Genomic DNA, 55,865 nt, shown 5'->3' with positions numbered 1-55,865 from the left:
ACCAGCTCGGTCACCGCCTCCAGCGGGGCATCGGTGGTCACCACATGGTCGAGTTCGGTGTCGTCGTCCTCGCCGGCGAAGCGCTCGATCTCGACCTCCGCGGCGTACCCCGCGGTGCGCAGCAGTTCCCCGTACTCGTCGGCGGTCAGCTCGTCGTCGCAATGGATCCGGATGGCCATCCACCAAGCCTAGCGCCACCCGTGCGTCCACGATCCAAGACAGATCGTCTTGCTCAGTGGACAGCAGTCGGTACGGGAGTGAGGCTGGAGCCGTGCACACCTACACCCATGGTCATCACGAATCGGTCCTGCGCTCCCATCGGTGGCGGACCGTGGCCAACTCGGCCGGTTACCTGGTCGACCAGTTGACCGGGAGCGAACATCTGCTCGACGTCGGCAGCGGCCCGGGCACGCTGACCGTCGACCTGGCCCGACACGTCGCTGCGGTCACCGCCCTGGAGACCGGTGCCGAGGAGCTGGAACTGTGCCGCCGGGAGGCTCGCGAGCAGGCCCAGGACAACGTGGACTTCCTGATCGGCGACATCACCGCCCTCAGCGAGATCGCCGACGACACCTTCGATGTGGTGCACGCCCACCAGGTGCTGCAGCATCTCGCCGATCCGGTGACGGCCCTGCGTGAGATGGCGCGGGTCACCCGGCCCGGTGGCCTGATCGCGGTGCGCGACGTCGACTACGCGACCTTCACCTGGTTCCCGCTGGCTCCCCGACTGGATCGCTGGCTGGAGATCTATGAGCAGCTGGCCCGCAGCAACGGTGCCGAACCGGACGCCGGCCGGCGACTGCTGGCCTGGGCGCACGAGGCCGGGCTGGACGACCTCACCCCGACCGCGAGCAGCTGGTGTTTCGCCACCCCGGCGGACCGCTCCTGGTGGGGCGGCATGTGGGCCGACCGGGTGCTGCAGTCCCGGTTCGCGGAGCAGGCGTACGCCGAGGGTGCCAGCACCCCCGAGGAGCTCGAGGCGATCTCCCGGGCCTGGCTGGCCTGGGCCGAGCACCCCGACGGCTGGATGACCCAGACCCACGGTGAGCTGCTCGCCCGGGTGAGCTGAGGCTCAGGCCGCGCGGCGGGCGTGGAGCACCTCGAGCAGCGCCCGGGCGTAGGCGTCCTCGGCGTCCCGGCCGTCGTGGAAACGGCCGTCGGCGAGCAGCACCCGGAAGCCGTCACCGCGGCTCTCCAACCGATCGAAGTCATCCCCCAGCGCGGTCCGCAGCTGGTCCTCCCGCGGCAACCAGCGCACCTCGGCCGCCGGGATCGAATCCAGCGCCCACTCGGTGGTGCCGTTGAAGCGGATCAGTTCCCCGGTGGAGAACTCCTCCACCTCGATGGTCATCTCGCTGACCACGAAGACCTCGGCATCCAGATCCCGGTCGGGGATCATGAAGCGGTCCCCGCTCTGCGGCCGCCAGGCCAGGCCGGCGTCGGCGAGTTGGGTCGCCAGCTCGCAGCTCAGCATCAGCTGGCCTTCGACTTCCGGGTGGACTTCGCCGCCGTCTTCTTGGCCGGCTTCTCCTCCTTGCCGGAATCGCTGCCCCCTTCGGCACGACGCTTCTTGGCCGCCTCCACCGAGGCCCGCAGCGCCGCCACCAGATCCACCACGTCGGCATCGGAGGTGCTGGTCTCCTCCTCGGCGGGCACCTCGGTCCCGGCGAGCTTGGCGTTCACGACCTCCTCCAGGGCCTCCCGGTAGGAGTCGTGGTATTCCTCCGGGTTGAAGTCACCGGCGAGCGCGTCGATGAAGGTCTGCGCCATCTTCACCTCGGCGTCGGAGACCGTGATGTCCTCGCTCGGTGCGGCGAACTCGCCGTTGCGGATCTCGTCTGGCCAGATCATCGTGTGCATCAGCAGCTGGTCGTCCTTGACCCGGATCAGCGCCAGCGATTCCCTGTTCCGCAGCGCCACCTTGACCAGCGCCGACCGCCCGGATGCCTTCAACGCATCGCGCAGCAGCACATAGGGCTTGGCGCCGGGCCCGTCGGCCTCCATGAAGTAGGTCTTCTCGAAATAGGTCGGGTCGACCTCGGAATCCTCGACGAACTGCACCACCTCGACCGACTTGGTGGTGGCCAGCGGCAGATTGTCGAAGTCGGACTTCTCCAGGATCGCCAGCCGGCCGTCGGGGGTCTCGTAACCCTTCGCGATGTCGGAGTAGGGGACCTCCTCCCCATCCTTCTCGCAGACCCGCTTGTATTTGATCCGGCCGCCGTCGGCAGCATGCACCTGGTGGAAGGAGATGTCCTTCTGCTCGGTGGCGCTGTACAGCTTGACCGGGATCGTCACCAGCCCGAAGGAGATGGCGCCCTTCCAGATGGATCGTGGCATCTCACGCGTCCTTTCTCGGATCGGCAGCGACTGGATCGGGATCGCGCAGGCCGTCCAACACCTGCGCCAACTCCGAGCCGTCGTACCAGAGCAGATCGTGCTCGGTCAGTACCCCGCGAACCTGGTCATCCTCCCAGAGCGCTTCGATCTCCTTGCCCTGCAGGGATTCGGCGTACGCCCGGAGCTCGGCCAGGTCCTCGGGCGCGTCGCGGAAGATCGCCCGCACCCGCCGCCAGGGCAGCTGCACCTGGCCCACCCGGCCGAGTTCGGGCCCGGTCGCCGCGGCCACTGGTGCCCGGTCGAGCTCGACGGCGACCACCAGTCGGTCACCCCCGTCGACCAGGCACTGCAGGGAGGCGAACAACTGCGCCGCGAAGTCGGCGTCCTCGTCATCGCTGGGCTGGTAGCCGAAGGCCGCCCGCAACTCGTCGGTGGCGGCGAACACCTTGTCCGCAACGGATTGCGAACCCGTCTCGGCGAACCTGCGGACCGCCGCCGGGGTGGTCGCCCAGAAGACCATGGTGCCCATCAGCGACGTCCTCCCGTGCTCTTCTTCGCGGTGGTCTTCTTCGTCGCCGGGGTCTTCGTAGCTGGGGTCTTCTTCGCGGCGGTCTTCCTGGTCGTGGCCGTCTTCGTCGCAGTCTTCTTCGCTGCGGGCGCCTGCTGTGCCGCGGTCGTCTTCTTCGCCGGGGCCTTCTTCACCGCGGGCCGCCCGCTGGCCGCCTTCTTGGTGGCCGCCTTCTTCGTCACCGTTTTCTTCGGGGCCGTCTTCTTCGTCGCCGTCTTCTTGGGGGCCGGCTTCTTCGCGGCGCGGGTCGGTTGCCGGGCCTGTTCGGCCTGGGTGATGGTCTCGGCGAGTTCGTCGCGGGCGTCGTAGAGGCACTGCGCGAGCACGTCCAGATCGCTCATCGCGTCCCGGTCACCGGTGAGCCCGAAGAACACCTGCCCGTCATAGGAGGTCACCCCGATCGACAGCAGGTGCCCCGGCGCCAGAGGCAGCACCGGGAAGCTGGCCACCATCGGCGCACCCCCGGCGTAGAGGGGATGCTGCGGACCCGGCACGTTGGTGATCAGCAGATCGTGCGGGCGGCGGGAGAGCGACTCCCCCACCCGGACACCGAGCGCGTGCAGGGTGGTCGGCGCGAAACCGGCGATGTCGGAGATGGTCCGGGCGCCGACGGCGCGGCCGGTGTCGGTGTGGGCGCGGGTGCCGAAGGAGACCTGGTCCAGCCGCATCAACGCGTTGGACTCCCCGATCGGCAGCTGGATCAGGTGGGGCGCGACGTAGGACCCCAATGAGGTGGGCTCGCCGTCCTCCTCGATCACGCTCATCGGGACCATGGCCAGCAGCTCACCCCGGCGGACCGTCTCCCCACGGGTGGCCAGCCAGTCCCGCAGCCCGCCGGTGATGATCGCCAGCACCACGTCGTTGACCGTGTAGCGGCCGTTCATCCGCAGCTTCTTCAACTCGGCCAGCGACATCGTTGCCTGGGCGATCCGGCGCTGTTCGGAGGGGAAACCGGCCAGCGGCGAGGCGGCCCGGGCGCCCCCGCCGCGCAGGGCCGAGCCGGCCAGGTCGCTCACCGCGCCGCCGACCCCGCCGACCGCCTCCCCGACCGCCAGCGCGGTACCGAGGAGGTGGGTGATGCCGCGTCGGGTGGAGTCGATCAGCGAACCGGTGTCACCGAGCCCCTCGCGGACCGCGTCCACCACCAGATCGACCGGCCGCGGCTCGGGCGCGGGCTCCCAGGTGGAGGCACCGATCACCGCCTCGGAGCCCTCGTCCGGGGTGTCGTCGAGCAGCACCTGACCGATGTCGACCGCGTCCACCCCGTCGACCAGGCACTGGTGGGTCTTGGTGACCAGCGCGAAGCGGTTGTCCGCCAGCCCCTCGACCAGATAGACCTCCCACAGCGGCCGGGTGCGATCCAGGCGCCGCCCCATCACCCGCCCGACGAACTCCTGCAACTGGCGCATGGTGCCGGGCCGCGGGAGCGCGGAGCGGCGGACGTGGAAGGTGAGGTCGAAATCCTGGTCGTCGACCCAGACCGGTGCCGCCAGCGCACCGGGCACCGGCAGCACCCGCATCCGGTAGCGGGGCACGAAGTCCAGCCGTTGGGAGATCAGGGCGACCAATGCCTCGTAGTCGAAGTCGTCCGAGGCGGTGAACAGGTCCACCGTGCCCACGTGCGCTGGGGTGTGCTGGGTGTCGACGGCCAACATCGACACCTCGCGGGCCGTCAGGCGTTGCGGCATGCGTCCTCCACTCTGGGTCTCGCTGGCACCAACCTAGCCCAGCGCGGGGAACGATCCTCGGCCCGGTGAACCCGACTTGTCCACAGATTCTCCCCGGTGGCGCCCGATCCGCCCCCATCCGGGTCGGGATTGGGGCAGGTTGGGGTGATGACCGTGATCGAAGCCGCCGCACCGCTGGTACGCCCGTTGCCGGATCACCGGCCGGTCGCCCGGGACCGCAGCCGGCGACCCGAACCGGCCACCCCGGTACCGCTGCCGCTGGCCGCCGACCCGGTGCCGACGGTGCACACCCCTGCCCGGGATCCGGGGCTCGACCCGCGGTTGCGTGGTCAACTGCAGGGCCTGGCGACGGCGATCGTGGACGCGGTGGCCGGCCGTCGTCCCCTGCAGCAGTTGATCCGCTGGGTGGATGAGCGGGTGCTGGCCGAGCTGGCGCTGCGCTCCCGACTGTTCCGGCTGCGCGGCCGCAGCGTCGGCGTACGCTCGGTGCGGTTGCAGCGCACCGAGGATCGGGTGGAGGCCACGCTGCGGATCGGCGACGACGAGCACGGTGAGGCGCTCGCGCTGCGTTTCGACCTGCTCGGCAGCCGCTGGGTGTGCACCGTGGCCGACTTCGGCCCGACCCCGGGGCCGGGCGGGATCACGGGCGGTTGACGTAGACCTTGCCCGGGGTGGTCTCACCCAGCAGCTGGGACACCGTGACCAGGGTGTATCCCTGCGCCTTGAGGTCGCGGACGACATCGGGCACCGCGTTCACGGTGCTGGAGTGGATGTCGTGCATCAGCACGATCGAGCCGGGCTTGGCCTGCTTGCGGATCGCGTCCCGGGTGGCCGCCGCGCTCTTGGTCTTCCAGTCGAAGGTGTCCACATCCCACATCACCACCGCCTCGCCGCTGGCGGCGGCGACGGAGTCCACGGCCGCGTTGCGGGCCCCGTAGGGCGGTCGGAAGAGGTTCACCTTCCGACCGATCGTCTGCTCCAGCAGCTCGTCGTTGCGGGTGATCTCCCGGTTCAGCTTGTCCTTGCTGGCGCCCGGCAGGTTGGCGTGCGAGGTGGTGTGGCTGCCGATCTCCATCCCCGGGGTGCCCGCGACCTGCTTGACGATGCCTGGGTTCGCCTTGATGTTCACCCCCTGCATGAAGAAGGTGGCCACCACCTGCTCATCGGTGAGGGTGCGCAGCAGTTTCGGGGTGTCCTTGCCGGGGCCGTCGTCGAAGGTCAGCGCGATGCACTTCAGCTGGCTGCAGTCGACCTTCGCACCCGGTGCCGGCTGGGCCACCGGCACCGCCGGCGCGGTCGCCGACGGTTTCGCCGAGGCGGACGGTTTCGCACTCTGCCCGGGTTTCGCGCTCTGGCCGGGTTTCGCGGTCGCCGTCACCCGGGGCGACGGGGTCGCCGCAGCCGGGGTGGTCGCTGCCGACGAGGGGGACGCGCTGGTGGCCGGCGCGGGCGTGCTGGCCGGCGGTTGGGTCGCCGGTGCCGCCGGCGGGGCGGGTACGGCAGTCTCCTGCGTACCCGAGGCACAGCTCGTCAGTGCGGCGAGCGCCAGGCTGGCGGCACCGAAACGCAGGGCATGGGAGGCGGGCAGGCGCATGGGCGCCATCCTAAGAGCCCGACCGGCCCCTTCGTGGCCGAAACGCGGCGGAAATCACCGCAGTCGGCGGATCGCTCAGCTGCCCTTCCGGCCGTGGCACTGCTTGTACTTCTTGCCGGAGCCACACGGGCAGGGCTGGTTGCGGCCGGTGCCGGCGTACTCGTCCTCGGTTGCCTCGGACTCGACGACCCGCTCCGGGTTGCCGTCCTCACCGGGGCCGGACAGGCTGAGCTGCTGCGGCGTACGCGACTCGCCACCGCGGATGTGCAGCTTCTCCCCCTGCGTGGCCGCCGCCTGGGTGGCCGGCTCCTTCTCCCGCTCATCCGCCTCCGCGGCCTTCAGTTCGGCGGTGCTCGGCTCGGGGGTGTCATCGGCGGCGTTCTCCCCGGAACCGGCGGCCAGCATCGCCTCCAGGGTCGCCACCGACACCTCGTTGCCGTCGGCGTCGGTCACCTGGGAGACCTGCGGCGTCTCGACCTCGACCTGGAAGACGAAGCCGACGACCTCCTCCATGAAGGCCTCCATCATGGCGTTGAACATGTCGCCGCCCTCGCGCTGGTACTCGACCAGCGGATCGCGCTGCGCCATCGCGCGCAGGCCGATGCCCTCGCGGAGGTAGTCCATCTCGTAGAGGTGCTCGCGCCACTTGCGGTCCAGCACGGTGAGCAGCACCTGCCGCTCCAGCTCGCGCATGTTCTCCTCGCCGAGCTCGGCCTCACGCTTGTCGTAGGCGTCCTGGGCGTCGTCCTTGAAGTCCTCGACGAGCTGGTCCTGGTCGATCTCGACCTCTTCGTAGTCCTCGATCTTCAGCCCGACCGGGTAGAGGGTGCGCATATCGGTCCAGAGCTGCTCGAGGTCCCAGTCCTCGGTGAAGCCCTGGGTGCCGCCGCGGACGTACTGCTCGACGACGCGGTCCACGGTGCTGCGCAGCTGCTCCTGGACGTCGGCGCCCTCCAGCACCTGGCGGCGGTCGCCGTAGATGGCGTGCCGCTGCCGGTTCATCACGTCGTCGTATTTGAGCACGTTCTTGCGCATCTCGAAGTTCTGCGACTCGACCTGCTTCTGCGCGCTGGCGATCGAGTCGGAGACCCGCTTGTTCTCGATCGGCTGGTCGTCGGGGATCTTCAGCGCCTGCAGCACCCACTCGACGATGTCGGACTTGAACAGCCGCATCAGGTCATCGCCCAGCGACAGGTAGAACCGGGACTCCCCCGGGTCGCCCTGACGACCGGACCGACCGCGCAGCTGGTTGTCGATGCGGCGCGACTCGTGCCGCTCGGAGCCGACCACGTAGAGCCCGCCGAGCTCGACGACCTCCTCGTGCTCGTCGCCGACCTGCTGTTCGAAGGCCTGCAGGGTGTCGGCCCAGCGGACCTCGTACTCCTCCGGGGTCTCCACCGGGTCGTAGCCCTCGGCGCGCAGCTTCTCATCGGCCAGGAACTCGGCATTGCCACCGAGGATGATGTCGGTACCACGGCCGGCCATGTTGGTGGCCACGGTGACCGCGCCCCGGTGGCCGGCGCGGGCCACGATCGCGGCCTCCCGTGCGTGGTTCTTGGCGTTCAGCACCTCGTGCTTCACCCCGGCGGCGGTGAGCATCTTGCTGAGCACCTCGGACTTCGCGACCGAGGCGGTACCGATCAGGATCGGCTGGCCCTTCTCATGCCGCTCGGCGACGTCTTCGATGATCGCTTCGAACTTGGCGATCTCGGTGCGGTAGATGAGGTCCTTGTTGTCCTTGCGGATCATCGGCTTGTTGGTGTCGATCGGGATCACCGACAGGCCGTAGATCTTCTGGAACTCCGATTCCTCGGTCTTGGCCGTACCGGTCATGCCGGCGAGCTTGTCGTACATCCGGAAGAAGTTCTGGAGGGTGACGGTGGCCAGCGTCTGGTACTCGTCCTTGATCTCGACCTGTTCCTTGGCCTCGATCGCCTGGTGCAGACCCTCGTTGTAGCGGCGGCCGTGCAGCGTACGCCCGGTGTGCTCGTCGACGATCAGCACCTCGCCGTTGATCACCACGTAGTCGCGGTCGAGCTTGAACAGCTCCTTGGCCTTGATGGCGTTGTTCAGATACGAGATCAGCGGGGTGTTCGCCGACTCGTAGAGGTTCTCGATGCCGAGCCGGTCCTCGACGACCTCGATGCCGGGCTCCAGGATCGAGATCGTCTTCTTCTTCTCGTCGACCTCGTAGTCGTGGTCCCGCTTCATCCGCTTCACGATCCGGGCGAACTCCGGGTACCACTCGTGGGTGTCCTCGGCCGGGCCGGAGATGATCAGCGGGGTCCGGGCCTCGTCGACCAGGATCGAGTCGACCTCGTCGACGATCGCGTAGTGGTGGCCGCGCTGCACGCACTCCTCGATGGAGCGGGCCATGTTGTCGCGCAGGTAGTCGAAGCCGAACTCGTTGTTGGTGCCATAGGTGATGTCGGCGGCGTACGCCTTGCGCCGCTGCGACGGATCCATGTGGGAGAGGATCACACCGACCTCGAGACCGAGGAAGCGGTGCACGCGGCCCATCTGCTCGGACTGGGTCTCGGCCAGGTAGTCGTTGACGGTGACGACGTGCACGCCCTCACCGGAGAGCGCGTTCAGATAGGCCGGCAGGGTCGCGACCAGGGTCTTGCCCTCACCGGTCTTCATCTCGGCGATGTTGCCCAGGTGCAGAGCCGCACCGCCCATGATCTGCACGTCGAAGTGCCGCTTGCCGAGCACCCGGCGGGAGGCCTCGCGGACGGTGGCGAAGGCCTCGGCCATCAGTTCGTCGAGGGTCTCCCCGTCGGCGAGGCGCTGCTTGAACTCATCGGTCTGCGCGCGCAACTCCTCATCGGACATCGCCTCGAAGTCCTCCTCGATGAGGTTGACCTTGTCGGCCACCGCCTTCAGACGACGGAGGACCTTGCCCTCACCGAGATGCAGCAACTTGTCGAAAACGGCCACGAGATTCCTGGCTCCCTTGATGTCCAACGCTGGTGTTCGTACGCCGCACAGTGGCGGCAGCCTTCCCCATCGTAGGGGGTCGAGGCCAACCGTGCAGATCGGTATCCTTACCGGGCTCGCCCCACCTTGCCTGCCGAACGGAGACGACCGTGGCGCACCCGCCCCTGACCGAGGCCGAGGCCGACGCGCTGGCCGAGGTGCTGCAAGGAATCGCCTCCCCGGTCCGGCTCCGGGTGCTGGCGCTGCTGCGGCACGGCCCACACACGGTCGGTGAGCTGACCGCCGAGCTCGGCGTCGGGCAGAGCACGGTCTCCAACCACCTGCGGGTGCTGCGGCACGTGAAGCTGGTCGCCGGCGACCGGGACGGCCGGACCGTCAGCTACCGGCTGCTGGACGCCCACGTGGCCCAGTTCCTCGATCAGGCGATCGAGCACATGGGCCACGTGGAGGTCGACGGATCCTAGGATCGGGGTTCCGCCTCGTGCTCGATGCCCTCGTGCTCCCGGCCGACCTGGAAGCGCAGCAGGGTGAGCGCGATCAGCACGACCACGATCGTCGAGCCCTCGTGGACCAGCACCGCCGGCCCGATGCCCAGGCCGAGCAGGGACAGGGTGACCAGGCCGATCACCACCACCAGGCTGAAGATCAGGTTGATCCGGATGATCCGGCTGGTCTGCCGGGACAACCGGACGATGAACGGCAACCGGCCGATGTCGTCCGACATCAGCGCCACCTCGGCGGTCTCCAGCGCCACCGGGGATCCGGCGGCACCCATCGCGATCCCGACGGTGGAGTTGGCCATCGCGGGGGCGTCGTTCACCCCGTCGCCGATCATCGCCGACCGGGTACCGGCGCGGGTCGTGGTGGCCACCGCACCGACCTTGTCCTCGGGCATCAGACCGCCGCGGACCTCGTCGGCGCCGACATCCCGGCCGACCGCCGAGGCCACCTGCTGGTGGTCACCGGAGAGCATCACGATCTGCTCGACCCCGGCGTCGCGCAGCGAGTTGACCATCGGCGCCGATTCGGCCCGCGGCGGGTCCATCAGGCCGACCACGCCGAGGATCTTCTCGGGGGTGCCGACGATCATGATGGTGCGCCCGTCGGCCTGCAGCTGGTCGACCATCGCGCCGACCGCGGGCGGCAGTTCCGCCCACATCCGGGGGCTGCCGACCTGCACCTCCTGACCTTCGAAACGGGCCCGGACGCCCAGCCCGGTCACCGACTCGACATCGGTGGCCTCGGGCAGCGAGTCGGCGTCCTCGGGTCGCAGGTCGCGGACCACCGCGGCGGCCAGCGGGTGACCGCTGAGCCGTTCGACGGCGTACGCCGTGCGCCGCAGTTCGGCCTCGCTGACGCCCGGTGCGGTGCGGATGTCGGTGACCCGGGGACGGCCCCAGGTCAGGGTGCCGGTCTTGTCGAAGTAGGCGACCTGGATCCGGCCGAGGTTCTCCAGCGGGCCGCCGCCCTTGACCAGGACGCCGGCGCGGGCGGCGCGGGCGACGCCGGCCAGGATCGCACTGGGGGTCGCGATGGCGAGCGCGCAGGGGCTGCCGGCGACCAGCACCACCATGGCCAGATAGAAGCTGGGTGAGAACCCGCGGTCGAGCACGAAGGCGCCGACCAGGAAGACGGTGATCACCAGCAGCAGCACCGCGGGGATGTACCAGCGCTGGAATCGGTCCAGGAAGCGCTGGGTGGGCGATTTCGAGGATTCGGCCTCGCGGACGAGCTGGACCAGCCGGGCCAGGGTGGAGTCCTCGGCGCGGCGGGTGACGAGCACGTCGATCCCACCGGAGCCGTTGACCGTGCCGGAGAAGACGGTGCTCTCCGGGCCGACGGTGTCGGGCGCCTGCTGGGCGCGGGCCCGGTCGGTGACGGCGACCTTGTCCACCGGGATGCTCTCCCCGGTGACCGAGGACTGGTCCACCGCGGTGGAACCCGCGATCACGATGCCGTCGGCGGGGATCCGGTCGTCACCGCGGACCACGCAGACATCACCCGGTACCAGGTCGTCGACGGCGACCTCGACGACCGCCTGGTCCCGGCGTACCCGCGCGACCCGCGGCATCATCGCGGCCAGCGCCTCGATCGAGGCTCGTGCCTTGGCCATCGCGACCTCCTCGAGGGCGTGGCCGAGGCTGAACAGGAACAGCAGCACCGCCCCCTCGGCCCAGCGGCCGATGCTGGCGGCACCGATGGCGGCGACGATCATCAGGAAGTCGACCTCGAAGCGTCGCTTGCGGATCGAGGCGATCACCTCCTGGATGGTGTAGAAGCCGCCGAAGAAGTAGGTCGCCAGGAAGGCGAGCCAGGCCGCGGTGTCGGCCTTGACGAGGTATTCGAGGATCAATCCGGTGAAGTACGCGACCCCGGCGAGGATCGCGAAGACGAGCTCACGGTGCTCGTGCGGCGCTTGTGCTGCGGCCGGGGCCTGCCCGGCGTCGGTCTCGGTGTTCATGATTTGAACGATATATCATGATGTTGTGATGTTTCAATAGAGCGCTGCCGGATCCGATCCGATCCGGCAGAACTCTTCCGGCCGACCGCACAGTCCGCGGCACCAGGACTGTGGATAGTCCCTGACAAGTTCAGGGGCCGCGCGCCGACCGGGATCAGCGACCGGCCAGGGGGTCCTCGCCGTCGACGCTGCCGTCCAGACCGGCCGCGTCGCCGTAGACGTCGCGGCCCTCGGCGAGCCGCCGCTCATCGGCCGGTACGTCGCTGTCCCCCACCGCGTCGACGTTCCAGTCATCGCCGCTGAGCTGTTCGACCTCGCGCAGGCTGTCGCCTTCGGAGATCATCTGGTCCTGGTCGCGGTTGCCCTGCTCGGCGGCCGCGGAGTCGTCCTCGCCGAACTCGTCGCCGAAGTCGGCCCATTCGTTGATCTCATCGCCGGAGGCGCGGACCCGCTCGTCCTCCATGATCTGGTCGGCACCCTCGACACCGGTGCCGTATGCGCCCTCGGAGCCCGGCGCGATGCCGTCGTATTCGTCGCCCTGATCCGGGTCGTCCAGGTCCTCGGTGTCCTCGATCTCGAAGGAGACGTCGTCGGCGGTCGGGTCGAACTCGTCGTCGGTGCTGCGGGCCATGGGGTACCTCCTGATCGGTCGATCCTGGGACGGTGCAGAGTCTATTGGTCGGCGACGAAGAGCTCGCACTCCGCGTCGTAGTAGTCGCGGGTCCGGCCGCGGTGGGTCATTCCGATCCGTTCGCAGATCCGCATCGAGGAGGTGTTCTCCGGATCGGTGACCGCCACCACCCGCAGCAGTCCCGAGGCCAGTGCGTGCGCCAGCACCGCCGCCGCGGCCTCCGAGGCGTACCCGCGGCCACCGTGGTCGGGATGCTGCCGCCAACCGATCTCGACATCATCGAGTGGTACGCCGGCCGAGGCCGGGATCGGCTTGCACATGATCATCGCGACCGGCGTACCGTCCGCGCGCAGGGTGGCGCAGTAGAAGCCGTGCACCGGATGCTCGGCCAGGGTCTGGAACCGCCGGGTCTGCGCCAGCGCGGCGGCCCGATCGGTGGCGACCTGCTTCGGGATGAACCGCGCGACCCCGGGATGGGTGTGCAGTTCGTGCACGAAATCGAGGTCGTCGTCGGTGAAGGCACGCAACCGCAATCGCTCGGTGGTCAGCTCACGCATCGATGCATTTCCTTTCACCGCAGGGCTTTCTGCAGCTCGGGGGCCAGATCGCCGCGCGGCACCGCCCGGATCGCAGGCAACCCCAACCAGCCGGCCAGCTCCGCCAACTCCGCCGCCAGCTCCCGTGCCACCACCGGTGCGTTCTGGCCGGGCTCGGACCACGCGGACTAGACGACCAGTTCACCGGCCGAGCGATCCGCCTTCAGATCGACCCGGGCGACGAACTCCTCACCGAGCAGGAACGGGTACACGTAGTAGCCGTATCGCCGCTTCTCGGCCGGCACATAGATCTCGATCCGGTAGTCGAAGCCGAACAGCCCGGCCAGCCGGCGTCGCTCGAAGACCATCGAGTCGAAGGGGCTGAGCAGTGCCCGTGCCTCGACCCGGCGCGGTCGGCGGGCCTGGTGCCACAGGTATGCCGGACCCCAGCCGGGCACCTGCACCGGTTCCAGTTCACCGGCCGCCACCAGCTCGGCCACCGCCGCCTTCGTCTCGGCCACCGACAGCCGGAAATAGTCGGCCAGGCAGGAAATGGTGCCGATGCCGAGTGCGGTCGCGGCCCGGCGCACCAGGGTCAGATGGGATTCGGTGACGCTGGGGGTCGGCTCCTCGACCACCGCGGCCGGCAGCACCCGCTCGGGCAGCGCGAAGGCCCGCTCGAACTGGCTGTTGCGGTGCGCGGAGGTGATCCGACCGCACCAGAACAGCCACTCCAGCGCGGTCTTCACCTCCGACCAGTTCCAGCCCCAGTGGTCGCGGCGGCGCTCCTCCACGTGTTCGATCTCGCGGGCGGTGATCGGTCGGCGCGCGTCGGCGACCTCGGCGTACACCCGTTCGACCAGCCCGGGCTGTTCGGCCTGCATCCGCCGGATCCGGCCCCAGGCCTCCTCGGCGGCCCGCTCCATCCGGAACCGCAGCGCCGGTTGCAGGGTGACGTCGACCAGGCTCGCGGCGTGCCCCCAGTATTCGAAGAGCCGGCGCGGCGGGCGATGGGTGGCGCGGGCCAGCAGGTCGGTGTCGTAGGCCCCCAGCCGGGAGTAGAGCGGGAACTGATGCGCCCGGGCGACGACGTTGATCGAGTCGATCTGGAACTGGCCGAGCCGGCTGATCACCTGCTGCACCTGCCGCATCGTCACCTGCTGCGGGCGGGGGGTCGCCAGCCCCTGGGCCGCGATGGCGATCCGGCGGGCGGCGGCTGGGCTGATCGTGGTCACCCGCCCGAGCCTAAATGGCGCTGCCGACAGCGGGTCGCCACCCCTAGACTCCCGGGCATGACCGATTCGGCATCCGCGCAGCAGTCCTTGGTTCTCTACGCACACCAGACGATGGCCGACTGGGAATACGGCTATGTCGTCGGCTGCCTGGGGATGTTCGCCGCCGACGGGTTCACCGTGCCGCCGGTCGTGGTCGCGGGTGCCGACACCGCACCGGTCCGCAGCCTGGGTGGGCTGACCGTCACCCCGCAGATCAGCCTGGCCGAACTGGATCCCGATGAGGTGGCGATGCTGGTGCTGCCCGGTGGGATGGACTGGGACCAGCCGCACGCCGAGGTGTTCGCGCTGGCCGATCAGGTGCTGCAGCGCGGCAACGCGGTTGCCGGGATCTGCGGCGCGGTGCCGGCGATGGCCCGGGAGGGTCTGCTCGACGAGGTCCCGCACACCGGCAACGACCCCGCCGAGTTCGAGGGAATCGACTATCGCGGTGACAACCGCTACCTGGCCGATGTGGGCGCGGTCGGCAGCGGCGACATCATCACCGCCTCCGGCGCGCACGCGCTCGAGTTCACCCGGGAGGTCTTCCGCCGCCTCGGCCTGCCCGCGGACGCGATCGACGAGTGGTACGCCGCATTCAGCTGACGCGCTGTTAGCATCCGCCCATCGGCCCACTGCGAAATCGGGGGAAAGACCGTGGGTGCACCATCGAAGACGTTCGCATTCCTGCTCGCCGGCACGGCCGCGGCGGCACTCGCCGGTTGCACCGGTGGATCCTCCGGCTCGGGCGGTGATCCGACCCCGGCACCCGCGACCGACGCGCGCGTGGCCACGGTCTCGACGGCCTGTGAGCTGCTGACCGACGACCAGGTCGCGGCGGCACTGGAGAGCGCCGGTGGCGGGCGGCCGACGGTGACGCATCGGCCGATCGGCGACAACGGCTGCCAGTGGGAGGGCCGGGGTACGGTCTCGGTCTCGATCGCCAGGGACGATCCGGACAACCAGAACCGCTTCATGGCCAGCTATCGCGAGTCCTCGGGCGCGGAGATCGTCCCCTCGGGCGTGCCGGCGCAGATCTACTACGAACCCGGCAGTGCCACCGGCTGGGTGTGGACCGGTGGCCAGTACCGGGCGCAGCTGAGCAGCTACCCCGGCACCAGCGATGAGGCCAACCGCCAGCTGATGAACCAGATCGCCGGGCTGCTCGCCCGATGAGTCGGTCCCGCGGCCCCCTGCCCGGGCGCCGCCGCTGAACCGCGGCTCAACCCGCCTTGATCCCGAGCCGGTCCAACGCGGTGGCGAGCCGGTCGACGGTGCCGTCCACATCGGCCCACTTGTCCAGGCCGAACAACCCCAGCCGGAAGGCCTGGTAATCGGCCGGTTCGTCGATCATCAGCGGTACGCCGGCCGCGGCCTGCACCCCGGCCTGTTTGAACTTCGCCGCCGACGCCAGCTCGGGATCATCGGTGTGCACCACGACCACGGTCGGTGACTGCCATCCCTGGGCGGCGACCGAGCGGAAGCCGCGCGCGGTCAGCAGCCCGCGTACGTTCTCCCCCAGCTCGCGTTGCCGGGCGGTGAGCTCGTCGAGCCCGACCCGCAGCGACTCCTTCATCACCTCGACGTTGTGCAGCAGGGAATCGGTCGGCATCGTCGCGTGGTAGCCGGCCCGGCCCTGCTCATACCCCTCGGCGATCGCCAGCCATTTCTTCAGGTCGCCGGCGAAGCTGCTGCTGGTGGTGTCCTCGATCGCCGCCCGGGCGCGCTCGGAGAACATCACATAGCCCGCGCACGGCGTACCCGACCAGCCCTTCTGCGGCGCGGACAGCAGGATGTCGACCCCGATGGCGGTCATGTCCACCCACAGCGGCCCGGAGGCCACGCAGTCCAGCACGAACAGGCCGCCGACCGCGTGGGTGGCCTCGGCGACCCGGCGCAGATAGTCGTCATCGAGCAGGATCCCCGATGCGGTCTCCACATGCGGGGCGAAGACCACCTCGGGACGCTGCGCAGCGATCGCCTGCTCGACCTCCTCGATCGGTGCCGGTGCGAAACCCGCCTGCGGTTCATCGGAGACCGGCCGCGCCGCGAGCACCCGGTGGTCCTCGGTGAGCCGGCCGGCATCGATGATCTGCGACCAGCGATAGGAGAAGAATCCGTTGCGCAGCACCAGAACCCGGCGCCCGCCGGCGAACTGGCGCGCGATCGCCTCCATCCCGAAGGACCCGCCGCCGGGGACCACCGCGACCGCCGCCGCGTGGTAGGTGTCGGCAAGGATCCGGATCAGATCCTGGAAGGCCGCGACGAAGCGCGCGGACATGTGGTTCAGGGAGCGATCGGTGAAGACGACCGAATACTCCAGCAGGCCGTCGGGGTCGATGTCGGCACGGGGCAGATCCATGCGGGCCACCCTAGCCCCGCGGCGCGCACCGGCTTGCGGGGGCGTACGCCGGTCCTCGGCGTACGCCCCCGGCCGGCTCGCACTCAGGCGGTCGGTACCACCGCGTCGCTGAGATCGAGGCGGATCACGCCGTAGTCGTAGGCCTTGCGGCGATAGACGACGCTCGGTTTGCCGCTGGCGGCGTCGACGAAGAGGAAGAAGTCGTGGCCGACCAGTTCCATCTCATCGAGGGCCCGTTCCAGGGTCATCGGTTCGGTGCGGTGCTCCTTCTCCCGGACCACCAAGGGTCCGTCACCGGTCACCTGGATGCCGGCGACCGTGTGGGTGTCGGACTCCTCCTCGGGGCTGCTGCCGTTCATCGAGAACTGCTCGGGCAGCAGCGCGGTCGCCTCGCGCAGCGACTTGGGGGCGTGGTTGCCGCGATGCACCTTCTTGCGGTCGGCCGCCTTGCGCAACTGGGATCGCAATCGGTCGAGGGCCTGCTCGAAGGCAGCCAGCTTCTCCTGTGCCTGGGCTTCCGCGCGGACCACCGGGCCCTTGCCGCGGAGCGTGATCTCGACCCGGGCGGATTCCTCCGGTTGCCGCTTGTTGCCGTACGCCGAGACCTGCACCTCGACGCGGATGACCTTCTCGGAGAGCTTCTCGATGCTGGTCATCCGATCGATGACGTGCGTGCGGAAATCGTCCGAAATGTGGCAGTGTCGGCCGGTCACCGAAACGTCCATTGCAACCTCCTTGTAGACGCTGTCCTCAGACAGGAATGGCACCGTGAGCGCCCACCCCGATCCCGTGTTGCGGGTCGATGTGGCGCCTCGGTGCCATGTGCCCAACGTAGCGCTCGCACCGACCGTTTACCAGAGGTTCACCTGGTGATTCCCACGACGTGAGGCGCCGCCCGGCGATCGCTGAAACACCCCCGAAACATCGCCGCCCAGTCACTTACGCGGTCGTAACACTGCGACAACTCCGACGAAACAGCGACCGATGAGAGTGGTCGCCATGACAGACATCAACACCGGCGACACCGCCTGGGTCCTGATCAGTGCCGCCCTGGTGCTGTTGATGACTCCCGGTCTCGCGTTCTTCTACGGCGGCATGGTCCGCGCCAAGAGTGTGCTCAACATGATCATGATGAGCGTGGTCACGATGGGCACCATCGGCGTGACCTGGGTCCTCTTCGGCTACTCGATGGCCTTCGGCAACTCCGTCGGCGGCCTCGGCCTGATCGGCAACCCGTTCGAGTTCCTCGGGTTGAAGGGGCTCGCGGAGGCGACCACCGGGTCGGAGGGGCATCTGATCCCGGCCCTGGCGTTCGTCGGATTCCAGTCGGCCTTCGCGATCATCGCGGTGGCGCTGATCTCCGGTGCCGTCGCCGACCGGATGAAGTTCGGCGCCTGGCTGGCCTTCTCGATCGTGTGGGCGATCCTGGTCTACTTCCCGGCCGCGCACTGGGTGTTCGCGTTCAGTTCCGACGACGGTGCGGTCGTGGGCGGCTGGATCGCCAACCAGATCAAGGCGATCGACTTCGCCGGCGGGACCGCCATCCACATCAACGCCGGTGCCGCGGCGCTGGCCCTGGCCCTGGTGCTGGGCAAGCGGGCCGGTTTCGGCAAGGACCCGATGCGCCCGCACAACCTGACCCTGGTGATGCTCGGTGCCGGTGTGCTCTGGTTCGGTTGGTTCGGCTTCAACGCCGGCTCCGCGCTGGGCGCCAACGGCACCGCCGCGGTCGCCTGGGTGAACACCCTGGCCGCCACCGCCGCCGCCATGCTCGGCTGGCTGATCACCGAGAAGATCCGCGACGGTCACCCGACCTCGCTGGGCGCGGCCTCCGGCGTGGTCGCCGGCCTGGTCGCGATCACCCCGGCCTGCGCCAGCGTCGACATCGTCGGTGCGCTCGCCATCGGTGTGATCGCCGGCGTGGCCTGTGCCCTGGCGGTCGGGCTGAAGTTCCGCTTCGGCCTGGACGACTCCCTCGACGTGGTCGGCGTGCACCTGGTCGGCGGTCTGGTCGGCACCCTGCTGGTCGGCTTCTTCGCCACCGCTTCGGTGCAGGTCGGCAGCGATGAGGCCGACCGGGTCAACGGGCTGTTCTACGGCGGCGGGCTGGACCAGCTGTGGCGGCAGGCCGTCGGCGCGGTCGCGGTGCTGATCTACTCCTTCGTGGTCAGCCTGCTGATCGCGATGGCGCTCAAGGCGATCATGGGCCTACGGGTCAGCGCCGATGCCGAGTCCGAGGGCATCGACCAGGCCGAACATGCCGAGACCGGTTACGACCTGAACCCGCTGGGCGGCCGGCTGGGCCGCGGCGCCCTGGCCCACGCGATGGCCTCGGCTCCCCCGCCGGAGCCCGCGCCCGCCGCTGACGACGACTCCGAATCCACCCCCACACCGAAGGAGGCCGCGAAGTGAAGCTCATCACCGCGATCATCAAGCCGCATCAGCTGGAGGGGGTCAAGCAGGCCCTGGAATCGTTCGGGATCTCCGGCATGACCGTCTCCGAGGCGTCCGGTTACGGCCGCCAGCGCGGGCACAGCGAGGTCTACCGCGGCGCCGAGTACGAGGTCGACTTCGTGCCGAAGGTACGCCTGGAGGTGCTCGTCGATGACACCGACGCCGACAGCGTGATCAGCCTGATCGTCAAGCAGGCCCGGACCGGCAAGATCGGCGACGGCAAGGTCTGGTCGATCCCGGTCGACGAGGTGGTCCGGGTACGCACCGCGGAGCGCGGCACCGCCGCCCTGTGATGCCCGGCGACGCACTGCCCGACCCCGAGATCGGCATCCGGGAGCGGGCGGACCGCAGCCGGCGTACCGCCGACTGGCTGGCCGGGTTGTGGGCCGGCGCGGACGCACCCGCCGAGGGCGTCGCGCTGGCCTGCACCGGGTCGCTGGCCCGGCGCGAACCGGGGCCGCGGAGCGACCTGGACCTGATCGTGCTGCACGCCCCGGGTGTCGATCCGGGCCGGGTCGCGGCCATCGCCGACGGGATCTGGTATCCGATCTGGGATTCGGGGAACGCCCTGGATCACGCGGTCCGCTCGATCAAGCAGTGCCGCCAGGTCGCGGCGGCCGATCTCAATGTGGCCGGTGCCCTGCTCGAGCTGGCCCCGGTCGCCGGGGATGCCGATCTGGTCCGCCGCGCGGTCCGCCAGCTCGCCGAGGACTGGCGCGCCAATGCCCGCAAGCGGCTTCCGGAACTGGTGCAGCAGATCACCGCCCGGCACGAGCTCTCCGGTGAGCTGGCCCAGTTGCTGGAACCGGATCTGAAGGAGGCCAAGGGGGGTCTGCGGGACATGTCGATCCTGCGGGCGCTGACCGGCTCCTGGCTGGCCGACCGACCACACGGCGCGGTCGATGCGGCGTACACCTTCCTGCTCGACGTCCGCGACGCCCTGCAGCAGGTCACCGGGCGGCCCCGGAACCTGCTCACCCTGAACGACCAGGACGAGGTGGCGGAGCGGCTCGGGCTCGGGGACGCCGACGAGCTGCTCACCCGGGTCGGTCACGCGGCCCGCCGGATCAGTGCCGCCGCCGATGCGACGCTGCGGCGGGCCAGCCAGTCACAGCGGGCCCGGTTGGCGCGCCGCGGTCCGCGGCGCCCGGAGCTGACCCCGTTGCATCCGGGCTTGTACGCCCACGACGGTGAGCTGGTGCTCGGCCCGGTACGCGGCGGGCCACCGGATGCCGACGAACTCGTGCCGCTGCGGGCAGCGGCCCTGTCCGCGTCCCGGGATCTGCCGCTGGCGCCGGTCACCGCGCGCAACCTGGCCGCGCTGCCGGCGCCGGCGACGCCCTGGTCGCCACCGGCCCGGGAGCTGTTCGGCGAGCTGCTCGCCGGCCCCGGTCTGCTGCACACCTGGAACACCCTCGATCTGGCCGGGGTGGTCGACGGCTGGCTGCCGGACTGGGCCGGGATCCGTGACCGGCCACAGCGCAATCCGCTGCACCGGCACACCGTCGACCGGCACAGCCTGGCCACCGTGCTGGAGGCGCAGCACCTGGTCGGCCGGGTGCAGCGCCCGGACCTGCTGCTGCTGGCGGCGCTGCTGCACGACATCGGCAAACGTCCCGGCGCCGGTGACCATGCGGAGGTGGGGGCCGCGCTGGTCCGCAGGATCACCGCCGATCTCGGCCTGCCGGACGCCGACGCCGACCAGCTCACGCTGCTGGTCGCCGAACATCTGACGCTGATGGCGCTGGCCACCGGTGAGGACACCACCGATCCCGCGACGGCCGCCGAGCTGGGCCGCCGGGTCCACGACGATCCGGAGACGCTGAAGCTGCTCGCCGCGCTCACCGAGGCCGACTCGCGGGCCGCCGGGCCACGCACCTGGACCAGCGGCCGGGCCGCCCTGGCGCGCGATCTGACCGCCCGCACCCTCGCGCTGCTGGAACGTCAGCGGGCGGACCGGGAGCCCGCCGCCGGGTGACCCGGTGGCGGGGTCCTGCGGATGGTGGCTGCGGCGACGGCGGCACCGAGGACCGGTACGCCGGCGGCCCGCAGGGCACGGTGCGCCTCGGCCAGGGTGGCGCCGGTGGTGGTGACGTCGTCGATGATCACCACCACCGGGGCGGTGGTCTGGGGCCGGGCGGTGAGCCGGGCCGGTACCGCGGTCAGCGCCCCGGACAGGTTGGCCCAGCGCTCCCGGGCATGCAGGCCGGCCTGATCGCGGACCACCGCGGTCTGCCGCAACCCGCGCCGCACCGGCACCCGCAGACCGGCCAGGTGGCGCACCTCGGCGGCCGCCAGCCGGGCCAGCAGACCGGTGCAGTCCAGGCCGCGTTCGCGGACCACCGCGGGTGTGGAGGGGATCGGCACCAGCACGTACGCCTGCCCGGGTGCGCCGCGGGCCGCCAGCAACCGGGCCACCGCCAGCCCGAGCCGTTGCCCGAGCAGTGGGGCCGCCGCGCGTACCCCGCGCTCCTTGAACCCGGTGACCAGGCCCTGCACGCGGTCGTCGTAGTCGGCACCGGCCACCGTCGGCGGATAACCGGGCGGGCTGGGATCGCGGCGCGCGAAGCCGACCGGCGCGCTCGCCAGCGCGGCCCGGCAGTCGGCACAGACCCGCCATCCGGGCGTACCGCACCCCGGGCAGCGGGCGCCCAGCAGCAGGTCGGCCGCGGCGTTCACCAGGGCATCCATGCCGCACCATGGTGCGCACCCCCCGGAATCGTGCACCTGCGGGCGCGCTGTTCGCCGAGGGCTGAACTCTCAGCCGGTGTAGGCGGCCACCAGCACGTCGCGGGTCAGCAGCGGCCAGCGGTAGTCGTCCTCGTAACGCCAGGCACCGGTGCGCCCGACCACCACGGCCCGGGTACCGACCCGTCGCGGCGCCACGGCCAGGCTGGTCGCCTGCCAGTTGTCGGGCTGCCCGATCTCGGTGAGCTCGGCCGCCGACTGGTCGACCCGATAGGGCTTGACCGGTTTCTTGTCGTCCTCGGAGCCGAGCACGAGCAGCGTCGACGCGTCCTGCCAGGCGACGTCCAGCAGCCGGCGCGGGCCGGGGTTGGCCTCGTCGCTGAGCGGGACCGTGCGCCAGCCGTCGATGGTCAGCTCGGGCTGGGCGCGGTTGACCCGGACCAGCCCCAGCTCGGAGATCCCGTCGCGGACGCGGATCACCGCCATCCGGGTGCCGTCGGGTGACACCCGGAAGGCCGTCACCCGGGTGCCGTCGAAACCGCTCAGCGCGACCCGCTGCACCGCCGACCCGATCCGCACCCAGGCCTGCTGGCCCAGTGGTCCGTCGAGGATCGTCCACAGCTCGAGTTCCCGGCCGGGCAGGTACTGCGGCCGCAGCAGGCCCTGGCCGTTGCTGACCAGCGGCTCCAGCGGGGTGTCGTTGGACTGCCCGACGAGCAGGTCGGTGCCGTTGCCGGTGATCACCGCGATCCGGTCACCGGTCGGGGTGGCGGCCATCCCCGACACTCCCCCGGTACGCCCCAGCGGTCCCGCGACCGGGGCCAGGGTGGCCGGGCTCGATCCGTCGGAGATCGTGACCACCCCATCGGCGGTCGCACCGAGCAGGGTCGACTGGCTGGCCGGCGGCACCGGATCGAGACTGCCGTAGGCGCTGATCGGGATCACCCCGGCCTGGTTCTGCTCCCGGACCGACCAGGGTGCCCCGTTGACGGTCAACCGGACCCCGGAGACCCCGGACACCTGCCCCAGCGTCCAGGCGATCTGGGCGGCGACCCGCGAGCGCTGGTCCTCGGCGAGTCCCTGCACCGCGTCGTTGAGGGAGATCTCCACCACGCCGAGGGAGTCCACGTAGGCGGCCTGCACGTTCAGCTTGGCCTGGGTCGGTACGGCGGTGACGACGGCCGGTTTCAGCCAGTCTGTCGGGCCGCGCAGCAGGGCCTGCAGCAGCGCGGTCGGGGTCTGGTTGCCGCGCGGCAGGAACACCGGATCGGGGACCAGGGTGCGCCAGCTCGGGTCGAAGAAGTAGACCGAGGCCTGCTGATAGAACTTGCCGAACAGGTACTGCGAGATCAGCAGACCCTGCGGCGGATGGGAGATCCGCCATTCGCCGTCCACATCGCGCACCATGCCGAAGTCGTGGCGCAGCGTGCCCTCGCCGTGGCTGAAGGCGCCGTCGGGGCCGACCTGGCCGACCTGCGGGGCCTGCAGCAGCGCCGATTCGGGACCGGAGGTGACACCGTAACCGTCGGCGTACACGGTCACCCCGTCCTCGGGCCGCCAACTGTCCCGCACGCTGGAGGCGAGGTACTGCCGCGCCACCGGATAGCCCTGCTGGTAACTGGCCATCGCCTGCAGGAAGCCCTCGGCGATGGTCCGCGGGGAGGCACCCGGTTGCGGCGCCTCGGGGGCGACCTCGACCGAGACGTCCGGTGCCTGGCTGGGCCCGGCGCCGGCCTGCACCGGGCCCTTCACCGGCAGGCTGACGCAGCCGCCGAGCAGCAGGCTGAGCAGCAGCACCAGCATGGCCAGCGGCGCGGCCGGCGTACGCCCGGTCACGACTCCCCCTCCGGGGTGCCCGGCCCGGGACGGGTCGCCGGCGTCGAGGCGGCCTGCCGCGGTTGCAGGGTGGGCGGCAGGGCGGCGAGCCGTTCCGCGGCCAGTCGCTGCGCGGATTCCAGCAGGTCCCGCGGGATCACCGGCAGCGGGGAGATCTCCAGCACCTCACCCGCGCGTCGCGGCAGCGTCAGCCGGAACTGGGCGCCCTGCCCGGGCCGGCCCCAGGCGTTCAGCCAGCCACCGTGCAACCGGGCATCCTCCATCGAGATCGACAGCCCCAGTCCGGTCCCGCCGACGGTCCGGTTGCGGGCCGGGTCGGCGCGCCAGAAGCGGTGGAAGACCTGCTTCACCTGGCTGGCCTCGAAGCCGACGCCGTGGTCGCGGACCGCGACGGCGACCGCCTTGTCGTCCCCGGCGACGAGGATGTCGATCGGCCGGGCCTCACCGTGCTCGATGGCGTTGCTGAGCAGGTTGCGCAGGATCCGGCGGACCCGGCGCACGTCCATCTCCACCGCCCCCGGGTCGCTGCCCTGCACCCGCAGCTCGATCCCGTTGCGTTCGGCGAAGGCGCGCTGGGCGGCGACCTCGGCGTTGACCACCTCGAGCAGGTCCTCGGTCTGGATGGACAGTTCCGCCGCACCGGCGTCGAAGCGGGAGATCTCCAGCAGGTCGCCGAGGAGTTCCTCGAAGCGGTCCAGCTCGTCCTGCAGCAGTTCGGCGGAACGTTTCTCCAGCGGGGCGAAGTCGTCCTTGCCATCGTGCAGCACCTCGGCCGCCATCCGCACGGTCGTCAGCGGCGTACGCAACTCGTGCGAGACGTCGGAGACGAAGCGCTGCTGCACCCGGGACAGCTCCTCCAGCTGGGTGATCTGGCCCTGCAGCTCACCGGCCATGTTGTTCATCGAGGTGGCCAACGAGGCCAGGTCGTCGGTGCCGCGGACGGTCATCCGGTCCTCCAGGTGGCCCGAGGCGATCTGCTCGGCCTGCAACCGGGCGCCGCGGATCGGGGCGACCACCTGCCGCGAGACCAGGGCGGCGATGATCGCCAGCAGGATCGTCAGCAGCCCGCCGGTGGTGATCGCGGCCCGCTGCAGCACGTCCAGGGTCTGCCGCTCCTGGGTCAGCGGGAAGATCAGATAGATCGGGTAGCGCGAGGAGACCGAGGTCTCCACGGTGGCGCCGACGGCCAGCCCCGGCTCGGGCGGGCGGCCATCGGCGTAGTGCACCTCGGTCGGGGTGATCCACAGCTGCCCGGCGCCGCCCTCGCGCGCGACGGTGCTGCGCAGCTCGGCCGGTACCGAATCGGGCAGCACCCGGCCGGAGCGGATGTCGGAGACCGGGCCCTGGACGATCACCTGGTACTGCCCCGACAGGTTGCCACGGCTGGCCATCTCGAAGGCCAGCTGGGTGAGCAGGTCGTTGATCGACCCGGTGGACAGGTCGGCGGCCCGGAGCTGGCGCTGGGCGGTCTCCACCGCCACCGAGGCTTCGGCCAGCGCGGTCTGCCGTTTGCCGGCGAGTACGCCGTCGGTGGCCTGCTGCATCAACAGCCAGCCGCCCAGCAGCAGCACGATCGCGGAGGCGAGCAGGGTGGTACCGACCACTCGCAGCGGCAGCGACCCCCACCAGACCCGCACCGGGATCGAGAGGAATCGCCCCACACGCGTTGCCGCGTGGGGGCCCTCAACCAAGCTCGCCCGCCTTGTAACCGATGCCACGGACGGTCACCACGATCTTCGGGTGCTCGGGGTCCAGCTCGACCTTCGAACGCAGCCGCTGCACGTGCACGTTCACCAACCGGGTGTCGGCCGCGTGCCGATAGCCCCAGACCTGCTCCAGCAGGGTCTCCCGGCTGAACACCTGCTTGGGCCGGCGGGCCAGGGCGAGCAGCAGGTCGAACTCCAGCGGGGTGAGCGGGATCGAGGTCTGGTCCCGCTTCACCGAGTGCCCGGCGACCGAGATCGTCAGATCCCCGATCCGCAGCGTGTCGGTGTCGGAATCGTCGGGCAGCCGACGCAGCCGGGTCCGGATCCGGGCGATCAGCTCCTTGGCCTTGAACGGTTTCGCGACGTAGTCGTCGGCGCCGGCCTCCAGGCCGGCGACCACGTCGGTGGTGTCCGAGCGGGCGGTCAGCATCACGATCGGTACGCCGGATTCGGCGCGGATGTCGGTGCAGATCTCCACCCCGTCCCGACCGGGCAGCATCAGGTCGAGCAGCACCAGGTCCGGCCGGGATTCGTGGAAGGCGTCCAGCGCCGCATCACCCTGGGCGACCCAGACGGTCTCGAAGCCCTCCTGCCGCAGCACGATCTGCAGCATCTCGGCGAGGGCGGCATCGTCGTCGACGACGAGGATGCGTCCCTGGGACTTCGTTTCGGACACCTGTGCACACCTCCGGGCTGGTTCGTTGCGGTAATCCTAGACACCGATTACGAACCTGCCCGGGACCCGCGCCGGGGCGGTTCGATCAGAGCTTGGACTCCCCGTAGGCGGCATTGTCCATCTCGGTCGCGTCGTACCCGTCCGGGGTCACGGGCATCTCGGTCTCCAGATCCGGAGTGGTCGTGCTCGGGCCGGGGCCGGTCGGGGTCGGCGGCATGCCCGGCATCCCGCTCGGACCGGGCTTCATATCGCTCAGATCGCCGATCTCGGGCCACTTCTGGCTCGTGAACGGACGCTCGTTGGCGATCCCGTCCTTGAGCTTCTTGACCCCGTCGTTGACCTGGGTGGACCAGGTGCGGATGCCCTCCTGGAGCTCGTTCTGGAAGTAGTCCTTGCAGTTCATGAACACCGAGATCGCCACCCGGGTGCGATAGCCCATGTCCTCCTTGTTGGGCGGCTGGTTCATCTCCAGCTCGTTCTGCATCTGGATCGCGCACTGGGCGACGCTCAGGTAGAACCGCTGCAGCCCGGTGGAACCGTCGTTGAGGGCACCGCCGGAGGCCTGCACCAGCTCGGTGATCTTGGCGAAGGCCTCGGTCTGCACACCGATGGCGTTGCCGTACGCCGTCGCCCCGGGGCCGGTCCAGCTGTTCTGCAGCTGCATCTTGCCGATGTCGGTGAGCAGATTGTCCATCTCGGTGGTCTTCACCGACTTCCACAGCTCGGCCTTGTCCCACAGGGTTTTCGGCGAGTTGAGCTGGTAGAGGTAGTTCTGGTTCCAGTAGGCGACGAGCTCGTTCCAGCACTTTGTCTGGTAGTTGCGCAGGTCCAGCAGATACTGATCCCACTTGCCCGGCAGCTGGTCGAAGGTGCACTTCTCGGTGGTGGTCCAGCTCTGGTTGTCCAGGCTGGCGTCGAACTTGCGGGCGTCGTAGTCGGCGCTCTCTCCGAAGAGGGTGTCGCCGACCTCACTCATGAATCCTCCGAAGCCACCGTTCTGGTCTTTCCAGGTCTTCATCAGCTCGGAGTCCTGAAGGTCCTGCTTGTCCTGATCGGCGTTCGTACCGGCCTTGTCCATCGCCTTCTTCAACTCATCGGCGATGTACTTCCCGGCGCCCTCCCAGTTCTCGATGGGAAACGAGGCCTGCTCACCCGTGGTCACGATGTCTGCTCCTCAGTCACTTCTTGGCGCCGGTCTTCTTGGCCTGATCGGAGTTGTCCTGCTCCTGGCCCTCGTACTTCTTGGCGGTCTTCTCGAGCCGGTCGGCGACATCGGTGAACGTCTTCTCGCTGTCGGCGACCCAGGCATCGACCTTGTCCTGGACATCGTTGTAACCGTCCGCCATCTTCTTGGCGTAGCCGAAGTCGGCCTCGGTGAGCTCGACCTGCTCAAGGGTCCTGCCGATCCGCTTGAACGACTCGGCGAACTCCTGCCAGAGCTTGGCGTCTGCCCGAAGCTGCTCCAGGCTCACCTTCATGTCGACCGCCCCCTGACCGGGACCACCCGGCCCACCCGGGCCGCTCGGGCTGCCGAGCGACGGCGATCCGGGCCCGCCGGGCATCTCCGGTGTCGTGGGCGCGCCCGGGCCGTTGGGGCCCAGGTCGTTGGGGCCGAGCTTGTTGGGGTCCAGCTTGTTGGGGTCCAGCTTGTTCGGATCCAGCTTGTTCGGATCCAGCTTGTTGGGGTCCAGCTTGTTCGGATCCAGCTTGTTGGGGTCCAGCTTGTTCGGATCCAGCTTGTTGGGGTCCAGACCATTGGGACCGAGACCGTTCGGGTCCAGCCCGTTCCGATCGAGCCCGTTCCGGTCCAGGCCGTTGCGATCGATGCCGTTCGGGTCCAGCCCGTTGCGGTCCAGATTGCTGTCCAGGCTGGGATTGCGACTGCTTTCGAAGCCGGGGGTCCTGGTGCCGTCCAACCCCAGGCCGCGGTCGCGACCGAGGTCGGGCAGGCCGGAGCGGTCGCTGCTCAACCCGTTCGAACCGAGCCCGTCCAAGCCGCCCGATCCGAGCCCGCCCGGGCCGGAACCGAGCCGACTCGAGCCGAGCCCGTCGGTGCCGAGGCCGTTCAGCCCGGGCTGATCCCGATCGGGGATCCCATCGCCGTTCAGGTCGTCGGGAATGCCGTCGCCGTCGAGGTCCCCGCGGACCCCCGAACCGCTGCCGCCACCCAGGCCCGCCGCGCTGGTGCCGCCACCGGGCGTACCCATCGCGTCCGCCTTCAACCCGCCGGACCCCGAGCCACCGGGGCCGATGCTGCCGCCGCCGATGCCGGAGGCACCCAGCCCGGCCTTGCCGGCACCGAGGCCACCCGCGCCCGCACCGGCGCCGCCGCCGGAGCCCGCGCCACCGCCCATCATGCCGGGCGGCATCATCATCGGGGCGCCGCCCTTGCCACCCTTGCCGCCCTTGCCGTCGCCCCCGTTGGGGTCGATCAGGGCCTCATAGATGTCGAGGTCCTCGTCGGTGTCCTCCTGACCGGCGGAGATCGAGGTGTTTCCCGCGCGATAGGTCATCCGGTCGTTCATCACAGCTCCTCGCCCTCGGAGATCCAGCCACCCGCGATCAGTACCGGCCGCAGGGTCCGCTTGCGCAGGTCGAGCACCTCGTCCTGCAGTTCGTCGTATTCGCCCTTGATCACCACCGGCTCGCGCCAGTTCTCGTACGCCCGGGCGAAGGCCTGGTGCAGGGCGGTCACGATCCGTTCCACCCGGGCCCCGGACGCCCACTGCTCGTCGATGGTCACCTTCTCCGGCCGCATCTGCAGGTCCAGTTGCACCGAGACCTTCTCGTTGTCGCTCTGCCCGACCGCCGGTTCGTAGCGGTACTCGCGCGGGCGCACGTCATCGCGCTGCGCCAACCGGTCCTGCTTCTCGAACGCCTGCAGGGTTTTCTCGAGCAGCTGGTTCACCTCGTACTGGCTCATCGGGTGATCGAGGACGGTGCCCTGCGGCTGTGGTCGCCGACCCGCGAGGAGGTTGAAGCTCGGGGTGTCGATGGCGCCCAGGCTGAGCGGCTCGGTCGCGACCCGGGCGGCACCGTGCACCGCCGCGGCCAGATCCGGCTTCACCTTGTTGCGCCAGTTGTTGGAGATCACCACGCGGACCACCCGATGATCCTCGTCGACACCCACCCGGACCGCGCCGCTCGGGTCGCTGGTCAGCTCGCCGGGCCAGTCGTCGGTCTGCTCCTCGGGCTCCGGACCGGGCGCGCCGAGGCCGTCCCAGGCGCCATCGTCGTCGTCAAGATTCCAGTCGGTCATGGGTGCCCTTCTCGCTCGGTCACCCCAGTCTCACACGCTGCTGGTTCAGCGGCAGCCCAGCGGGCCGCCCAGACGGAGGATCCTTCCGGTCAGTTGCATTCGGGGTCCTCGGGGAAGGTCGAATAGATCGCCACATCGAGGGATTGGCGGCGCAGCACCCGACGCCACAGGTCCTCCTGGTCGGGGCCGAAGACGTCATCGATCTCGGCCTTCGCGACGAACCAGCCATCGCGCAGCAGCTCACCCTCCAACTGCCCGGCCTGCCAGCCGGCGTACCCGGCGAAGATCCGCAGATCCCGGTACGCCCCGGCGACCAGTTCCAGCGGGGTGTCCAGGTGCAGCAGGCCGACATCGCCGAACACCCGCCGCCACCCGGGCGGCTCCTCATCGCCCGCCAACCGGGCCAGGCAGATCGCGCCGTTCGGCGAGACCGGGCCGCCGTCGAAGAGCACCTGCGGTGGGCTGACCTGATCGGACCAGCCCGGCAGCACCTGGTCGAGGTCCACCTCGGAGTAGCGGTTCAGCACCACGCCGAGGGTGCCGGATTCGTCGGCGTCGAGGACCAGCACCACGGCACTGTCGAAGACGCCGTCGCGCAGTGTCACCTGGGAGATCAGCAGGTCACCCGGCCGGATCGCACTCACCGGCGTACTCCCGGGTGGGTCGGACAGGTCTGCACGTTTCGCACTGTATCGCTCGGGGGACGACCCCCGTACCCCCGCGCTCGCTCCGCTCGCAATCGCTCGGGGGACGACCCCCGTACCCCCGCGCTCGCTCCGCTCAGCCGAGTTGCCAGGATCGCTTCGACAGACCGAACCAGAAGCCACCCACCGTGGTCCGGCCGCGCAGCCCGGCACCACCGGCGCTCGCGGCGCCCAGACTGAGCAGCAGCGGCGCCCAGTGCTCGCTGCGCGGGTGGGCGTGTTCGAAACCGGGTGCGCGGTGGGCGGCGTCCAGCAGCGCATCGACATCCTGTTTCGCGATCGCCTCGGCAGCCCACTGGTCGAACTCGACCGACACCGCAGGCGCCGGTGCGTCGGCGTCCGCGCTCGGATCGAACCAGGCCAGATTGTGGGTGGTGAAGCCCGAGCCGATGATCAGCGTGCCCTCCTCGCGCAGCGGCGCCAACCGGGTGCCGAGGTCGAACAGCTGCTGCGGGGCGAGGGTCGGCATGGACAGCTGCAGCACCGGGACGTCGGCGTCGGGATACATCTCGACCAGCGGCACGTACGCCCCGTGGTCCAACCCGCGCGATTCGTCGTGGCGCACCTCGCCGTCCAGCAGCTCACCGACCCGGTCGGCCAGTTCCGGGGCGAGCGGCGAGTCGTAGCGGACGTCGTAGTAGTGCTGCGGGAAGCCCCAGAAGTCGTAGGTGAGCTCGACCCGGTTGCGGCTCGCCGACACCGTCACCGGCGCCTGCTCCCAGTGCGCGGAGACGATCAGGATCTGCTCCGGCTTCGCCAGTTCCGCCGACCAGGCGGCCAACTCCCCCGGCCAGCTCGGGTCGTCGGCCAGCGGCGGGGCGCCATGGGAGAGGAACAGCACGGGTTGGCTCATGGGGGTGGAACGTCCGGGCCGCGGGGCACATTCCCGGCACACGCAGAAGGGCCCGCCGGATCGGCGGGCCCTCGCGTACTCAAGCAGGGTGAACGTGGAGGTGCGGGGAATCGAACCCCGGTCCTCGAAGGATGAACTCAGGTCTTCTCCGGGCGCATCCGTCATCGCGGTCTACTCGGCTCCTGCACTCCTGACGGCGGGTTGCAGCCGAGCCCAGTTCTGTGAAAGTCCCCTACTGACCCCAGAACAAGGTCAGCAGAGCAAGCCTTCTCAATGAGGCCAGGAACCGGACCGAAGGCTAGTCCGGGCTGACCCTTCGATCACTGCTCAGGCAGCGAGAGCGAAGTCAGTGCGCTTGTTATCGGCACTTATTGGTTTCCACGGAGCGTTAACGAGATAACCGTGGATCCTCGGCCCGCTTCTCCTGGAACTATCGCCCCAAGTCGAAACCGATCACCCCCTGTTGAGTTGTCCCCGGTCCCTGAGGACCGGACGTCCCAGTCTACACGACCGGGTCGATCAGCCGCCGCTGGTTTTCGGCTGCATCCGGGTCTCCGGATCCACCGCCTGGCGGGTCGCGGTGACCGCGCGCTGCAGGTTCTCCCGCCACCGGTTGCCGGTGGCCGCGTTGATGGCTCCGGTCCAGGTGAGCACCACCCAGAGCACACCGAAGGTGCCTTCGATCCAGATGTTCCGACCGCCCGCGCCGAGCAGACCCCACCCGGGAACGACCAGGTTGAGATCGGCCCAGGCGACGGTGAGATAGGCGATGATGGCCGCCAACTGGAACCAGAACGCCTTCATCGCCTCCTGCCGGACATACGACCCCTTGCTGGACAGCGCGAAGACCGCAGCCGGCCCCAGGACCAGGGTGCCCAGGCCCGAGAGGTGCGTCAGCGCGGCGATGGCCCGACCTCGCCCCTCGGGGGTCACCGGCCCCGGCGTCGGCGCCTCGATCAGCCCGTAGAAGGCGGTGTTCAGCTCGCGTCGCGTCCGGGCCGACAGCACCTGGTCCAGCCGCTGGTCGAACTCGGCCTCGGTGAGCCGGCCATCGGCGTACGCCTCGGCGAGCACGCCCTCGGCGCGCTCCCGTTGTTCGGTGGTGACGAACAGCGCCAGTCCGAGGGCCTCGTCGGGGGTGGGTTCACTCATGCCTCCACCCTCCGCCCGGGCCGACCGAGGCGCCATCGGTGAGACCCCCGGGGCAGCCCTGAGTCGACGATAAGGGCCATTGCCGGACCGGCTCAGGGCCGCGGCTTCTCCTCCTTGAGCGGCTTCCACGGGATCACCCGGGTGAGCGGGTTCTGCCACTGCTCGCCATGGGCGGCCTTCACGCCGCCGATCAGGGTGATCACCAGCCAGGCCACCCAGAGCATCCCGACCATCCAGTCGAGCCGCTCGCCGAGGAAGCTGTTGACACCGATCGCGCCGACGAAGCCGATCGAGGCGATGGTCTGGTAGTTGAACGCCTTCGCGGCCTGCTGCCGGGCGTACGACCGCTTGCTGGAGATCGCGTACATGAACAGCGGCCCGAAGATCCACGCGAAGAACACCGAGAAGTGTGCGATCGCCGCCGCCGCCCGGCCGGTGCGGCCGTCGGCGCCCTGGTTGACCAGGGTCGGCCGGTACGCCGGGTGCAGGCCGAGCGCCGAGGTGGCCGAGGGCACCTGGACCAGGCCGTAGAAGGCGGCGTTCAGGTCGCGGCGGGTGGTGGCGGTGAGCACCTGCTCCAGCCGCTGGTCGAACTCGGGTTCGGTGAGCCGGCCGTCGGCGTACGCCTCGGCCAGGAAGCCCTGCGCCCGCTCCCGCTCCGCCGGGGTGACCATCAGCCCGAGCCCGGGCACCGTCGGGTTGGCATAGCTGCTGCCGACACCGGGGTTGGGGGCGCTGTTGGAGAGGCTGCTGCCGGTCGGCGTGTAGTCGCGGTACTGCGGGAACTCGGTGCTCATGGGTACCAGTCTCTGTCGCAATTACCCACCACGGTATGGGTCATCCCCCGGGCGCGCCCCTGACACCTCCGCGACCTCGGTCGGATCGCTAGGCTCGAGCCATGACCAATGAGAAGCCCGAAGTGGATTTTCCCGACGGCCCGCCGCCCGCGGACCTGCAGATCACCGACCTCAGCGAGGGTGACGGCGCCGAGGCGAAGGCCGGCGACACGGTGCACGTGCACTACGTCGGCGTCGCCTACTCCACCGGTGAGGAGTTCGACTCGTCCTGGAACCGCGGTGCCCCGCTCAGCTTCCCGCTCGGCGGTGGCCGGGTGATCTCCGGTTGGGACCAGGGCATCCAGGGGATGAAGGTCGGCGGCCGCCGCCAGCTGGTCATCCCGCCGGACCAGGCCTACGGCGACCGCGGCGCCGGTGGCGTGATCAAGCCCGGCGAGACGCTGATCTTCATCTGCGATCTGGTCGGGGTGAACTGACCCGACCGCCCGCCACACCTGGGCGTACGCCCGAAACGCGCCGGTTCGGCCCATTGCGGGTCGGGCCGGCGCTTCTTCGCCTGTGAACTTTCGAATATCTATTGCAGTTGCGAATGTCGTCTGCTTCAGTGAAGACATCACACCGGCGTGATGTCAGAACGGAGCACCATGACCACCGATTACGACGTCATCCAGATCGGCTTCGGTCCGGTCGGACACATCAGCACCGCCCTGCTCGCCCAGAACGACCACTCGGTGGGCATCTTCGAACGCTCGCCCGAGCAGTATCCGCTGCCGCGCGCGGGACACATCGACCACGAGATCATGCGGATCTTCCAGGGCGTCGGAGCAGCCCATGAGTTCGAGAAGTTCGCCATCCCGATCCCTGACTACGACATGCTCAACAAGCACGGCCAGGTGCTGATCCATCTGGACTGGAACGCGCCGACACCCTCGGGCTGGAAATCGGACTATCTGATCTACCAACCACACATGGAGGACGCGCTCTGCGAGGCGATGGGCAGGATCGGCGGTTACGACCTGCACCGCGGCTGGGAGGCGACCGCGATCGTGCAGCATCCCGACCACGTCGAGGTGCACGTCCGCGAGAACCGGCGGATCGACGGCAGCTGGCAGGCGGCCGGCCCGGAACGGGTGGTCACCGCGAAGTATCTGATCGGCGCGGACGGGGCGGGATCGTTCACCCGCCGCACGGTCGGCATCGAGATGGACGACCTCGGCTTCGAACATGACTGGCTGGTCACCGACATCAGGCCGCACGACCCCGACGTGTTCGTCGACATGCCCCAGGGTGGCGCCCAGGTCTGCGACCCGGCCCGGCCGACCTCGATGTTCCGCTGGCTCGGCCGCAACCATCTGCGCTGGGAGTTCAAGCTGCGTGACGACGAGAAACCCGAGGAGATGGCGACCGAGGAGAAGGTCTTCGAACTGCTGGCGAAGTGGGACGTCGGCCCGGACCGCTTCGACATCATCCGCAGGACCGTCTACACCTTCCGATCCCTGCTGGCGCGGAGTTTCCGCAAGGATCGGGTGCTGCTGATCGGCGACGCCGCCCACCTGATGCCGCCCTTCATGGGCCAGGGGATGTGTTCCGGCATCCGCGACGCGACCGCCCTCGCCTGGCGGCTCGACCTGATCCTGCGGGGCGTCGCCGGCGATGAGCTGCTGGACGGTTACACCAGCGAACGTTCCCCGCACGTGCGCAAGATCATCGACATCTCGGTGGAGCTCGGCAAGGTCATCTGCGTCACCGACGAGCAGGAGGCCGAGGAACGGGATCGGTTCCTGCTCAGCGGCGAGGCCCCGCCCCCGGAACCCTTCCCGTGGCTGACGGACGGTTTCCTGCAACCGGATCCGAGTACGCCCGAGGTCGGCCAGCTGGGTGTGCAGGGCCGGATCATCCGCGACGGCCGGACCGGGATGGCCGATGATCTGATCGGTACCGGATGGACCCTGTTCGTGCGTCGACCCGAACTGCTCGATGAGTTGGGGGCCGCGAGCCGCGGCGTACTCGAGGACCTGCGGGCGCATGCCTTCCACGTCACCCAGGCCCAGATCGACTCCCCGCGCACCGTGATCGACATCGACGCCACCTACAGCCAGTGGTTCGCCCGGCTCGGCGCGACAGCGGTGCTGGTGCGACCGGACTACTACGTCTACGGCACCGCGAGCACGCTCGAGGAGTTGGAGGCGATGCTGGCCGGGGTACGCGAGCAGCTCGGCGTACCGGTGTCGGCAGCGTCCGCGGCCCGCTGATCGGTCGGCGTCACCAGCTGCCGCCGCCGCCTCCGCCCCCGCCACCGCCGGAGAATCCGCCGCCGCCGAAGGACGACCCGCCGCCGAAGCCGGCGCCCGAGCTCCAGCCGCTGCCCCCGCCGGCGGACGGTGCCGGCATCGGGGTGGCCGCGGTGGACAGGGTGCTGTTCAGCGCGAGGATGTTGAAGGTGGTGAAGTCGCCGTAGTACCAGCCCGGCGCGACGTTCGGGATCCGGCCGGCGGCGATCAGCTCGCCGCAGAGCTTGGCCCAGCGTTCGGTGAGGCCGAAGATGATCGCCCACGGGAGGTACTTGGAGAAGATGTCCTCGCCCTCCTCGAACTTCAGCTGGTCCGCCTCGGCGGTGGCCAGATAGATCCGGAAGCCCTCGACCTGATCGGTCACCGCCCGGCCGACGGCGGTGCGCTGACCGCGGCGCAGCTTCCGGCGCACCACGAGCATGGTGATGACGATCGGGATCACCGCAAGCAGCAACGGCCAGATCCCGCCGATCACGCTCCAGACGACGGCGTTGCCCATCACCACCCAGGCCATGATCAGGATCCCGAACAGCCCGCCGGGTACGCGGCTCTTCTTGCCGACCGCGATGTTCTTGGGCATCTGGGTGAACCAGCCCTGGGCACGCACCTGTTTGCGCAGCTCGCGGGTGGTCGCGTCGTGCGCGTCGGTCAGGGTGCCGCGGTCACCGAGGGAGGCCACCGCACCGGGCGGGCGCCCCTCGAAGAGTTCGTTCAGCATCGCCACCTCGTGCGGGGCGGTGGCCACCGACGGATCGCGCAGGGTGGCCACATAGACCTTGCTGGACTCCCCTTCCGGGGACAGCGTGAGCGCACCGCGGGTGGCCAGGTCGATCAGGGTGGCGGTGGTGTCGGCGATGTCGACGACGCCGTCCTTGACCATGCCGGCCTCCCCGACAGGGATGCGGGGCGGTGAGAACGCCACCGGAATGGTGACCTTGCCCTGCTGCAGGGCGACCGGCGCGTTGCTGCCGGCCGGCGGAATGGTCCCCGGGGGTACGCCGACGAAGCGCTCGTCACGGCCGCGGCGGCGCCAGTAGAGCCAGCCGAGCAGCGGGGCGAAGATCGCGCTCAACCCCGCGGCGCCCGCGCCGATGATGGTGTTGCGGGTCTGCTTGTCCTGGGCCGCCTGGTCGGCGTTCTGCACCAGGATCGGATTCGGGTTCGCGACCAGACCCGGGGTGATCTTCACCCCGACGGTCAGCCCGGACCCGTCGGCGATGTCGCTCTGGCTGAACTCGGCGACCTGATCGGTGATGGTCTTGCTGGTGCACTCGGTGGTCTGGTTCCGACCGGGCGGGCCGGTGAAGCAGGAGACCTCCTGGGCGCCGCCGGGCACCTCGACTTTGACAGTGGCGTTGTCGATCGTCGCGTCCCAGTCGAAGCCGGTGGCGTCCCAGTAGAACTCGTCGTAGTCGCCCGAGGTGCGCATCGCCCCGGTGACCTTGTAGTTGATCACATAGGTCTCGGTGGAGTCGACGGTCTGGTTCTGCGAGCCGATCTGCAGCTGCAGCTTCTCGTTCCGGCTGCCCTCACCCATGGTGGAGGTCGTGTAGTTCGCGCTCGCACCGGTGGGGCTGCTCACCCGGATGTCGGAATAGTCGTAGACGGCGTCCTGCTCGTCATTGCCGTAGGGCTCCCGGGAGACGAGTTGGCGGTAGATGCCGTGCCGGTTGGAGCCGGCGAAGTTGTAGGTGATCGTCTCGGTCGCGCTCACCGAGCCGTCGGTGTTGACGGTGTAGCTGATGTCGAACTCGGAGATCGAATCCCCGGGCGCGGCATGGGCCAGTGGTGCCAGCTGGGGCGCACCCGGGGCGAGGACGAGCAGGGCGCCGAGCAAGAGCATCAGCGCCGCGGCCGGCAGCCTGGAGATTCGTGGCCGTCGTGTCGCTTGCACTGGGCGTCCCCCTCATCGTCCGTGGTACTCATTCCTACCGGTTTCGAGGGACCACTCCCAAATTGCCCTTGTGCCTGCGAAGCCTGTATGAGACTTTCCTCATGAAGGTTCCAGATCCAACTCACCCCAGGAGGGGCCCGTGCGCATCTCATTCCCCAAAGTGTTGCTTCGGATCGCACTCGTGATTTCGCTCGCGATCGGCTCGATCGGCCTCGTGGCCACGCCGGCACAGGCCGACACCAGGATCCACTACGCGATGTATGGCACGTTCGGTTCGTGCGAGAACGCTCGGCTGAATCTCGAATCCTCTGGACGCTTCTATGATGGCGTCTGCGCGCGCGAGTACGCAATCTATTGGGTGCTTTACATCACGAGGAAGGAAGGAGGTGGTGGTGGCGGTGTCGGCAGCTGGGGATGAGCAGGTCTGGCATGGGCGCGGTTGGATCGACCTGCGCCAGGATCTGTTCGTTCCGCGGAAGACGACCCCGTGCTCCTACCTGGTCAAAGTCCCGGTGAACGTCCCCGACCAGGCCCACGAGTTGGCGCTCACGGGGCGTCGACTGGATGTCGCCGGATCATGGGACGGTCACCAGTTCACCGTATCGAGCGCTGCCTTCGCCCAGAACCAGGAAGAACCCAGCTATGTCGGCACGCCCCCACATCCGGGCGAGTCCATGAGTTGGGCTGAGGGTCGCGCCCTCGAATCGTCGCGACCACCGGAGGCGATGGAGCGGCTCCTGGGTGCCAGCGCGATGCCAGCGATCCGCGAGAACCCGAGCCACGGCGCCACCCACCTCTCCTTGGAAGTCACCTACGTGGACCGCGAGCTCGAGGACTGGCGCGCCGCGCATCCGCTCGGGCGGTTCGTGCTCTTCCGTGCGACCATCGGCCAGACCGGCCGGTGGTTATTCGACTGACCTGCGCGCGTCAGCGGCGCTGCCGGTCGGCCAGGGCGCGCTCGGCCTCGCGGTCGGCGTCCCGGCGGCGCAGCGTCTGCCGCTTGTCATACTCACGCTTGCCGCTGGCGAGCGCGATCTCGACCTTGGCGTACCCGTCGTTGAAATAGATCGCCAACGGGACCAGGGTGCTGCCGGCGTCGCTCAGCTTGCGTTCCAGCCGGTCGATCTCGCGGCGGTGCAGCAGCAGCTTGCGGGTCCGGCGGGCGGTGTGGTTGGTCCAGGTGCCGTGGCTGTATTCGGGGATGTGTGCCTGGCGCAGCCAGACCTCCCCGTCGTCGATGGTGGCGAACGCGTCGACCAGCGACGCCCGGCCCTGACGCAGCGACTTCACCTCGGTCCCGGTGAGCACCATCCCGGCCTCGAAGGTGTCGTGGATGTTGTAGTCGTGGCGGGCCTTCTTGTTCTGGGCGACCATGGACCGACCGGTCTGCTTCTTGGCCATCGCACTCCCCTTCACACTCGCCGTGGACAACCGCCCCAGCCTACCAAGAGGTACGCCCCAGCCGCGCGGCATTTCCGCAGCGGGCCCGCGCGCCGGCTCAGTTGAAGAGGACCCCGGGGTTGCTCAGCTCGCCATCCATCCAGGTCATCAGGTGCAGGTGGCAGCCGGTCGACAGGCCGGTGGTGCCGGCGTACCCGATGATCTGGCCCTTGGTGACCCGCTGCCCCACGCTCACGGTGTAGGAGTTCGCGTGGTTGTAGCCGGTGGTGACGAACTTGCCGCCGACCTTGCCGTGGTCGATCATCAACCGGTTGCCGTAGGCGGAGTTGAAGTACTTCTCGGTGACCACACCATCGGCCGGGGCCCGCAGCGGGGCGTTGCACTGGGCGGCGAAGTCGGTGCCGTCGTGCAGCTTGTAGATCTTGGTGATCGGGTGCAGTCGCATCCCGAACGCCGAGGTGATCGTGGTGTCGGTCGGGTAGATGAATCCGCTGCCGGCGGTCTGCGCGGTGGCGTTCTGCACCGGGGCCGCGGCGGCACCGGCCTTGGGCGCGGCTGCGGCCTTCGGGGCCGACTTCGCCTGGGCGGCCGCGGCGTCGGCGCGTGCCTTCGCGGCGGCGGCATCGGCACGGGCCTTGGCGGCAGCGGCCTCGCGGGCCTTGCGGGCCTCCTCCGCCTTGCGCGCCTCCTCGGCCTTCTGCTGCACGATCCGCTCGGCGATCCGCTGCTCGACCTGGGCCCGCTCGGCGTTCAGGCCCTCGAGCTGCTGCTGGTCGGCGGCGAGCTGGTTGCGGGCCGCGGTCTCGGCCTCGCCGTTGCTGGTGACCAGCGCGGCCACGGCCTGCTCCTGCTGCCGCGCGGTGGACTCCAGCTGGGTGATCTGGCTCAGGTTGGTCGCGGCAGCGGCCCGCTCCTGCGCCATCTGCTTCTCGATGCCGTCCTGCTTGTCCTTGGCGGCGGTGAGCTGGGTCTGGATCTCCTTGAGCTTGTCCATCTCGGCCTGGGTCGAGTCGAACACCGTTGTCGACCACTGCACCCGGTTGGAGACGTCACCGGTGTCCTCGCCGGAGACCAGCATCCCGATGCCGACCAAGCCGGTGCGCTGCTGGTACTGGGTCCGCGCCACCTGGCCGACCTCGACCTGCTGGGCGTCGACGTTGCGCTGCCCCTCGGCCACCGCGGCCTTGGCCTTCTCCAGCTCGTCCTGGGCCTGGGAGAGCCGCTTGGCGGAGTCCTCGTCGGCCTTCTTCGCCGCACCGAGCTGGCGCTGGGTGTCGGCGAGCTGGTTGCGGGCATCGGTCAGCTGCTGCTGGGACTGGACCAGGCGGGCGGTGGCGTCGCTCAGTGCCCGGCTCGATTCGCTGACCTGGCCGCTGGTGCTGGTGATCTGCTGGTTGACCCGGTCGCGCTGATCGTTCAAGGGGTCATCGGCGTACGCGGTGGGCAGCAGCGTGCTGAACCCGAGGGCCGCGACCGCCAGGGCGCTGACGCCGAGGCGTACGCCGCGAGCGCACGCGCTCCGCGATCGGCGGGCGGTGGTGGTGCCGCGGTCGACGGGTCCGCCATCGAAGGCGGGGGGAAGATCCCGTGTCACTGCTGGTCCCCAATCGGTTGTGGGCGTACCGCCCGGTCAGGTCAAACTCTCAGGTACCGCCGGGTGGCGATGAGCGTGGGAATTATGGACAGCAGAATTCCCACTATGGCAACCCCTGCCATCGCCAGACCCGCTTGTGGCCAGCCAATCCAGGGTGAAGCCTCGATCAAGACTTCAGCTTTTCTGATGATGATGAAGTAAACGCCTGCGGCCAATGTTGCGCAAGCAAGACCCGCTCCGATGATGCCCGCGATCAGCGATTCGAGCAGGAACGGGAGCATGATGTAGAGGTTGCTGGCACCGACCAGCCGCATGATCCCTATCTCGCGTCTGCGGGCGAAGGCGGCCATCCGGATCGTGTTGCCGATCTGCAGGGCCGCCGCCAGCAGCAACAGCCCGGAGGCGATGATCGTCCCCCACTGCAGCAGCCCGAGCCACTGGAACAATCGGTCGAGCACCTTGTGCAGGTCCTGCACCGCCTGCACCCCCGGCAGCCCGGCGACCGCCGACACCACGCCCTGGTACTGCTCGGGGTTCTTCAGCTTGACCCGGAAGGACTCCTGCATCTGGTCGACGGTCAGCGAGTCCTGGATCGGGCTGCCCTCATAGGCCTTGCGGAACTCCTCGAAGGCCATCGGCTTGGACTCGAAGAAGACCTCGGCGACCTCGGGATTGGCCTGCAGCGTCTGCTGGATCTGGTCCTTCTGGGGCTGGGTCACCTCCTGGCCGGGGTCGCAGTTGTCGCCGCGGGTGTCCTTGGTGCAGAGGAAGACCGAGATCTCGATCTTGTCGTACCAGCGGCCCTTCATCAGGTCGACCTGCTGATTGGCCAGCAGCCCGGCCCCGAACAGCGACAGGGAGACCCACATGGTGACGATCACCGCGATCGTCATCGTCAGGTTGCGGCGGAGCCCGGACCAGGTCTCGGCGAAGGTGTGGCGCATCTCAGCTTTCCTCTTGGTGGCTCACGGCGTGCGGGGTGGTGTCGGTCCTGGTGCTCACTGGTAGCCGTACACCCCCTTGCTCTGGTCCCGGACGACCTCGCCGTCGTCGAGCTCGATCACCCGCTTGCGCATCTGGTCGACGATCGTCGAGTCGTGGGTGGCCATCACCACGGTGGTGTCGGAGCGGTTGATCCGGTCCAGCAGCTTCATGATCCCCACGCTGGTGTTGGGGTCGAGGTTGCCGGTCGGCTCGTCGGCGATCAGGATCTTGGGCCGGTTCACGAATGCGCGGGCGATCGCCACCCGCTGCTGCTCGCCGCCGGAGAGCTCCTCCGGCAGCCGGTCACCCTTGTTGCCCAGCCCGACCAGTTCCAGGGTCTCGGGCACCGCGCGGCGGATCACCCCGCTCGGCTTGCCGATCACCTGCAGGGCGAAGGCGACGTTCTCGTTGACGGTCTTGCCGGGCAGCAGCCGGAAGTCCTGGAAGACGGTGCCGATCTGGCGGCGCAGTTTCGGGATCTTCCACCCGGGCAGCCGGGACAGGTCCTTGCCGGCCACCCAGATCCGGCCGGTGCTGGGCCGGTACTCGCGCAGGATCAGCCGCATGAACGTCGACTTGCCGGACCCGGAGGCGCCGACGAGAAAGACGAACTCGCCCTTGTCGATCTCGACGTCGACATTCTTCAGGGCGGCGCGCCGCTGGCCCTCGTAGGTCTTGGAGACGTTCTCGAATCGGATCACGGCATCTGCTCCGGCCGCGGTCGACTACATGCCCTTTCGGGCACGCCCCGCAACGGGCTGCGCAGGGGAACGGCCGCCAGCGAGTTTAGGATCCGACAAAGATTTTCTTGGGATCTTCAGGCGCGTGGCGCCTGTGAATCAGGCCTCCCCGCTGGGCCTATGCGTTCGCCTCGGCCTCGGTCTCGGTGCGCTTGCGCCAGCGGATGCCGGCATCGATGAACGGGTCGATCTCGCCGTCGAAGACCGCGTCGGTGTTGCCGGTCTCCTGTTCGGTACGCAGGTCCTTCACCATCTGATAGGGATGCAGCACATAGGAGCGCATCTGCGCACCCCAGGAGCCGGCGCCCTCGGACTTCAGCGCGTTCAGCTCGGCCTCGCGCTCCTCGCGGGCCTTCTCCAGCAGCCGAGACTGCAGCACCCGCATCGCGGCGACCTTGTTCTGCAGCTGGGACTTCTCGTTCTGGCAGGAGACCACGACACCGGTCGGCAGGTGGGTGATCCGGACCGCGGAGTCGGTGGTGTTCACCGACTGCCCGCCGGGGCCGGAGGAGCGGAACACATCGATCCGCAGGTCGGCCTCGGGGATGTCGATGTGGTCGGCCTCCTCGGTGACCGGCAGCACGTCGACGCCGGCGAAGGAGGTCTGCCGGCGGCCCTGGTTGTCGAAGGGCGAGATCCGCACCAGCCGGTGGGTGCCCTGCTCGACCGACAGCGTGCCGTACGCGAAGGGGGCCTTGACGGTGAAGGTGGCCGACTTGATGCCGGCCTCTTCGGCGTAGGAGATGTCGTAGACCTCGGTCGGGTAACCGTGCCGCTCCGCCCAGCGCAGGTACATCCGCAGCAGCTTCTCGGCGAAGTCCGAGGCGTCCACCCCGCCGGCCTCGGCGCGGATGGTGACCACGGCCTCCCGCTCGTCGTACTCCCCCGACAGCAGGGTGCGCACCTCGAGCGCCTCGATGTCCTTGGTCAGCTTGCCGAGCTCGCGTTCGGCCTCGGCCAGCGAATCGGCGTCGTTCTCCTCGGTACCGAGTTCGACCAGTACGCCGAGGTCGTCGAGTCGGGCGCGCAGCGCGGAGACCCGGTTCAGTTCGTTCTGCAGGTGGGACAGCCGCGAGGTGACCCGCTGGGCGTTCTCCTGGTCGTCCCACAGGTCGGGGGCGGCGACCTGCCGCTCCAGGTCGGCGATCTCCTCGGCCTTGGAATCGGGGTCGACGACCTTCTCGATCGAACTCAGCGAGTGATCGAGGGTCGCCAGGGAGGATGCGAAGTCAACTGCCACAGCGCACAAGCCTACCGCTGCTCGCTGACCAGCATGGCGAGCGCGCCCCCGGGCCGCCCCTCGAAGACGTGCGGGGCATCCCCGCGGTAGCTGATGAAGTCCCCCGGCCCGAGCAGCACCGGGGCGTCGGCCGGGCCGATCAGCGCCGACCCGCTGCACAACAACAGGTGCTCGACGGTGCCCTGCGGATGCGGGTCGGATTCGCGCCGGGCACCCTCGGCGACCTCGAGCCGGTAGAGATCGCAGCGGCTGTCCTGGGCGGCGGTGGCGAGCAGCGTCGCCAGATAGCCGCCGGCCCCTGAGGCGTACGCCTGCCCCTCGCCCGCGCGGACCACGGTGACCCGGCTGGTCGCCGGTTCGACCAGCCGGGCGAACGGGATGCCGAGCGCGGTCGCCAGCGCCCAGAGCGTCTCCACGCTCGGGTTGCCGCTGCCCGCCTCGAGCTGGGACAGGGTGGACTTGGCGACATTGGCGCGGCGGCCGAGTTCGCTGATCGACCAGCCCGCCCGGGCGCGCTCGCGTTGCAGATTGGCCGCCACCGCCCGGACCGCATCCGACATGTTCGCTCCATCAGTCGATCGTTCTTCTTGACGAACACTAGGTTCGACGTTCAGACTGTAGAACATTCGTCCGCCATAGAGAACACGAGCGATGGAACAGGTGATCATGTCCGCGCAGCCGCTGCGCCGCTCTCCCGGCTTCCGCGCCGGTGTCTCGATCGCGATCGCCGTCGGTCTCTACGGCGCCTCCTTCGGCGCGCTGTCGGTGGCCGCCGGGCTGAACGTCTGGCAGACCCAGGCGCTCAGCCTGCTGATGTTCACCGGCGGTTCGCAGTTCGCGTTCATCGGCGTGCTGGCCGGCGGCGGTACCGGGTTGTCGGCGCTCGGCGCGGCCAGCCTGCTCGGCATCCGCAATGGGGTCTACGGGATGCAGATCAATGCCGCCCTGGCCCCGCGCGGTTGGCGCCGGCCGCTCGCCGCGCAGCTGACCATCGACGAGTCCACCGCGACCGCCCTCGGTCAGCAGGGCCGCACCGAGCAGGCCCGGGGCTTCTGGACCGCCGGGATCGGTGTCTTCCTGCTCTGGAACGCCTTCACGCTGATCGGCGCCCTGGCCGGCAATGCGATGGGTGACCCGAAACAGTGGGGGCTGGACGGCGCCGCGGTGGCCGCGTTCGTCGGCCTGCTCTGGCCGCGGCTGAAGGGCCGCGAGCCGGTCGCGGTGGCGGTGCTCTGCGCGGTGGTCACCGCGGTCTGCGTGCCGTTCCTGCCCCCGGGCGTACCGATCCTGGTCGCCGCCGCGGTCGCCGGCCTGGTCGGCTGGTTCGGCCGGGGCCCGGCCGATGAGGGCATGGAACCCGACTTCGAGGTCGGGGGTGCCTCACGATGACGATGTGGTGGTGGGTGCTCGGCGCCTGCGCGATCGCCTTCGCGATCAAGGGTTCCGGCTATCTGATCCCGGCCGAGCGGCTGGAGTCGCCGAAGATCACCCGGGTCGCCGGGGTGATGACGATCGGGCTGCTGGCCTCGCTGGTCACCATGAACACCTTCGCCGACGGCCAACAGCTGCGCCTGGACGCCCGGGTCGCGGCGCTGGTGGTGGCGATCATCGCCTTCGCGCTCCGCGCGCCGTACCTGCTGGTGGTCATCCTCGGCGCGGCGGCCGCCGCCGGCGTCAGGCTTCTGGGCTGGGGTTGACGCTCTCTTCTGTCGGCTCGCGCCCGCGCGCCCAATCCCCGCTCTTCATCGCAGTCGTCGAAATCCTCGCGGGATCGACGACGGCGAGACCCGGTAACGCGTGGATTTCTCCTTGGTGCTCTTCCAGAGCGGGGGCGCGCTACCGACGCTCGCCGACGTTGAGCACCTCGCGGGTCTGCTCGACGTCGGCGCTGATCTGGTCGATCAACTGCGGGATGCCCTCGAACTTCACGTTGCCACGCAGCCGCTGCACGAAGTCGACGCGCACCGGTACGCCGTAGAGTTCCAGATCGTCGCGATCCAGCACGTACGCCTCCACCACCGTCTCCGGGACGTCGTCGAAGGTGGGATTGGTACCGACCGAGATGGCGGCCGGCCAGGCGGGTGCGTCCGGGACGTCGGTACGCCGCAGCCAGCCCGCGTACACCCCATCGGCCGGGGCCTGGAACCCCTTGGGCACCGGGAGATTCGCGGTCGGGAAGCCGAGCTCTCGGCCGCGCTGGTGGCCCACCACGACCTCCCCGCTGAACCCGAACGGGCGGCCCAGGTGCTGGGCCGCGGCCGCTACGTCGCCCTCGGCGAGCAGCCGGCGTACCTCGGTGGAACTGGTGGTGTGGTGCTCGGTGTCCAGCAGCTCCAGCACGCTCACCTCGAAGCCGTGGTCCGGGTCACGGCCGATCTCGGTCAGGGTGTCCACGGTGCCGGCGGCCTTGTGCCCGAAGCGGAAGTTGCGGCCGACGACCACCCGGGCCGGGCGCAGCGGCAGCAGCCGCTGCTTCACGAACTCCTCCGGGGTGGTCGACATCAGTTCGCGGCTGAACCGGATCACCTCCACCTGATCGGCGCCGGCCTCGCGCAGCATCGCCATCCGGTGCGCCAGGTCGCAGAGCAGCAGCGGTTCCTGGCCGGGGCGGACGACCGACATCGGGTGCGGCCAGAAGGTCACGGCGACCAGCCGCGCCCCCGGCTCCAGCCGCCGGGCGGCCTGCAGGACCGCCCGGTGCCCCTGGTGTACGCCGTCGAAGTTGCCGATGACGACGACACTCGCCTCGTCCTCCACGTCCGATCCTCACTGCCGCCCGAATGCTCCGGATCGATGCTAGCGACCCGGGGCACGACCGAGCGCGCACGACCGCGGCCCGGAGAGTTCCCGACGAACGGTCACGAAATGGCAACCATTGCTCCGATGGCCGGGGGCCGGGGGCCTCGGTGGTCGAAGATGTCCCCGGGGACATGCCCCGTGTCCCGCCCCCAGGGAGATCTCATGAAACGGTTGTGCCCGCCCACCCCATCCCTCACCTCATCCCTCACCGCGGCCGGTGTCGCGCTCGGACTGGTCCTCACCGGCCTGGCCACGCCCGCGTCGGCCGCCCCGACCCCGACACCCACCACCCGCAAGACCGCCGCCCCCCGCGCCGACTTCACCAGCTACGACGACCGGGTGATCTTCCAGTCCTTCTCGCTGTTCCAGCCCGAGAGCGCCGACATGTACCGCACGCTCGGCACCAGGACCGCCCAACTCAACAAGTGGGGCATCACCGACGTCTGGCTGCCCCCGGCGTACCGCTCCTTCGGGATGTCGCGCTATCAGGAGGGGTACGCCGTCGCCGACCGCTACGACCTCGGCGAGTTCGACCTCGACAAGGACGGCAGACCCGACCCGACCAAGTACGGCACCGCCGGTGAGCTGAAGTCGCTGATGACCAGCCTGCACGGCGCGAACCTGAAGGGCCAGGTGGACCTGGTACCGAACCAGATGATGGGCCTGACCGGCCGGGAGGCGGTCACCGCGACCCGCACCGACCAGAACGGCAATCGCTACATCGCCGACGGCCGGCCGACCGACTTCGTCAACCAGATCTACCTCGCCTACACCAAGGGCGGCGGCCCGGGTCAGGCGAAGTACGGCCTGATCAAGGAATTCAACGCCGATCACTGGAACGGCACCTCGCTGCAGCAGATCGGCTACGGCGACACCCTCAAGGATGCCAACGGCAAGCCCTATCGGGTGGACCAGCCGAATGCCGCCGACAACAACGTGCCCGGCTGGCTGGATCTCAGCAAGGGTCACAACACCGTCGACGGTTACCTGTCCTCGCGCGATGCCTACCAGATCGAGGGCGACAACTGGCGGCCCTACCTGATCAACGACCCGGATTTCGTGAAGTACGCGAAGTCCAGCTGCGGCTTCCCCGACGACGCCGCGGTCCGTACCGGGTCGGGCAGCAAGTCGATCTGGGACTGCCGGGACGCGTTCATCGACCAGTCCCAGGATTACGCCAAGAACCCGGATGCGCTGCCCGGCACGAAGTACAACTACTGGGGCGAGGAACCGACGGTCGACAACTCGGTCACCGGCATCGACTGGCCCGACCAGATCCGCTTCGCCGGGCACGACCAGATCAACCAAGGTCTACCCAGATCCCAGGAATTTCTTGTCGGCAACGATTTCGACAATGCCCGGGCGGACGTGCAGGCCGAGCAGCGCAACTGGATGCAGTTCCTGCTGAACAACTACGACTTCGACGGCTTCCGCGTCGACGCCGCCGCGCACTACCCCACCAAGATCCTGGACATGGTCGCCGAGGAGACCGCGAAGAAGTTCGGCAACGACACCAGTCAATACCTGAACTATCTGGAGACCTACGACGGCGGGCAGCGGGGCTATCTGGACGGAAGCGGCAATCGCCAGCTCGCCTACGATGCGACGCTCTTCTTCACCATGCAGGACTCGGTGAACAGGGCGAGCCAGCCGCTGGGCAATGTCTGGAAGTTCTCCGACGCCAACAAGGCCGGCAACCGGATGTCCCCCGGCGGGGACTATCGGCCGAACTGGTCCTTCGTCTCCAACCACGACCAGGAGAAGAACTGGATCAACGCCCAGCTGCTCAAGGACCTGGGGATGCGCGAGGGCGGCTGCAGCGGCGGACCGCTGAAGTGCAAGTCGCTGAACGTCTCCTACAACAAGGCGGCCGAACAGCAGGCGATCTCGGAGTGGAACGCCGACCTGGCCAAGCCGAGCAGCCAGAAGCAGATCTCGCCGAAGAACGTGCCGGCGCAGTACGCGATCATCCTCACCAACAAGGCGACCACACCGACGGTCTTCTACGGCGACCTGTACCGCACCGACGGTGCGTACATGGCGGAGAAGACGCCCTACTTCGATGAGATCGACGCGCTGCTGAAGGCGCGCAAGACCTACGCCAAGGGTGAACAGAAGGCGTACGACTTCGGCACCGACACCGCGGCCAGCGTGCGGCTCGGCATGGGTCGCGAGTCCGGGTTGGCGACGGTGATCAGCACCAATCCGAGCGTGGACAAGACGATCCGGATCGACATGGGCGGACGCGACCACGCCAACCAGGCGTACCGCGACGTCACCGACAAGAACACCCAGACGCTGATCACCGACGGACAGGGCTTCCTCACCGTGCCGGTCAAGGGTTCGGCGAACACCCCGGAGGTGTCGGGATACCTGGGGGTGTGGGCGCCGGTCGACAACACCGCGGTGATCGCCACCCATGGCGCGATCGACGCGAAATGGCAACAGGTGAAGGGAATCGTCGGCGCACCGACCAGCCCGGAGAACTGCTACCTGGTCGGTGGCGGCTGCTTCCAGACCTTCGAGCGGGCATCCATCTACTGGTCACCGAGCACCGGCGCCCAGTTCGTCCGCGGCCGGATCCGGGACAAGTGGGGCCAGCTCGGCTGGGAGGGCGGCTTCTACGGTTATCCGACCTCCGATGAGTTCTGCGGCCTGCGCGACGGTGGCTGCGGGCAACGCTTCCAGAACGGCCTGATCCTGTGGTCCCCGGCCACCGACGCGCACGCGGTGCAGGGCCGTATCCTCGCCGCCTACGCCGACCTCGGCTGGGAGAACAGCAAGCTCGGCTATCCGCTGCAGGAGGAGTTCTGCGGGCTGCGCGACGGCGGCTGCGTGCAACGCTTCCAGGGTGGGCTGATCTACTGGTCGCGGGCGACCGACTCCCGGGTGGTGCTCGGCGCCATCGAGCAGGCGTACGCCAACCAGGGTTGGGAGAACGGCATCGGCTACCCGCAGGTCAACGAGTTCTGCGGGCTCCGCGACGGCGGCTGTGGGCAGCATTTCCAGTACGGCAGCATCTACTGGTCACCGGCCAGTGGTTCGTGGGTCGTCAAGGGCGCGATCCGCGACGAGTACGCCGCCCGTGGCTGGGAGAACGGGCCGCTCGGCTACCCGGTGAGCAACGAGCAGTGCGATGCGGGTGGGTGCGTGCAGTACTACCAGCGCGGCCGGATCACCTGGAACCTGCGCGACGGGGCCAGATCCTGGTTCTGAACCGAACGGGGGATGCCCCCGCAGACAGTTCGGCCCCGGCGTCGGTTTGCGGACGCCGGGGCCGGACCGTGTCGGGGCGGATCAGACGCCGGTCTTCGCCAGGCCGCCGGAGCTGGACTTGGTGGTGCTGCTGGAGCTCCTGGTCGGCTTGGCGGTGCTCGACTTCGTCGCGCTCTTGGTCGGGGTGGACGCGCTCTCACCGGGGCCGAAGTCGGCGGTCTCGCAGGCGTAGCCGTCCTTGTCACGGTCGAGCCTGGGGGCGTAGTCGGGGTCTCCGGCGGGGATGTCGCGGCGCATGGTGTCGCTGCAGCTCTTCGGCGGGGCGGCCTGGGCGACGGTGGTCGGGATCAGCAGGCCGGAGCCGAGCAGGGCGGCCGCGGCGAGGGTGGCGATGGTGCGGTTCTTCATGGGGTGCTCCTTGGGGTCGGGACACCCCTGACGGACGGGGGTGTCCCTCCTCACGCTAAGCCGCACTTCCGGGGCTGTCCGGGCTTTCGGAAAACTGACCGCAGGTGAAGTTTGCGGCCGTTCAGGAGAAGACGGCCTCGGCCTTCGCGTCGGGGCCGTCCGGGGCGTACAGGGCGAGGAATCGGCCCTCGTGCAGCATGGCGGTGAGCGCGCCGAGCTGTACGCCCGGAAGCCGTTGTCCATAGGAGATCGCGCGCGCCATCGCCTCGTCGACCGCCAGCGTCGGGAAGCATTCGGCGGCCACCTCGTCGATGCCGATCAGGGTGAGCCGCTCGGTGTCGTTGTCGACCGGCTGGGCCCGGTCCAGGCCGAACGGCCCGACCCGGGTACGCCGCAGCACGGTCAGGTGGCCGCCGCACCCCAGCGCGGCCCCCAGATCCCGCGCCAGCGCCCGGATGTAGGTGCCGGAGGAGCAGCGCACCCGGACCCGCAGATCCAGTACCGGCGTACCCTCCACCTCGGCGGGATCGCTGCCCAGCAAGGAGAATTCGAAGACCGTCACCGGGCGGGCCGTCAGCTCGACGTCCTCGCCCGCCCGCACCCGGGCGTACGATCGCTTGCCGTCGATCTTGATCGCCGACACCTTGGTCGGCACCTGCAGGATGTCCCCGCGGAACGGCTGCATCGCCTTGTCCAGCAGGGATTCATCGAGTTTGCCGCAGCCGCGCCGCTCGATCGTGTCGCCCTCGGCGTCGTCGGTCACGGTGGATTCACCGAGCCGGATCGTCGCGGTGTACTCCTTCTCGGTGAGCATCAGGTGGCCGAGCAACCGGGTGGCCCGATTGACCCCGACCAGCAGGACCCCGGTCGCCATCGGGTCGAGGGTGCCGGCATGACCGACCTTGCGGGTACCGAGCAGGCGTCGGCACCGGCCGACGATCTGGTGGGAGGTCCACCCCTGGGGCTTGTCGACGACGACCAGGCCGGATTCACCGGTGTTCACCGCCGGTCGTCGGCCTCATCCGGGTCGGTCTCATCGTCGGGGTGCCGGTAGGGATCGGCCTCGCCCGCGTACTGCGCCCCGGCCGCGCGCTGGGCCAGCTCGGCGTCATGATCGCGGGTGCTGGCCAACAGCTCCTCGATGTGCCGGGCGTTCTCCGGCATCGCATCGGCCACGAACGTGAGCGAGGGCGCGAACCGCAGCCCGAGCTGCTTGCCGATGGTGGAGCGGATCAGTCCCTTGGCCGAGTCGAGCGCGACCTGCGAGGAGGCCAGATCGGCCTGCTCGCCGAGCACGGTGTAGAAGATCGTCGCCTCCCGCGAGTCGCCGGTGAGCCGGACATCGGTCACCGTGACGAAGCCCAGGCGCGGGTCCTTGATCCGCCGCTCCAACATCTGCGCGGTGATCACCTTGATCTGATCGGCAAGCTTCTGCACGCGGGGGTTGCTCATAGCCCCCCATCATTCCAGATCCGGGGGCGGGATAGATTCGCAATCACAGCCAGCGTCGCCTGCCCACCCGATGCCAGGAGATGACGCCCGCGATGAACCACCCCGCTGTCCTGACGAGTCCGACCGCCCGCACCGCGGGGCTGCTCTGGATCACCGCCCCACTCTGGTACGTACTCTGCGAGGCGATCGCCGCCTCCGCCTTCCCGGGTTACAGCTATGCCCGCTTCTACATCAGCGACCTCGGGGTGCCGGAGATCGGCACCGTGCAGGGCCGCACGGTGAACTCACCGCTGCACGCGGTGATGAATGCCGGCTTCGTCGGCACCGGGTTGCTGTTCTTCGTCGGGACGCTGCTGCTGGTACCGCTGCTGCGCCCGGGGCTGGCCCGGGTGGCGCTGCTGGTGCTGGCCGCGGGGCACACGGTCGGGATCACCCTGGTGGGACTGGTGCCGGGATCCTCGGCCAATATCGCCAACGGGCTGATGATGTTCCGCGCCCTCGGCGCGCTGGCGGCGATCGCCGGTGGGAACCTGGTCGCGATCGTGTCCGCGTGGTCACTGGGTACGCTCGGGCGGCGGCGCTGGCTGGGGCCGGTGCTCGGTGCGCTGGGTCTGGTCAGCGCCGGCCTGCTGGTCGCCCATGCACTGCTGCCCGACGGGGTCTGGGAGCGGGGCGCGGTCTACCCCTTCTTCGCGTGGCAATTCCTCACCGGACTCGCGCTGTGGCGGCTGCAACCCACCACCGAGCCCGCGGACCCCGCTACCCTGCCGACATGACCGACCCCGACCTGGCGGTGCGCACCGCCGACGAACGCGCCAGCCTGCTCGGCTTCGTGGAGGACCAGCGGCTGCAGATCGAGCGGCTCGCCGGCGACCTGACCGAGGAGGAGGCCCGCGCCTCGCTGGTGCCCTCGCTGACCACCGTGCTCGGCCTGCTCAAGCACGCGACGTTCGTGGAGCAGGTCTGGTTCGAGACCCGGATCGCCGGGCGCACCCGCGCCGAGATCGGCCTGCCGGAGACCGTCGACGAGTCGTTCACGCTGTCCGACACCGACAACCTGGCCGGCGCGCTCGCCGACTTCCGCGCGGCCTGCGAACGCTCCCGCCAGCGCATCGCGGAGGTGGAGCTGGATCAGGTCGTCGAGGCCCGGCACGGTGAGGTCAGCGTGCGCTGGATCCTGCTGCACCTGATCCGCGAGTACGCCCGCCACGCCGGCCACGCCGACATCCTCCGCGAGCAACTCCAGGCCCGTCGCTGACCCTCCCCGGATCCCCTCGGCCCGATGCACCCTTGACCCTCGGAATGCATCAAGGAAATCGCTGATACCCCCGACGCATCAAGAAAAAGCTTGATGCCCCAGCTGGATCAGGGAAAAGCTTGATCCCCTCTGCGAATCAAGGAAAAGCTTGCTGCCTTCGGTGGATCAAGCGAAAGCTTGACCCGTCCCGGGCATCAAACAGGTATCGGTTGGCGGGGCATCCCTGAGGGTGAACCGGAGGCGGCATCCGGGGGTCCCTGAGAAGGGATCGCGGCATCCCCTGGGGCATCCCTGAACACGCCCGAACGGGCTGGCATGCGACCCCACCGTCCGGGCATCGTGGACTCATCACCAACAACGAAAGGCATCTCATGAGCTCGCTCGCCCGTCCTCGCCACAACCGGGTGATCGCCGGCGTCTGCGCCGGACTGGGCCGCCGGTTCGGCATCAGCGCCAACACCGTCCGGCTGATCTTCGTGCTCAGCTGCCTGCTCCCCGGCCCGCAGTTCCTGATCTACCTGGCGCTGTGGATCATCCTCCCCAACGACTGACCCCTCTCCCGCAACGCAGCGATCCCGCGTACCCGCCCCGGGGTGCGCGGGATCGCTGTGTTCCGGCCCTTCCCGAACCCACGACGGAGTGGTTGAGTGTGGTATGACCACTCGGCGCACCCTCCTCACCCTGCTGGTCACGCTGGTCGCCCTGTTCGCGCCCACGCTGGCCCCCGCCGGTGCCACACCGGCCCAGGCGAACCCCGCACCGCGGGGCGCCGAACTCATCGCCGTCACCCCGGTCGCCGACCGGCAGGTCGACCTGACCGTCCGCTCCGCCGCGCTCGGCGGCCGGCAGGTGAAGGTACGCCTGCTCACCCCCGACGGCTGGAATCCCGACGACCGCTCGCAGCACTGGCCGACCCTGTGGCTGCTGCACGGCTGCTGCGGTGACTACACCAGCTGGACCAAGGCCACCGACGTGGAGAACTTCCCCGAACTCCGCAAGGTGCTGGTGGTGATGCCGGAGGCCGGCTGGAACGGCTGGTACTCCGACTGGTGGAACCAGGGCAGCAACACCGGCGACAACTGGGAGACCTTCCACACCGTCGAACTCCGCCAACTCCTGGAGAAGCAGTTCGGCGGCTCACCGAATCGCACCGTCGCCGGCCTGTCGATGGGCGGCCAGGGCGCATTGCTGTACGCCGCCCGGCACCCGGGGATGTTCCGCGCCGCCGCGGCGTACTCCGGATCGGTGCATCCCCTGCTGTCCAAGGAATCCACCGACCGGCTGATGGGCTTCTTCGCCCACGACGGCAACGACCCGACCAACGTCTGGGGCGACCCCGTCGCCCAACGCGACATCTGGGAGGCGCACGACCCGTACTACATCCCGCAGCACCTGAAATCGATCCCGGTCTATCTCTCGGTCGGCAACGGCCAACCGGGACCTTACGACCGGCCGGGCAGCTACGACGCGCTGGAGGCCGATTTCGCCCGCCAGAACGAGGCCCTGGCGGCCCGGCTCCGCGACCTCGGCGCGAAGAACCTGACCACCAACTTCTACGGCCCCGGCCAGCACAAATGGGCCTACTGGGAGCGCGAACTCCGTGCCTCCCTGCCGATGCTGCTGGACGCGATGAACGTCCGCTGAACGCAGCGATCCCGCGTACCCGACCCCTGCAACAGGGCGGGTACGCGGGATCGTCGCGTTACGGCGTACGCCTCAGCCGATCAGTCGCGCGCCTTCTCCCGCATCTCGTAGGTCTCGATGATGTCCTCGACCCGGATGTCGGAGTAGTTGGCGAGCGTGATACCGCACTCGAAGCCCTCGCGGACCTCGGTGACGTCGTCCTTCTCCCGGCGCAGCGAGTTGATGGTGGTCTCGGTGACCACCACGCCGTCGCGGAGCAGACGCGCCTTGGCATTGCGTCGGATGAGCCCGGTCTGCACCATGCAGCCCGCGATCGTACCGATCTTGGAGGAGCGGAAGATCTCGCGGATCTCGGCGGTACCGAGGGCCGCCTCCTCGTAGATCGGCTTCAGCATGCCCTTCAGCGCGGCCTCGATCTCGTCAATCGCGGCGTAGATCACCGAGTAGTAGCGGATGTCGACGTTCTCGCGATCCGCCTGCTCGGTGGCCTTGCCCTGGGTCCGGACGTTGTAGCCGATGATCACCGCACCCGAAGCCGCCGCCAGCGACACGTTGGTCTCGGTGATGGCACCGACACCGCGGTCGATCACGCGCAGCGACACCTCGTCGCCCACGTCGATCTTGGACAGCGCCTCCTCCAGGGCCTCCACCGAACCGGCGGAATCGCCCTTGAGGATGAGCAGCAGCTCCTGGGTCTCGCCCTTCTCCAACTGCTCGAACAGCTGGTCGAGGGTCTTGCGGCGGGCGCCCGCGGCCTGCGCGGCGGCCCGTCGACGGGACTCCCGCTGGTCCGCGATCTGCCGCGCGGTCCGATCGTCGGCGACCACCAGGAAGGAGTCACCGGCACCCGGAACCGAGGTCAGACCGAGCACCTGGACCGGCATCGACGGCGGCGCCTCCTCGACGCTGTCGCCGAGGTCGTTGACCAGCGCCCGGACGCGGCCGTGGGCCGGACCGGCGACGATCGAGTCGCCGACCTTCAGCGTACCGCGCTGCACCAGCACGGTCGCCACCGGGCCGCGGCCCTTGTCCAGGTGCGCCTCGATGGCCACACCCTGGGCGTCCATGCTCGGGTTCGCGCGCAGGTCGAGGGCGGCGTCGGCGGTCAGCACGACCGCTTCCAGCAGCTCGTCCAGGCCCTGGCCGGTGGTCGCCGACACGTCGACGAACATCGTCTCGCCGCCGTACTCCTCGGGCACCAGACCGTATTCGGTGAGCTGGCCGCGGACCTTGGCCGGATCGGCCGTTTCCTTGTCGACCTTGTTCACCGCGACCACGACCGGCACCTCGGCCGCCGTGGCGTGGTTCAGCGCCTCGATGGTCTGCGGCATCACACCGTCATCGGCGGCCACCACGAGCACCGCGATGTCGGTGGACTTGGCGCCACGGGCACGCATCTGGGTGAACGCCTCGTGACCCGGGGTGTCGATGAAGGTGATCGCCCGCTCGGTGCCGTCGACCTCGGTCGCGACCTGGTAGGCGCCGATGGACTGGGTGATGCCACCGGCCTCCTTGGCCACCACGTTGGACTTGCGCAGCGCGTCCAACAGCTTGGTCTTACCGTGGTCGACGTGACCCATCACGGTCACCACCGGCGGCCGGGCGGCGAGATCGGACTCATCACCCTCGTCCTCACCGAACTCCAGGTCGAAGCGCTCCAACAGCTCGCGGTCCTCGTCCTCGGGCGAGACCACGGTGATGTTGTAGTTCAGCTCCGCGCCGAGCAGCTGCAGCGTCTCGTCGTTGACCGACTGGGTGGCGGTCACCATCTCGCCCATGCCGAAGAGCACCTGCACCAGCTGGGCGGCGTCGACGTTGATCTTCTCGGCGAGATCGGTCAGCGAGGCACCGCGGCGCAGCCGGACGGTCTGCCCGTCGCCCTGCCGGATGCGTACGCCACCGATCGTCGGCGCTTCCATCTGGTCGAACTCTTGGCGCTTCTGCCGCTTCGACTTGCGGCCCCGGCGGGACTGCCCGCCACGACCGAACGCACCCTGGGTACCGGCGCCGCCGCGACCACCGCGACCGCGACCGCCCCCGGGCGGACCGCCCATCGGGCCGCCACGACCGGGGCCACCGCCACCGGGACGTCCCCGACCCGGACCGCCGCCACGGCCGCCACCACGACCGGGGGCGGCACCGAGCTGGTTGGAGCTCTGCTTGGGCATCATCGCCGGGTTCGGCCGCGGCATGCCCGACAGGGCACCCGGACGTGGCCCGGCACGCCCGGCGTCGCCACCACGCGGGGCACCGGGACGGGCGCCACCACGGTTCTCGCCGCTACCGGGACGGGCACCGTCCGGACGCGGACGCCGGCTCTGGGTACCCATCCCCTGCGAGGACGAGAACGGGTTGTTGCCCGGGCGCGGGGCACCCGGACGCGGCCGGGCGCCACCGGGCAGCCCGCCGGTCGAACCGGGACGCGGCG

The 55,865-nt window shown here is 69.4% G+C and carries 55 protein-coding genes and 1 other RNA gene (1 of these 56 running past the window's edge); 19 read left to right on the top strand and 37 right to left on the bottom strand.

Going from position 1 to position 55,865, the window contains the following annotated elements:
* Window positions 1–179, bottom strand: the 5' portion of a protein-coding gene (locus tag BI335_RS08595) for a hypothetical protein (protein WP_094355482.1). 88 nt of this gene lie to the left of the window's left edge; the window shows 179 of its 267 coding nt (coding positions 1–179); its start codon is at window positions 177–179; the stop codon falls past the left edge of the window.
* Between the two features lie 92 nt (window positions 180–271).
* Here BI335_RS08595 and BI335_RS08590 point away from each other — a divergent pair, with 92 nt between their 5' ends.
* On the top strand, window positions 272–1,069 hold the full coding sequence (locus BI335_RS08590) for a class I SAM-dependent methyltransferase (RefSeq protein WP_094430323.1): 798 nt from the start codon (window positions 272–274) through the stop codon (window positions 1,067–1,069).
* 3 nt (window positions 1,070–1,072) lie between these two features.
* Here BI335_RS08590 and BI335_RS08585 read toward each other — a convergent pair whose 3' ends face one another.
* Genes BI335_RS08585 through BI335_RS08570 form a run of 4 tightly spaced genes read right to left on the bottom strand, consistent with a single transcriptional unit; the run spans window position 1,073 to window position 4,596 of the window.
* Window positions 1,073–1,474, bottom strand: a complete 402-nt coding sequence (locus BI335_RS08585) for a pilus assembly protein CpaE (RefSeq protein ID WP_094355484.1) — start codon at window positions 1,472–1,474, stop codon at window positions 1,073–1,075.
* Window positions 1,474–2,340 (bottom strand): non-homologous end joining protein Ku, encoded by an 867-nt coding sequence (ku, locus tag BI335_RS08580; protein ID WP_094403710.1) that lies wholly within the window; start codon window positions 2,338–2,340, stop codon window positions 1,474–1,476. Before ku ends, BI335_RS08585 begins: the two co-directional genes overlap by 1 nt.
* 1 nt (window position 2,341) lies before the next feature.
* Window positions 2,342–2,869: a DUF6912 family protein gene (locus BI335_RS08575; protein ID WP_094430321.1), complete on the bottom strand. Its 528-nt coding sequence runs from the start codon at window positions 2,867–2,869 to the stop codon at window positions 2,342–2,344.
* On the bottom strand, window positions 2,869–4,596 hold the full coding sequence (locus tag BI335_RS08570; RefSeq protein WP_094430319.1) for a wax ester/triacylglycerol synthase family O-acyltransferase: 1,728 nt from the start codon (window positions 4,594–4,596) through the stop codon (window positions 2,869–2,871). Before BI335_RS08570 ends, BI335_RS08575 begins: the two co-directional genes overlap by 1 nt.
* A 147-nt stretch (window positions 4,597–4,743) precedes the next feature.
* Between BI335_RS08570 and BI335_RS08565 the strand changes: the two genes are divergently transcribed.
* Window positions 4,744–5,250, top strand: a complete 507-nt coding sequence (locus BI335_RS08565; protein ID WP_094430317.1) for an Rv3235 family protein — start codon at window positions 4,744–4,746, stop codon at window positions 5,248–5,250.
* On the opposite strand, the gene BI335_RS08560 is transcribed toward BI335_RS08565, so the two are convergent.
* Window positions 5,237–6,190, bottom strand: a complete 954-nt coding sequence (locus BI335_RS08560) for a polysaccharide deacetylase family protein (protein WP_094430315.1) — start codon at window positions 6,188–6,190, stop codon at window positions 5,237–5,239. The genes BI335_RS08565 and BI335_RS08560 overlap by 14 nt on opposite strands.
* Window positions 6,191–6,265: 75 nt before the next feature.
* Entirely contained in the window at window positions 6,266–9,130 is a 2,865-nt protein-coding gene (secA, locus tag BI335_RS08555) for a preprotein translocase subunit SecA (RefSeq protein WP_094430313.1), read from the bottom strand.
* 149 nt (window positions 9,131–9,279) lie between these two features.
* Between secA and BI335_RS08550 the strand changes: the two genes are divergently transcribed.
* On the top strand, window positions 9,280–9,594 hold the full coding sequence (locus tag BI335_RS08550; protein WP_094405276.1) for an ArsR/SmtB family transcription factor: 315 nt from the start codon (window positions 9,280–9,282) through the stop codon (window positions 9,592–9,594).
* Here BI335_RS08550 and BI335_RS08545 read toward each other — a convergent pair.
* The 4 genes from BI335_RS08545 to BI335_RS08530 all read right to left on the bottom strand — a co-directional run bounded on the left by BI335_RS08545 (window position 9,591) and on the right by BI335_RS08530 (window position 13,993).
* Entirely contained in the window at window positions 9,591–11,591 is a 2,001-nt protein-coding gene (locus BI335_RS08545; RefSeq protein ID WP_094430311.1) for a heavy metal translocating P-type ATPase, read from the bottom strand. The two genes, BI335_RS08550 and BI335_RS08545, sit on opposite strands and share 4 nt — an antisense overlap.
* Window positions 11,592–11,745: 154 nt before the next feature.
* Window positions 11,746–12,222: a hypothetical protein gene (locus BI335_RS08540; RefSeq protein ID WP_094355493.1), complete on the bottom strand. Its 477-nt coding sequence runs from the start codon at window positions 12,220–12,222 to the stop codon at window positions 11,746–11,748.
* 41 nt (window positions 12,223–12,263) lie between these two features.
* Window positions 12,264–12,779: a GNAT family N-acetyltransferase gene (locus BI335_RS08535; protein WP_094430308.1), complete on the bottom strand. Its 516-nt coding sequence runs from the start codon at window positions 12,777–12,779 to the stop codon at window positions 12,264–12,266.
* Window positions 12,780–12,946: 167 nt separating this feature from the next.
* Window positions 12,947–13,993: a winged helix-turn-helix domain-containing protein gene (locus BI335_RS08530; protein WP_229119504.1), complete on the bottom strand. Its 1,047-nt coding sequence runs from the start codon at window positions 13,991–13,993 to the stop codon at window positions 12,947–12,949.
* A 57-nt stretch (window positions 13,994–14,050) separates the two neighbouring features.
* On the opposite strand from BI335_RS08530, the gene BI335_RS08525 reads away from it, so the two are divergent.
* Both BI335_RS08525 and BI335_RS08520 read left to right on the top strand, forming a co-directional pair.
* Entirely contained in the window at window positions 14,051–14,635 is a 585-nt protein-coding gene (locus BI335_RS08525; RefSeq protein ID WP_094430306.1) for a DJ-1/PfpI family protein, read from the top strand.
* Window positions 14,636–14,686: 51 nt separating this feature from the next.
* The gene (locus BI335_RS08520; protein ID WP_172421795.1) at window positions 14,687–15,205 is read left to right on the top strand and encodes a DUF3558 family protein; all 519 of its coding nucleotides are present in this window, start codon (window positions 14,687–14,689) and stop codon (window positions 15,203–15,205) included.
* Between the two features lie 46 nt (window positions 15,206–15,251).
* Here the strand turns inward: BI335_RS08520 and BI335_RS08515 are convergent, their stop codons facing one another.
* A complete protein-coding gene (locus BI335_RS08515; RefSeq protein WP_094430302.1) occupies window positions 15,252–16,391 on the bottom strand; it encodes an aminotransferase class V-fold PLP-dependent enzyme in 1,140 nt (379 codons plus the stop codon).
* An 83-nt stretch (window positions 16,392–16,474) separates the two neighbouring features.
* Window positions 16,475–17,116 (bottom strand): ribosome hibernation-promoting factor, HPF/YfiA family, encoded by a 642-nt coding sequence (hpf, locus tag BI335_RS08510; protein ID WP_094355498.1) that lies wholly within the window; start codon window positions 17,114–17,116, stop codon window positions 16,475–16,477.
* A gap of 274 nt (window positions 17,117–17,390) precedes the next feature.
* Between hpf and BI335_RS08505 the strand changes: the two genes are divergently transcribed.
* From BI335_RS08505 to BI335_RS08495, 3 genes are read left to right on the top strand one after another with little or no spacing between them, the layout of a single operon-like run.
* The gene (locus tag BI335_RS08505; RefSeq protein ID WP_094430337.1) at window positions 17,391–18,803 is read left to right on the top strand and encodes an ammonium transporter; all 1,413 of its coding nucleotides are present in this window, start codon (window positions 17,391–17,393) and stop codon (window positions 18,801–18,803) included.
* Window positions 18,800–19,138 carry a P-II family nitrogen regulator gene (locus BI335_RS08500; protein ID WP_094355500.1) on the top strand — a complete coding sequence of 113 codons (339 nt, stop codon included), beginning with the start codon at window positions 18,800–18,802 and terminating at the stop codon, window positions 19,136–19,138. The genes BI335_RS08505 and BI335_RS08500 overlap by 4 nt, the downstream gene beginning before the upstream one ends.
* Window positions 19,138–20,823 (top strand): [protein-PII] uridylyltransferase family protein, encoded by a 1,686-nt coding sequence (locus BI335_RS08495; RefSeq protein WP_094430300.1) that lies wholly within the window; start codon window positions 19,138–19,140, stop codon window positions 20,821–20,823. The genes BI335_RS08500 and BI335_RS08495 overlap by 1 nt, the downstream gene beginning before the upstream one ends.
* On the opposite strand, the gene BI335_RS08490 is transcribed toward BI335_RS08495, so the two are convergent.
* From BI335_RS08490 to BI335_RS08435, 12 genes are all read right to left on the bottom strand, one after another.
* The gene (locus BI335_RS08490; RefSeq protein ID WP_229119503.1) at window positions 20,790–21,536 is read right to left on the bottom strand and encodes a ComF family protein; all 747 of its coding nucleotides are present in this window, start codon (window positions 21,534–21,536) and stop codon (window positions 20,790–20,792) included. The genes BI335_RS08495 and BI335_RS08490 overlap by 34 nt on opposite strands.
* Window positions 21,537–21,605: 69 nt before the next feature.
* Window positions 21,606–23,369, bottom strand: coding sequence for an LpqB family beta-propeller domain-containing protein (locus BI335_RS08485; RefSeq protein ID WP_094403722.1), 1,764 nt, complete (start codon window positions 23,367–23,369; stop codon window positions 21,606–21,608).
* A complete protein-coding gene (gene mtrB, locus BI335_RS08480; RefSeq protein ID WP_267489860.1) occupies window positions 23,366–25,030 on the bottom strand; it encodes an MtrAB system histidine kinase MtrB in 1,665 nt (554 codons plus the stop codon). The genes BI335_RS08485 and mtrB overlap by 4 nt, the downstream gene beginning before the upstream one ends.
* Window positions 25,031–25,052: 22 nt before the next feature.
* Complete coding sequence (mtrA, locus tag BI335_RS08475) at window positions 25,053–25,751, bottom strand: MtrAB system response regulator MtrA (protein WP_267489557.1); 699 nt, start codon at window positions 25,749–25,751, stop codon at window positions 25,053–25,055.
* 85 nt (window positions 25,752–25,836) lie between these two features.
* On the bottom strand, window positions 25,837–26,913 hold the full coding sequence (locus tag BI335_RS08470; protein ID WP_094430298.1) for a hypothetical protein: 1,077 nt from the start codon (window positions 26,911–26,913) through the stop codon (window positions 25,837–25,839).
* Between the two features lie 16 nt (window positions 26,914–26,929).
* A complete protein-coding gene (locus BI335_RS08465; protein ID WP_094430296.1) occupies window positions 26,930–28,276 on the bottom strand; it encodes a hypothetical protein in 1,347 nt (448 codons plus the stop codon).
* Entirely contained in the window at window positions 28,276–29,010 is a 735-nt protein-coding gene (locus BI335_RS08460; protein WP_094430294.1) for a hypothetical protein, read from the bottom strand. The genes BI335_RS08465 and BI335_RS08460 overlap by 1 nt, the downstream gene beginning before the upstream one ends.
* Window positions 29,011–29,099: 89 nt before the next feature.
* Window positions 29,100–29,654 (bottom strand): YqgE/AlgH family protein, encoded by a 555-nt coding sequence (locus BI335_RS08455; RefSeq protein WP_094430292.1) that lies wholly within the window; start codon window positions 29,652–29,654, stop codon window positions 29,100–29,102.
* A gap of 136 nt (window positions 29,655–29,790) precedes the next feature.
* Window positions 29,791–30,567, bottom strand: coding sequence for a DODA-type extradiol aromatic ring-opening family dioxygenase (locus BI335_RS08450; protein ID WP_094430290.1), 777 nt, complete (start codon window positions 30,565–30,567; stop codon window positions 29,791–29,793).
* Between the two features lie 92 nt (window positions 30,568–30,659).
* Window positions 30,660–31,028, bottom strand: a transfer-messenger RNA (tmRNA) gene (ssrA, locus tag BI335_RS08445).
* A 58-nt stretch (window positions 31,029–31,086) separates the two neighbouring features.
* Window positions 31,087–31,719, bottom strand: coding sequence for a DUF1707 and DUF4870 domain-containing protein (locus BI335_RS08440; protein ID WP_172421793.1), 633 nt, complete (start codon window positions 31,717–31,719; stop codon window positions 31,087–31,089).
* Between the two features lie 92 nt (window positions 31,720–31,811).
* Window positions 31,812–32,516, bottom strand: coding sequence for a DUF1707 and DUF4870 domain-containing protein (locus tag BI335_RS08435; protein WP_094430286.1), 705 nt, complete (start codon window positions 32,514–32,516; stop codon window positions 31,812–31,814).
* Between the two features lie 101 nt (window positions 32,517–32,617).
* Between BI335_RS08435 and BI335_RS08430 the strand changes: the two genes are divergently transcribed.
* On the top strand, window positions 32,618–32,992 hold the full coding sequence (locus BI335_RS08430; protein ID WP_094355509.1) for an FKBP-type peptidyl-prolyl cis-trans isomerase: 375 nt from the start codon (window positions 32,618–32,620) through the stop codon (window positions 32,990–32,992).
* A 168-nt stretch (window positions 32,993–33,160) separates the two neighbouring features.
* Complete coding sequence (gene mhpA, locus BI335_RS08425; RefSeq protein ID WP_172421792.1) at window positions 33,161–34,768, top strand: bifunctional 3-(3-hydroxy-phenyl)propionate/3-hydroxycinnamic acid hydroxylase MhpA; 1,608 nt, start codon at window positions 33,161–33,163, stop codon at window positions 34,766–34,768.
* Between the two features lie 10 nt (window positions 34,769–34,778).
* On the opposite strand, the gene BI335_RS08420 is transcribed toward mhpA, so the two are convergent.
* Window positions 34,779–36,701, bottom strand: coding sequence for a DUF2207 domain-containing protein (locus tag BI335_RS08420; RefSeq protein WP_144009090.1), 1,923 nt, complete (start codon window positions 36,699–36,701; stop codon window positions 34,779–34,781).
* 139 nt (window positions 36,702–36,840) lie between these two features.
* Between BI335_RS08420 and BI335_RS08415 the strand changes: the two genes are divergently transcribed.
* Together BI335_RS08415 and BI335_RS08410 are read left to right on the top strand one after the other, a co-directional pair.
* Window positions 36,841–37,119, top strand: coding sequence for a hypothetical protein (locus tag BI335_RS08415; RefSeq protein ID WP_144009089.1), 279 nt, complete (start codon window positions 36,841–36,843; stop codon window positions 37,117–37,119).
* A complete protein-coding gene (locus tag BI335_RS08410) occupies window positions 37,094–37,618 on the top strand; it encodes a hypothetical protein (RefSeq protein ID WP_094430277.1) in 525 nt (174 codons plus the stop codon). Before BI335_RS08415 ends, BI335_RS08410 begins: the two co-directional genes overlap by 26 nt.
* A 10-nt stretch (window positions 37,619–37,628) precedes the next feature.
* On the opposite strand, the gene smpB is transcribed toward BI335_RS08410, so the two are convergent.
* The 6 genes from smpB to BI335_RS08380 all read right to left on the bottom strand — a co-directional run bounded on the left by smpB (window position 37,629) and on the right by BI335_RS08380 (window position 43,220).
* Window positions 37,629–38,102, bottom strand: coding sequence for an SsrA-binding protein SmpB (smpB, locus tag BI335_RS08405; RefSeq protein WP_094405288.1), 474 nt, complete (start codon window positions 38,100–38,102; stop codon window positions 37,629–37,631).
* Between the two features lie 97 nt (window positions 38,103–38,199).
* Window positions 38,200–39,696, bottom strand: a complete 1,497-nt coding sequence (locus BI335_RS08400) for a M23 family metallopeptidase (RefSeq protein WP_094430274.1) — start codon at window positions 39,694–39,696, stop codon at window positions 38,200–38,202.
* Between the two features lie 41 nt (window positions 39,697–39,737).
* On the bottom strand, window positions 39,738–40,640 hold the full coding sequence (ftsX, locus tag BI335_RS08395) for a permease-like cell division protein FtsX (RefSeq protein WP_094355514.1): 903 nt from the start codon (window positions 40,638–40,640) through the stop codon (window positions 39,738–39,740).
* A gap of 54 nt (window positions 40,641–40,694) precedes the next feature.
* A complete protein-coding gene (gene ftsE, locus BI335_RS08390; protein WP_094430272.1) occupies window positions 40,695–41,381 on the bottom strand; it encodes a cell division ATP-binding protein FtsE in 687 nt (228 codons plus the stop codon).
* A 157-nt stretch (window positions 41,382–41,538) separates the two neighbouring features.
* Window positions 41,539–42,660, bottom strand: coding sequence for a peptide chain release factor 2 (gene prfB / locus BI335_RS08385; RefSeq protein WP_094430270.1), 1,122 nt, complete (start codon window positions 42,658–42,660; stop codon window positions 41,539–41,541).
* 11 nt (window positions 42,661–42,671) lie between these two features.
* Complete coding sequence (locus BI335_RS08380; RefSeq protein ID WP_094430268.1) at window positions 42,672–43,220, bottom strand: helix-turn-helix domain-containing protein; 549 nt, start codon at window positions 43,218–43,220, stop codon at window positions 42,672–42,674.
* 91 nt (window positions 43,221–43,311) lie between these two features.
* On the opposite strand from BI335_RS08380, the gene BI335_RS08375 reads away from it, so the two are divergent.
* Entirely contained in the window at window positions 43,312–44,049 is a 738-nt protein-coding gene (locus tag BI335_RS08375) for an AzlC family ABC transporter permease (RefSeq protein ID WP_229119502.1), read from the top strand.
* The gene (locus tag BI335_RS08370; protein WP_094430266.1) at window positions 44,046–44,357 is read left to right on the top strand and encodes an AzlD domain-containing protein; all 312 of its coding nucleotides are present in this window, start codon (window positions 44,046–44,048) and stop codon (window positions 44,355–44,357) included. The genes BI335_RS08375 and BI335_RS08370 overlap by 4 nt, the downstream gene beginning before the upstream one ends.
* A gap of 139 nt (window positions 44,358–44,496) precedes the next feature.
* On the opposite strand, the gene BI335_RS08365 is transcribed toward BI335_RS08370, so the two are convergent.
* Window positions 44,497–45,417 carry a bifunctional riboflavin kinase/FAD synthetase gene (locus BI335_RS08365; RefSeq protein ID WP_094430264.1) on the bottom strand — a complete coding sequence of 307 codons (921 nt, stop codon included), beginning with the start codon at window positions 45,415–45,417 and terminating at the stop codon, window positions 44,497–44,499.
* A 204-nt stretch (window positions 45,418–45,621) separates the two neighbouring features.
* On the opposite strand from BI335_RS08365, the gene BI335_RS08360 reads away from it, so the two are divergent.
* Window positions 45,622–48,675, top strand: coding sequence for a glycoside hydrolase family 70 protein (locus BI335_RS08360; RefSeq protein ID WP_172421791.1), 3,054 nt, complete (start codon window positions 45,622–45,624; stop codon window positions 48,673–48,675).
* Between the two features lie 81 nt (window positions 48,676–48,756).
* Here the strand turns inward: BI335_RS08360 and BI335_RS08355 are convergent, their stop codons facing one another.
* The 3 genes from BI335_RS08355 to rbfA form a co-directional block, all read right to left on the bottom strand.
* Window positions 48,757–49,083, bottom strand: a complete 327-nt coding sequence (locus BI335_RS08355; RefSeq protein ID WP_094430260.1) for an excalibur calcium-binding domain-containing protein — start codon at window positions 49,081–49,083, stop codon at window positions 48,757–48,759.
* A gap of 121 nt (window positions 49,084–49,204) precedes the next feature.
* Window positions 49,205–50,086, bottom strand: a complete 882-nt coding sequence (truB, locus tag BI335_RS08350) for a tRNA pseudouridine(55) synthase TruB (RefSeq protein WP_094430258.1) — start codon at window positions 50,084–50,086, stop codon at window positions 49,205–49,207.
* The gene (gene rbfA, locus BI335_RS08345; protein ID WP_094430256.1) at window positions 50,083–50,535 is read right to left on the bottom strand and encodes a 30S ribosome-binding factor RbfA; all 453 of its coding nucleotides are present in this window, start codon (window positions 50,533–50,535) and stop codon (window positions 50,083–50,085) included. Before rbfA ends, truB begins: the two co-directional genes overlap by 4 nt.
* Before the next feature lie 92 nt (window positions 50,536–50,627).
* Between rbfA and BI335_RS08340 the strand changes: the two genes are divergently transcribed.
* The 4 genes from BI335_RS08340 to BI335_RS08325 all read left to right on the top strand — a co-directional run bounded on the left by BI335_RS08340 (window position 50,628) and on the right by BI335_RS08325 (window position 53,437).
* Complete coding sequence (locus tag BI335_RS08340) at window positions 50,628–51,311, top strand: DUF998 domain-containing protein (protein ID WP_172421790.1); 684 nt, start codon at window positions 50,628–50,630, stop codon at window positions 51,309–51,311.
* The gene (locus tag BI335_RS08335; protein ID WP_094430252.1) at window positions 51,308–51,793 is read left to right on the top strand and encodes a DinB family protein; all 486 of its coding nucleotides are present in this window, start codon (window positions 51,308–51,310) and stop codon (window positions 51,791–51,793) included. Before BI335_RS08340 ends, BI335_RS08335 begins: the two co-directional genes overlap by 4 nt.
* 371 nt (window positions 51,794–52,164) lie before the next feature.
* The gene (locus BI335_RS08330) at window positions 52,165–52,344 is read left to right on the top strand and encodes a PspC domain-containing protein (RefSeq protein WP_094430250.1); all 180 of its coding nucleotides are present in this window, start codon (window positions 52,165–52,167) and stop codon (window positions 52,342–52,344) included.
* Window positions 52,345–52,447: 103 nt separating this feature from the next.
* The gene (locus BI335_RS08325) at window positions 52,448–53,437 is read left to right on the top strand and encodes an alpha/beta hydrolase (protein ID WP_094430248.1); all 990 of its coding nucleotides are present in this window, start codon (window positions 52,448–52,450) and stop codon (window positions 53,435–53,437) included.
* 80 nt (window positions 53,438–53,517) lie between these two features.
* Here the strand turns inward: BI335_RS08325 and infB are convergent.
* A partial coding sequence (infB, locus tag BI335_RS08320; protein WP_094430246.1) for a translation initiation factor IF-2 occupies window positions 53,518–55,865 on the bottom strand: 2,348 nt, incomplete at its 5' end.

The organism is Enemella evansiae, assembly GCF_002250705.1.
GTDB lineage: Bacteria > Actinomycetota > Actinomycetes > Propionibacteriales > Propionibacteriaceae > Enemella > Enemella evansiae.
This window is presented reverse-complemented; position numbering and strand designations above follow the sequence as displayed.

Excerpts from the sequence above, each read along its gene's own strand:
- BI335_RS08585 (WP_094355484.1), bottom strand. The coding sequence starts at position 1,474 with ATGCTGAGCTGCGAGCTGGCGACCCAACTCGCCGACGCCGGCCTGGCC.
- BI335_RS08335 (WP_094430252.1), top strand. The coding sequence starts at position 51,308 with ATGACCGACCCCGACCTGGCGGTGCGCACCGCCGACGAACGCGCCAGC.
- BI335_RS08330 (WP_094430250.1), top strand. The coding sequence starts at position 52,165 with ATGAGCTCGCTCGCCCGTCCTCGCCACAACCGGGTGATCGCCGGCGTC.
- BI335_RS08545 (WP_094430311.1), bottom strand. The coding sequence starts at position 11,591 with ATGAACACCGAGACCGACGCCGGGCAGGCCCCGGCCGCAGCACAAGCG.
- ku (WP_094403710.1), bottom strand. The coding sequence starts at position 2,340 with ATGCCACGATCCATCTGGAAGGGCGCCATCTCCTTCGGGCTGGTGACG.
- BI335_RS08325 (WP_094430248.1), top strand. The coding sequence starts at position 52,448 with ATGACCACTCGGCGCACCCTCCTCACCCTGCTGGTCACGCTGGTCGCC.
- BI335_RS08560 (WP_094430315.1), bottom strand. The coding sequence starts at position 6,190 with ATGCGCCTGCCCGCCTCCCATGCCCTGCGTTTCGGTGCCGCCAGCCTG.
- BI335_RS08380 (WP_094430268.1), bottom strand. The coding sequence starts at position 43,220 with ATGTCGGATGCGGTCCGGGCGGTGGCGGCCAATCTGCAACGCGAGCGC.
- BI335_RS08515 (WP_094430302.1), bottom strand. The coding sequence starts at position 16,391 with ATGGATCTGCCCCGTGCCGACATCGACCCCGACGGCCTGCTGGAGTAT.
- BI335_RS08370 (WP_094430266.1), top strand. The coding sequence starts at position 44,046 with ATGACGATGTGGTGGTGGGTGCTCGGCGCCTGCGCGATCGCCTTCGCG.
- BI335_RS08465 (WP_094430296.1), bottom strand. The coding sequence starts at position 28,276 with ATGAACGACCGGATGACCTATCGCGCGGGAAACACCTCGATCTCCGCC.
- BI335_RS08375 (WP_229119502.1), top strand. The coding sequence starts at position 43,312 with ATGGAACAGGTGATCATGTCCGCGCAGCCGCTGCGCCGCTCTCCCGGC.
- BI335_RS08360 (WP_172421791.1), top strand. The coding sequence starts at position 45,622 with ATGAAACGGTTGTGCCCGCCCACCCCATCCCTCACCTCATCCCTCACC.
- BI335_RS08450 (WP_094430290.1), bottom strand. The coding sequence starts at position 30,567 with ATGAGCCAACCCGTGCTGTTCCTCTCCCATGGCGCCCCGCCGCTGGCC.
- BI335_RS08435 (WP_094430286.1), bottom strand. The coding sequence starts at position 32,516 with ATGAGCACCGAGTTCCCGCAGTACCGCGACTACACGCCGACCGGCAGC.
- BI335_RS08430 (WP_094355509.1), top strand. The coding sequence starts at position 32,618 with ATGACCAATGAGAAGCCCGAAGTGGATTTTCCCGACGGCCCGCCGCCC.
- rbfA (WP_094430256.1), bottom strand. The coding sequence starts at position 50,535 with ATGAGCAACCCCCGCGTGCAGAAGCTTGCCGATCAGATCAAGGTGATC.
- BI335_RS08570 (WP_094430319.1), bottom strand. The coding sequence starts at position 4,596 with ATGCCGCAACGCCTGACGGCCCGCGAGGTGTCGATGTTGGCCGTCGAC.
- BI335_RS08440 (WP_172421793.1), bottom strand. The coding sequence starts at position 31,719 with ATGAGTGAACCCACCCCCGACGAGGCCCTCGGACTGGCGCTGTTCGTC.
- BI335_RS08490 (WP_229119503.1), bottom strand. The coding sequence starts at position 21,536 with ATGGATGCCCTGGTGAACGCCGCGGCCGACCTGCTGCTGGGCGCCCGC.
- BI335_RS08565 (WP_094430317.1), top strand. The coding sequence starts at position 4,744 with ATGACCGTGATCGAAGCCGCCGCACCGCTGGTACGCCCGTTGCCGGAT.
- BI335_RS08355 (WP_094430260.1), bottom strand. The coding sequence starts at position 49,083 with ATGAAGAACCGCACCATCGCCACCCTCGCCGCGGCCGCCCTGCTCGGC.
- BI335_RS08540 (WP_094355493.1), bottom strand. The coding sequence starts at position 12,222 with ATGGCCCGCAGCACCGACGACGAGTTCGACCCGACCGCCGACGACGTC.
- BI335_RS08535 (WP_094430308.1), bottom strand. The coding sequence starts at position 12,779 with ATGCGTGAGCTGACCACCGAGCGATTGCGGTTGCGTGCCTTCACCGAC.
- BI335_RS08340 (WP_172421790.1), top strand. The coding sequence starts at position 50,628 with ATGAACCACCCCGCTGTCCTGACGAGTCCGACCGCCCGCACCGCGGGG.
- BI335_RS08460 (WP_094430294.1), bottom strand. The coding sequence starts at position 29,010 with ATGACCGACTGGAATCTTGACGACGACGATGGCGCCTGGGACGGCCTC.
- BI335_RS08525 (WP_094430306.1), top strand. The coding sequence starts at position 14,051 with ATGACCGATTCGGCATCCGCGCAGCAGTCCTTGGTTCTCTACGCACAC.
- mhpA (WP_172421792.1), top strand. The coding sequence starts at position 33,161 with ATGACCACCGATTACGACGTCATCCAGATCGGCTTCGGTCCGGTCGGA.
- BI335_RS08495 (WP_094430300.1), top strand. The coding sequence starts at position 19,138 with ATGCCCGGCGACGCACTGCCCGACCCCGAGATCGGCATCCGGGAGCGG.
- BI335_RS08575 (WP_094430321.1), bottom strand. The coding sequence starts at position 2,869 with ATGGGCACCATGGTCTTCTGGGCGACCACCCCGGCGGCGGTCCGCAGG.
- BI335_RS08505 (WP_094430337.1), top strand. The coding sequence starts at position 17,391 with ATGACAGACATCAACACCGGCGACACCGCCTGGGTCCTGATCAGTGCC.
- ftsX (WP_094355514.1), bottom strand. The coding sequence starts at position 40,640 with ATGCGCCACACCTTCGCCGAGACCTGGTCCGGGCTCCGCCGCAACCTG.
- hpf (WP_094355498.1), bottom strand. The coding sequence starts at position 17,116 with ATGGACGTTTCGGTGACCGGCCGACACTGCCACATTTCGGACGATTTC.
- smpB (WP_094405288.1), bottom strand. The coding sequence starts at position 38,102 with ATGGCCAAGAAGCAGACCGGTCGGTCCATGGTCGCCCAGAACAAGAAG.